This window comes from Actinomycetes bacterium (genome assembly GCA_036000965.1).
Lineage (GTDB): Bacteria > Actinomycetota > CALGFH01 > CALGFH01 > CALGFH01 > DASYUT01.
Genome location: DASYUT010000315.1, coordinates 1 through 44,790 on the forward strand (window position 1 = coordinate 1; position 44,790 = coordinate 44,790).

The 44,790-nt window shown below is 72.8% G+C and carries 81 protein-coding genes and 1 pseudogene; 72 read left to right on the top strand and 10 right to left on the bottom strand.

Features of this window, described 5'->3' with window-relative positions:
- Positions 1 to 209 precede the first annotated feature (209 nt).
- The 37 genes from VG276_28640 (at position 210) to VG276_28820 (ending at position 19,964) form a co-directional block, all read left to right on the top strand.
- Positions 210 to 731 carry a hypothetical protein gene (locus VG276_28640; protein HEV8653253.1) on the top strand — a complete coding sequence of 174 codons (522 nt, stop codon included), beginning with the start codon at positions 210 to 212 and terminating at the stop codon, positions 729 to 731.
- Positions 732 to 1,180: 449 nt separating this feature from the next.
- A complete protein-coding gene (locus VG276_28645; protein HEV8653254.1) occupies positions 1,181 to 1,510 on the top strand; it encodes a hypothetical protein in 330 nt (109 codons plus the stop codon).
- The gene (locus VG276_28650) at positions 1,501 to 2,550 is read left to right on the top strand and encodes a hypothetical protein (GenBank protein ID HEV8653255.1); all 1,050 of its coding nucleotides are present in this window, start codon (positions 1,501 to 1,503) and stop codon (positions 2,548 to 2,550) included. Before VG276_28645 ends, VG276_28650 begins: the two co-directional genes overlap by 10 nt.
- On the top strand, positions 2,551 to 2,964 hold the full coding sequence (locus VG276_28655) for a hypothetical protein (GenBank protein HEV8653256.1): 414 nt from the start codon (positions 2,551 to 2,553) through the stop codon (positions 2,962 to 2,964).
- The gene (locus VG276_28660; GenBank protein HEV8653257.1) at positions 2,964 to 3,422 is read left to right on the top strand and encodes a hypothetical protein; all 459 of its coding nucleotides are present in this window, start codon (positions 2,964 to 2,966) and stop codon (positions 3,420 to 3,422) included. Before VG276_28655 ends, VG276_28660 begins: the two co-directional genes overlap by 1 nt.
- Positions 3,419 to 3,730, top strand: a complete 312-nt coding sequence (locus tag VG276_28665; GenBank protein HEV8653258.1) for a hypothetical protein — start codon at positions 3,419 to 3,421, stop codon at positions 3,728 to 3,730. The genes VG276_28660 and VG276_28665 overlap by 4 nt, the downstream gene beginning before the upstream one ends.
- Positions 3,727 to 4,344: a hypothetical protein gene (locus VG276_28670; GenBank protein HEV8653259.1), complete on the top strand. Its 618-nt coding sequence runs from the start codon at positions 3,727 to 3,729 to the stop codon at positions 4,342 to 4,344. The genes VG276_28665 and VG276_28670 overlap by 4 nt, the downstream gene beginning before the upstream one ends.
- A 40-nt stretch (positions 4,345 to 4,384) precedes the next feature.
- Positions 4,385 to 5,122, top strand: a complete 738-nt coding sequence (locus VG276_28675; GenBank protein HEV8653260.1) for a hypothetical protein — start codon at positions 4,385 to 4,387, stop codon at positions 5,120 to 5,122.
- Between the two features lie 51 nt (positions 5,123 to 5,173).
- Positions 5,174 to 5,575 (top strand): hypothetical protein, encoded by a 402-nt coding sequence (locus tag VG276_28680; GenBank protein ID HEV8653261.1) that lies wholly within the window; start codon positions 5,174 to 5,176, stop codon positions 5,573 to 5,575.
- 23 nt (positions 5,576 to 5,598) lie between these two features.
- Entirely contained in the window at positions 5,599 to 5,988 is a 390-nt protein-coding gene (locus tag VG276_28685; protein ID HEV8653262.1) for a hypothetical protein, read from the top strand.
- Between the two features lie 9 nt (positions 5,989 to 5,997).
- Positions 5,998 to 6,417 (top strand): hypothetical protein, encoded by a 420-nt coding sequence (locus tag VG276_28690; protein ID HEV8653263.1) that lies wholly within the window; start codon positions 5,998 to 6,000, stop codon positions 6,415 to 6,417.
- Positions 6,418 to 6,572: 155 nt separating this feature from the next.
- A complete protein-coding gene (locus VG276_28695) occupies positions 6,573 to 8,201 on the top strand; it encodes a hypothetical protein (protein ID HEV8653264.1) in 1,629 nt (542 codons plus the stop codon).
- A complete protein-coding gene (locus VG276_28700; GenBank protein HEV8653265.1) occupies positions 8,198 to 9,469 on the top strand; it encodes a hypothetical protein in 1,272 nt (423 codons plus the stop codon). The genes VG276_28695 and VG276_28700 overlap by 4 nt, the downstream gene beginning before the upstream one ends.
- 13 nt (positions 9,470 to 9,482) lie before the next feature.
- Complete coding sequence (locus VG276_28705) at positions 9,483 to 9,953, top strand: hypothetical protein (GenBank protein HEV8653266.1); 471 nt, start codon at positions 9,483 to 9,485, stop codon at positions 9,951 to 9,953.
- A gap of 148 nt (positions 9,954 to 10,101) precedes the next feature.
- Positions 10,102 to 10,866 carry a GntR family transcriptional regulator gene (locus VG276_28710; protein HEV8653267.1) on the top strand — a complete coding sequence of 255 codons (765 nt, stop codon included), beginning with the start codon at positions 10,102 to 10,104 and terminating at the stop codon, positions 10,864 to 10,866.
- 89 nt (positions 10,867 to 10,955) lie between these two features.
- The gene (locus tag VG276_28715) at positions 10,956 to 11,711 is read left to right on the top strand and encodes a hypothetical protein (GenBank protein ID HEV8653268.1); all 756 of its coding nucleotides are present in this window, start codon (positions 10,956 to 10,958) and stop codon (positions 11,709 to 11,711) included.
- A gap of 1 nt (position 11,712) precedes the next feature.
- Positions 11,713 to 12,312, top strand: a complete 600-nt coding sequence (locus tag VG276_28720) for a hypothetical protein (GenBank protein HEV8653269.1) — start codon at positions 11,713 to 11,715, stop codon at positions 12,310 to 12,312.
- Complete coding sequence (locus VG276_28725; protein HEV8653270.1) at positions 12,302 to 13,201, top strand: FtsK/SpoIIIE domain-containing protein; 900 nt, start codon at positions 12,302 to 12,304, stop codon at positions 13,199 to 13,201. The genes VG276_28720 and VG276_28725 overlap by 11 nt, the downstream gene beginning before the upstream one ends.
- On the top strand, positions 13,198 to 13,545 hold the full coding sequence (locus tag VG276_28730) for a hypothetical protein (GenBank protein ID HEV8653271.1): 348 nt from the start codon (positions 13,198 to 13,200) through the stop codon (positions 13,543 to 13,545). The genes VG276_28725 and VG276_28730 overlap by 4 nt, the downstream gene beginning before the upstream one ends.
- Positions 13,542 to 14,021 (top strand): hypothetical protein, encoded by a 480-nt coding sequence (locus VG276_28735; protein HEV8653272.1) that lies wholly within the window; start codon positions 13,542 to 13,544, stop codon positions 14,019 to 14,021. The genes VG276_28730 and VG276_28735 overlap by 4 nt, the downstream gene beginning before the upstream one ends.
- Before the next feature lie 88 nt (positions 14,022 to 14,109).
- Entirely contained in the window at positions 14,110 to 14,331 is a 222-nt protein-coding gene (locus VG276_28740; GenBank protein ID HEV8653273.1) for a hypothetical protein, read from the top strand.
- 3 nt (positions 14,332 to 14,334) lie between these two features.
- Positions 14,335 to 14,547: a hypothetical protein gene (locus VG276_28745; protein ID HEV8653274.1), complete on the top strand. Its 213-nt coding sequence runs from the start codon at positions 14,335 to 14,337 to the stop codon at positions 14,545 to 14,547.
- 5 nt (positions 14,548 to 14,552) lie between these two features.
- On the top strand, positions 14,553 to 15,242 hold the full coding sequence (locus VG276_28750) for a hypothetical protein (protein ID HEV8653275.1): 690 nt from the start codon (positions 14,553 to 14,555) through the stop codon (positions 15,240 to 15,242).
- On the top strand, positions 15,239 to 15,469 hold the full coding sequence (locus VG276_28755; GenBank protein ID HEV8653276.1) for a hypothetical protein: 231 nt from the start codon (positions 15,239 to 15,241) through the stop codon (positions 15,467 to 15,469). The genes VG276_28750 and VG276_28755 overlap by 4 nt, the downstream gene beginning before the upstream one ends.
- Positions 15,470 to 15,539: 70 nt before the next feature.
- Positions 15,540 to 15,782 carry a hypothetical protein gene (locus VG276_28760; protein ID HEV8653277.1) on the top strand — a complete coding sequence of 81 codons (243 nt, stop codon included), beginning with the start codon at positions 15,540 to 15,542 and terminating at the stop codon, positions 15,780 to 15,782.
- 33 nt (positions 15,783 to 15,815) lie between these two features.
- Positions 15,816 to 16,019, top strand: a complete 204-nt coding sequence (locus VG276_28765) for a hypothetical protein (protein HEV8653278.1) — start codon at positions 15,816 to 15,818, stop codon at positions 16,017 to 16,019.
- Positions 16,016 to 16,222 (top strand): hypothetical protein, encoded by a 207-nt coding sequence (locus VG276_28770; protein HEV8653279.1) that lies wholly within the window; start codon positions 16,016 to 16,018, stop codon positions 16,220 to 16,222. The genes VG276_28765 and VG276_28770 overlap by 4 nt, the downstream gene beginning before the upstream one ends.
- Positions 16,222 to 16,440, top strand: coding sequence for a hypothetical protein (locus tag VG276_28775; protein HEV8653280.1), 219 nt, complete (start codon positions 16,222 to 16,224; stop codon positions 16,438 to 16,440). The genes VG276_28770 and VG276_28775 overlap by 1 nt, the downstream gene beginning before the upstream one ends.
- A gap of 10 nt (positions 16,441 to 16,450) precedes the next feature.
- Positions 16,451 to 16,639, top strand: a complete 189-nt coding sequence (locus VG276_28780) for a hypothetical protein (GenBank protein HEV8653281.1) — start codon at positions 16,451 to 16,453, stop codon at positions 16,637 to 16,639.
- A gap of 185 nt (positions 16,640 to 16,824) precedes the next feature.
- Positions 16,825 to 17,238, top strand: a complete 414-nt coding sequence (locus VG276_28785; protein HEV8653282.1) for a hypothetical protein — start codon at positions 16,825 to 16,827, stop codon at positions 17,236 to 17,238.
- A complete protein-coding gene (locus VG276_28790) occupies positions 17,231 to 17,512 on the top strand; it encodes a hypothetical protein (protein ID HEV8653283.1) in 282 nt (93 codons plus the stop codon). Before VG276_28785 ends, VG276_28790 begins: the two co-directional genes overlap by 8 nt.
- Positions 17,509 to 17,997, top strand: a complete 489-nt coding sequence (locus tag VG276_28795; GenBank protein HEV8653284.1) for a hypothetical protein — start codon at positions 17,509 to 17,511, stop codon at positions 17,995 to 17,997. Before VG276_28790 ends, VG276_28795 begins: the two co-directional genes overlap by 4 nt.
- The gene (locus VG276_28800; GenBank protein ID HEV8653285.1) at positions 17,994 to 18,944 is read left to right on the top strand and encodes a GH25 family lysozyme; all 951 of its coding nucleotides are present in this window, start codon (positions 17,994 to 17,996) and stop codon (positions 18,942 to 18,944) included. The genes VG276_28795 and VG276_28800 overlap by 4 nt, the downstream gene beginning before the upstream one ends.
- Positions 18,945 to 18,971: 27 nt before the next feature.
- A complete protein-coding gene (locus VG276_28805) occupies positions 18,972 to 19,301 on the top strand; it encodes a hypothetical protein (protein HEV8653286.1) in 330 nt (109 codons plus the stop codon).
- Complete coding sequence (locus tag VG276_28810) at positions 19,301 to 19,627, top strand: hypothetical protein (protein ID HEV8653287.1); 327 nt, start codon at positions 19,301 to 19,303, stop codon at positions 19,625 to 19,627. Before VG276_28805 ends, VG276_28810 begins: the two co-directional genes overlap by 1 nt.
- Positions 19,628 to 19,629: 2 nt before the next feature.
- Complete coding sequence (locus VG276_28815; protein HEV8653288.1) at positions 19,630 to 19,761, top strand: hypothetical protein; 132 nt, start codon at positions 19,630 to 19,632, stop codon at positions 19,759 to 19,761.
- Positions 19,762 to 19,766: 5 nt separating this feature from the next.
- The gene (locus tag VG276_28820) at positions 19,767 to 19,964 is read left to right on the top strand and encodes a hypothetical protein (GenBank protein HEV8653289.1); all 198 of its coding nucleotides are present in this window, start codon (positions 19,767 to 19,769) and stop codon (positions 19,962 to 19,964) included.
- Positions 19,965 to 19,973: 9 nt separating this feature from the next.
- On the opposite strand, the gene VG276_28825 is transcribed toward VG276_28820, so the two are convergent.
- A complete protein-coding gene (locus VG276_28825; protein ID HEV8653290.1) occupies positions 19,974 to 20,594 on the bottom strand; it encodes a hypothetical protein in 621 nt (206 codons plus the stop codon).
- Positions 20,594 to 20,962: a hypothetical protein gene (locus VG276_28830; GenBank protein HEV8653291.1), complete on the bottom strand. Its 369-nt coding sequence runs from the start codon at positions 20,960 to 20,962 to the stop codon at positions 20,594 to 20,596. Before VG276_28830 ends, VG276_28825 begins: the two co-directional genes overlap by 1 nt.
- Positions 20,963 to 21,468: 506 nt before the next feature.
- Between VG276_28830 and VG276_28835 the strand changes: the two genes are divergently transcribed.
- Positions 21,469 to 21,933, top strand: a complete 465-nt coding sequence (locus tag VG276_28835) for a hypothetical protein (GenBank protein HEV8653292.1) — start codon at positions 21,469 to 21,471, stop codon at positions 21,931 to 21,933.
- On the opposite strand, the gene VG276_28840 is transcribed toward VG276_28835, so the two are convergent.
- Complete coding sequence (locus tag VG276_28840) at positions 21,930 to 22,940, bottom strand: tyrosine-type recombinase/integrase (GenBank protein ID HEV8653293.1); 1,011 nt, start codon at positions 22,938 to 22,940, stop codon at positions 21,930 to 21,932. The genes VG276_28835 and VG276_28840 overlap by 4 nt on opposite strands.
- A gap of 402 nt (positions 22,941 to 23,342) precedes the next feature.
- Positions 23,343 to 24,299, bottom strand: coding sequence for a hypothetical protein (locus VG276_28845; GenBank protein HEV8653294.1), 957 nt, complete (start codon positions 24,297 to 24,299; stop codon positions 23,343 to 23,345).
- A 173-nt stretch (positions 24,300 to 24,472) separates the two neighbouring features.
- Here VG276_28845 and VG276_28850 point away from each other — a divergent pair, with 173 nt between their 5' ends.
- The 32 genes and pseudogenes from VG276_28850 (at position 24,473) to VG276_29005 (ending at position 38,066) form a co-directional block, all read left to right on the top strand.
- Positions 24,473 to 24,718 carry a helix-turn-helix transcriptional regulator gene (locus VG276_28850; GenBank protein ID HEV8653295.1) on the top strand — a complete coding sequence of 82 codons (246 nt, stop codon included), beginning with the start codon at positions 24,473 to 24,475 and terminating at the stop codon, positions 24,716 to 24,718.
- A gap of 126 nt (positions 24,719 to 24,844) precedes the next feature.
- Positions 24,845 to 25,021: a hypothetical protein gene (locus tag VG276_28855; protein HEV8653296.1), complete on the top strand. Its 177-nt coding sequence runs from the start codon at positions 24,845 to 24,847 to the stop codon at positions 25,019 to 25,021.
- Entirely contained in the window at positions 25,021 to 25,188 is a 168-nt protein-coding gene (locus VG276_28860; protein HEV8653297.1) for a hypothetical protein, read from the top strand. Before VG276_28855 ends, VG276_28860 begins: the two co-directional genes overlap by 1 nt.
- Complete coding sequence (locus VG276_28865) at positions 25,188 to 25,418, top strand: hypothetical protein (GenBank protein ID HEV8653298.1); 231 nt, start codon at positions 25,188 to 25,190, stop codon at positions 25,416 to 25,418. Before VG276_28860 ends, VG276_28865 begins: the two co-directional genes overlap by 1 nt.
- Positions 25,415 to 25,657, top strand: coding sequence for a hypothetical protein (locus VG276_28870; GenBank protein ID HEV8653299.1), 243 nt, complete (start codon positions 25,415 to 25,417; stop codon positions 25,655 to 25,657). The genes VG276_28865 and VG276_28870 overlap by 4 nt, the downstream gene beginning before the upstream one ends.
- Positions 25,654 to 26,442, top strand: a complete 789-nt coding sequence (locus tag VG276_28875; protein HEV8653300.1) for a hypothetical protein — start codon at positions 25,654 to 25,656, stop codon at positions 26,440 to 26,442. Before VG276_28870 ends, VG276_28875 begins: the two co-directional genes overlap by 4 nt.
- A complete protein-coding gene (locus VG276_28880; GenBank protein ID HEV8653301.1) occupies positions 26,439 to 26,810 on the top strand; it encodes a hypothetical protein in 372 nt (123 codons plus the stop codon). Before VG276_28875 ends, VG276_28880 begins: the two co-directional genes overlap by 4 nt.
- 28 nt (positions 26,811 to 26,838) lie before the next feature.
- Positions 26,839 to 27,318 carry a hypothetical protein gene (locus tag VG276_28885; GenBank protein ID HEV8653302.1) on the top strand — a complete coding sequence of 160 codons (480 nt, stop codon included), beginning with the start codon at positions 26,839 to 26,841 and terminating at the stop codon, positions 27,316 to 27,318.
- A gap of 188 nt (positions 27,319 to 27,506) precedes the next feature.
- The gene (locus tag VG276_28890) at positions 27,507 to 27,971 is read left to right on the top strand and encodes a hypothetical protein (protein ID HEV8653303.1); all 465 of its coding nucleotides are present in this window, start codon (positions 27,507 to 27,509) and stop codon (positions 27,969 to 27,971) included.
- 6 nt (positions 27,972 to 27,977) lie between these two features.
- Positions 27,978 to 28,877, top strand: a complete 900-nt coding sequence (locus tag VG276_28895; GenBank protein HEV8653304.1) for a hypothetical protein — start codon at positions 27,978 to 27,980, stop codon at positions 28,875 to 28,877.
- A gap of 46 nt (positions 28,878 to 28,923) precedes the next feature.
- Positions 28,924 to 29,127, top strand: a complete 204-nt coding sequence (locus tag VG276_28900; GenBank protein ID HEV8653305.1) for a BldC family transcriptional regulator — start codon at positions 28,924 to 28,926, stop codon at positions 29,125 to 29,127.
- A complete protein-coding gene (locus tag VG276_28905) occupies positions 29,127 to 29,651 on the top strand; it encodes a hypothetical protein (protein HEV8653306.1) in 525 nt (174 codons plus the stop codon). The genes VG276_28900 and VG276_28905 overlap by 1 nt, the downstream gene beginning before the upstream one ends.
- On the top strand, positions 29,648 to 29,950 hold the full coding sequence (locus VG276_28910) for a hypothetical protein (protein HEV8653307.1): 303 nt from the start codon (positions 29,648 to 29,650) through the stop codon (positions 29,948 to 29,950). Before VG276_28905 ends, VG276_28910 begins: the two co-directional genes overlap by 4 nt.
- Positions 29,947 to 30,486, top strand: coding sequence for a hypothetical protein (locus VG276_28915; protein HEV8653308.1), 540 nt, complete (start codon positions 29,947 to 29,949; stop codon positions 30,484 to 30,486). Before VG276_28910 ends, VG276_28915 begins: the two co-directional genes overlap by 4 nt.
- A 106-nt stretch (positions 30,487 to 30,592) precedes the next feature.
- The gene (locus VG276_28920; protein ID HEV8653309.1) at positions 30,593 to 31,012 is read left to right on the top strand and encodes a hypothetical protein; all 420 of its coding nucleotides are present in this window, start codon (positions 30,593 to 30,595) and stop codon (positions 31,010 to 31,012) included.
- Positions 31,009 to 32,505 (top strand): DNA cytosine methyltransferase, encoded by a 1,497-nt coding sequence (locus tag VG276_28925; GenBank protein ID HEV8653310.1) that lies wholly within the window; start codon positions 31,009 to 31,011, stop codon positions 32,503 to 32,505. The genes VG276_28920 and VG276_28925 overlap by 4 nt, the downstream gene beginning before the upstream one ends.
- The gene (locus VG276_28930) at positions 32,502 to 33,155 is read left to right on the top strand and encodes a DNA methyltransferase (protein HEV8653311.1); all 654 of its coding nucleotides are present in this window, start codon (positions 32,502 to 32,504) and stop codon (positions 33,153 to 33,155) included. The genes VG276_28925 and VG276_28930 overlap by 4 nt, the downstream gene beginning before the upstream one ends.
- Positions 33,152 to 33,379 (top strand): hypothetical protein, encoded by a 228-nt coding sequence (locus tag VG276_28935; protein HEV8653312.1) that lies wholly within the window; start codon positions 33,152 to 33,154, stop codon positions 33,377 to 33,379. The genes VG276_28930 and VG276_28935 overlap by 4 nt, the downstream gene beginning before the upstream one ends.
- Positions 33,376 to 33,804 (top strand): hypothetical protein, encoded by a 429-nt coding sequence (locus VG276_28940; GenBank protein ID HEV8653313.1) that lies wholly within the window; start codon positions 33,376 to 33,378, stop codon positions 33,802 to 33,804. The genes VG276_28935 and VG276_28940 overlap by 4 nt, the downstream gene beginning before the upstream one ends.
- Positions 33,805 to 33,825: 21 nt before the next feature.
- Positions 33,826 to 34,203 (top strand): annotated as a pseudogene (locus tag VG276_28945) (WhiB family transcriptional regulator).
- Positions 34,204 to 34,398: 195 nt separating this feature from the next.
- Positions 34,399 to 34,692, top strand: coding sequence for a hypothetical protein (locus VG276_28950; GenBank protein HEV8653314.1), 294 nt, complete (start codon positions 34,399 to 34,401; stop codon positions 34,690 to 34,692).
- A gap of 2 nt (positions 34,693 to 34,694) precedes the next feature.
- The gene (locus VG276_28955) at positions 34,695 to 35,006 is read left to right on the top strand and encodes a hypothetical protein (GenBank protein HEV8653315.1); all 312 of its coding nucleotides are present in this window, start codon (positions 34,695 to 34,697) and stop codon (positions 35,004 to 35,006) included.
- A gap of 10 nt (positions 35,007 to 35,016) precedes the next feature.
- Positions 35,017 to 35,349 (top strand): acetyltransferase, encoded by a 333-nt coding sequence (locus VG276_28960; GenBank protein HEV8653316.1) that lies wholly within the window; start codon positions 35,017 to 35,019, stop codon positions 35,347 to 35,349.
- Positions 35,349 to 35,678, top strand: coding sequence for a hypothetical protein (locus tag VG276_28965; protein HEV8653317.1), 330 nt, complete (start codon positions 35,349 to 35,351; stop codon positions 35,676 to 35,678). Before VG276_28960 ends, VG276_28965 begins: the two co-directional genes overlap by 1 nt.
- 88 nt (positions 35,679 to 35,766) lie before the next feature.
- Positions 35,767 to 35,961 carry a hypothetical protein gene (locus tag VG276_28970; GenBank protein HEV8653318.1) on the top strand — a complete coding sequence of 65 codons (195 nt, stop codon included), beginning with the start codon at positions 35,767 to 35,769 and terminating at the stop codon, positions 35,959 to 35,961.
- A 91-nt stretch (positions 35,962 to 36,052) separates the two neighbouring features.
- Positions 36,053 to 36,178 (top strand): hypothetical protein, encoded by a 126-nt coding sequence (locus VG276_28975; protein ID HEV8653319.1) that lies wholly within the window; start codon positions 36,053 to 36,055, stop codon positions 36,176 to 36,178.
- The gene (locus tag VG276_28980; protein HEV8653320.1) at positions 36,178 to 36,420 is read left to right on the top strand and encodes a hypothetical protein; all 243 of its coding nucleotides are present in this window, start codon (positions 36,178 to 36,180) and stop codon (positions 36,418 to 36,420) included. The genes VG276_28975 and VG276_28980 overlap by 1 nt, the downstream gene beginning before the upstream one ends.
- The gene (locus VG276_28985) at positions 36,417 to 36,965 is read left to right on the top strand and encodes a hypothetical protein (protein ID HEV8653321.1); all 549 of its coding nucleotides are present in this window, start codon (positions 36,417 to 36,419) and stop codon (positions 36,963 to 36,965) included. Before VG276_28980 ends, VG276_28985 begins: the two co-directional genes overlap by 4 nt.
- Positions 36,966 to 37,000: 35 nt before the next feature.
- Positions 37,001 to 37,147, top strand: a complete 147-nt coding sequence (locus VG276_28990) for a hypothetical protein (protein HEV8653322.1) — start codon at positions 37,001 to 37,003, stop codon at positions 37,145 to 37,147.
- Between the two features lie 17 nt (positions 37,148 to 37,164).
- Entirely contained in the window at positions 37,165 to 37,467 is a 303-nt protein-coding gene (locus tag VG276_28995; protein HEV8653323.1) for a hypothetical protein, read from the top strand.
- A gap of 8 nt (positions 37,468 to 37,475) precedes the next feature.
- Positions 37,476 to 37,730: an HNH endonuclease signature motif containing protein gene (locus tag VG276_29000; GenBank protein ID HEV8653324.1), complete on the top strand. Its 255-nt coding sequence runs from the start codon at positions 37,476 to 37,478 to the stop codon at positions 37,728 to 37,730.
- 126 nt (positions 37,731 to 37,856) lie between these two features.
- Positions 37,857 to 38,066, top strand: coding sequence for a hypothetical protein (locus VG276_29005; protein HEV8653325.1), 210 nt, complete (start codon positions 37,857 to 37,859; stop codon positions 38,064 to 38,066).
- Between the two features lie 123 nt (positions 38,067 to 38,189).
- On the opposite strand, the gene VG276_29010 is transcribed toward VG276_29005, so the two are convergent.
- The 6 genes from VG276_29010 to VG276_29035 all read right to left on the bottom strand — a co-directional run bounded on the left by VG276_29010 (position 38,190) and on the right by VG276_29035 (position 42,315).
- The gene (locus VG276_29010) at positions 38,190 to 38,417 is read right to left on the bottom strand and encodes a hypothetical protein (protein HEV8653326.1); all 228 of its coding nucleotides are present in this window, start codon (positions 38,415 to 38,417) and stop codon (positions 38,190 to 38,192) included.
- Positions 38,418 to 38,804: 387 nt separating this feature from the next.
- Positions 38,805 to 40,052 (bottom strand): phage portal protein, encoded by a 1,248-nt coding sequence (locus tag VG276_29015; protein ID HEV8653327.1) that lies wholly within the window; start codon positions 40,050 to 40,052, stop codon positions 38,805 to 38,807.
- Positions 40,049 to 40,294: a hypothetical protein gene (locus VG276_29020; protein ID HEV8653328.1), complete on the bottom strand. Its 246-nt coding sequence runs from the start codon at positions 40,292 to 40,294 to the stop codon at positions 40,049 to 40,051. The genes VG276_29015 and VG276_29020 overlap by 4 nt, the downstream gene beginning before the upstream one ends.
- An 11-nt stretch (positions 40,295 to 40,305) precedes the next feature.
- Positions 40,306 to 40,524 carry a hypothetical protein gene (locus tag VG276_29025; GenBank protein ID HEV8653329.1) on the bottom strand — a complete coding sequence of 73 codons (219 nt, stop codon included), beginning with the start codon at positions 40,522 to 40,524 and terminating at the stop codon, positions 40,306 to 40,308.
- An 11-nt stretch (positions 40,525 to 40,535) separates the two neighbouring features.
- Positions 40,536 to 41,981, bottom strand: coding sequence for a terminase (locus tag VG276_29030; GenBank protein ID HEV8653330.1), 1,446 nt, complete (start codon positions 41,979 to 41,981; stop codon positions 40,536 to 40,538).
- Entirely contained in the window at positions 41,932 to 42,315 is a 384-nt protein-coding gene (locus VG276_29035) for a hypothetical protein (protein HEV8653331.1), read from the bottom strand. Before VG276_29035 ends, VG276_29030 begins: the two co-directional genes overlap by 50 nt.
- A gap of 104 nt (positions 42,316 to 42,419) precedes the next feature.
- Here VG276_29035 and VG276_29040 point away from each other — a divergent pair, with 104 nt between their 5' ends.
- A complete protein-coding gene (locus VG276_29040; GenBank protein ID HEV8653332.1) occupies positions 42,420 to 43,427 on the top strand; it encodes a head maturation protease, ClpP-related in 1,008 nt (335 codons plus the stop codon).
- Positions 43,424 to 44,790 (top strand): phage major capsid protein (locus VG276_29045; GenBank protein ID HEV8653333.1); only part of this gene is annotated, 1,367 nt, incomplete at its 3' end. The genes VG276_29040 and VG276_29045, both read left to right, overlap by 4 nt.

Below are 44,790 nucleotides of genomic sequence, written 5' to 3' on the forward strand. Positions count from 1 at the left end.
CTCGCCGCACTTCAAGTTCCAGAACGACCAGACCGCCTACCGCATCATCGAGCGCGTCGACGGCCGCCCGTGGCTCAACTCGCCCATCACGCCCAAGAACAGCTCCGCGACCCTCAGCCCCATCGTCACCCTGCTCAGCGCCTGACCCTGCCCGCCCAGCGCGGCTCAATGGCCGGCAGTAACGCCCCGGCCGGGAAGGAACCACCACCATGGGAGTCAAGGGACTCGGCCGGGTCTTCGACATCGGCTCCGTCGTCGTGCCGGTCGCCGACCTCGCCGCCGGCGCCAACACCGGCCACCGGATCCACCTCAAGAACTACGACGGCGTGTGCTTCGTCTGCTACATGGGCGCGGTCTCGGCCGGCACCGACACCTTCGTCCCGGACCTGCAGTGCCACAACGCCGCGACCGGCGGCACCTCGCAGGACCTCGACACCACGACCACCTGGTACCACAAGAGCGAGGCCACCCTCGACGGCGACGAGACCTGGACCAAGGTCACCCAGGCCGCCGCCAGCGAGGTCTCCCTGACCGGCGCCACCTACGCCGCCTTGCAGATGATCGTCGCGTTCGAGGTGCTCGGCGCGAGCCTGCCCGACGGGTTCGAGTGGGTGTCGGTGGACCTGCCCGACGCCGGCGCCGGCGGCACCCGGCCCGGCTGCATTCTGGCGATCATGTTCGGCCTGAACGTGCAGCGGGCGCCGGAGAACCTGGCCCAGCCCAACGCCTGACCCGACAGGGGACCGGAATGCTGCTGGTCTGCCGGAGGTGCACGACGCGGTACGCGGTGGGGCTGCCCTACTGCCCGCAGTGCACCTCCACCGACCACACCATCGAGGGTGAGGAGGACCAGGTGGCCAAGATCACCACGCACGGCGGCCCCAGCAACGCCGCCGAGGAGGCCGCCCTAGAGGCGGCCACGGAGGGAGGTGAGCAGTCATCTCCTGGGAGCAGCTCACCAGCATCCTCCGAGAAGCCCGAGAAGAACGACGGGCCGAGCTCGCCCAGCCGCCGCAGGCCTGCCCGAACGACGGGGAACCGCTCACAGAAGGACCAGGAGGAGTCCGCTTCTGCACCTTCGACGGGTGGGAGTGGCCCCGCGACGACATGAGGCCGAGCGCCTGACAACCGCATAGCAACATCCCGGGCGAAAGCCCTAGGACAGAAAGCGAGTCAAGGGATGGGGCACGTTGGTGTCGCCCTGCATGGGCACGCCGCGCCTTCAACGGGCGGGCGGACGCCCACGTACTACTCCTGGCAGAACATGATCGCCAGGTGCCGCTACCCCAGCGTCCCCTCCTATCCCCGCTACGGCGGCCGCGGGATCACCGTCTGCCGGCGGTGGCTGTCGTTCGAGAACTTCCTGGCCGACATGGGCGAGCGGCCCGAGGGCATGACGCTGGACCGCATCGACAACGACGGCCATTACGATCCGGGCAACTGCCGCTGGGCTACACGGAGCGCCCAGCAGCGCCACCGGTCCAAGAATGCTGCTGGGCGGTGGGTCTGACGGGGATCTGGTACGCGACCCGCGAGGACGTCAAGCGCGCCCTCGACGCGGCCGAGACGGCCCGCAATGACGCGCAGGTCGACCGGGCGATCGAGTCGGGCTCCCGCACGATCGAGGGTCTGACCCACCGCCGCTTCTACCCTGAGCTCGCGACCCGGTACTTCCCCTGGCCGAACCACCAGCATGCTCGGCCGTGGCGGCTGTGGCTCGACCAGCACGAGCTCATCAGCGTCACCACGCTGGTCGCTGGCGGGACCACCATCCCGGCCACGGATTACTTCCTGGAGCCGGCCAACGACGGCCCGCCCTACACCCACGTCGAGATCGACCTGGCCTCAGGCTCGGCGTTCGCCGCCGGGAGCACCCACCAGCGCGCCATCGCCATCACCGGCCTGTTCGGCCACTCCGCCGACGAGGCACCCGCTGGCGCGCTCGCCGAAGCCCTCGACGGGAGCGAGACCGGCGTGGACGTCACCGACTCCTCCCTGGTCGGCGTCGGCACCATCCTCAAGTGCGAGGCCGAGCGGATGCTGGTCACCGGCCGCTCCATGCTCGACACCGGGCAGAACAGCTCCGCGCTGACCGCGTCCAGCTCGGACGTGGCCATCACCGGGATCACGGCCGGGACGATCAAGGTCGGCGAGGTCCTCTTGGTCGACTCGGAGCGGATGCTGGTGGTGGACGTGGCCGGGACCACGCTGACGGTGAAGCGGGCGTGGGACGGCTCGGCGCTGGCCGCCCACTCCGGTGGCGCCGACATCTACGCGCCCCGCTCGCTGACCGTGACCCGGGGCGCGCTCGGCACCACCGCGGCCACCCACGCCGACGCGACGGCCCTGACCAAGCACGTTGTGCCGGCGCTGGTCCGGGACCTCGCCATCGCCGAGGCGATCAACCAGCTGCAGCAGGAAACCTCCGGCTACGCCCGCGTGATCGGCGAGGGCGAGAACGCCCGCGAGGGCACCGGCCGGAGCCTGTTCGACCTGCGCCGCGACACGATCACCGCCTACGGTCGCAAGGCCCGAGCGAGGGCCGTGTAGATGGCCACGCGGATCCGGGTCTCCACCGGCGGCGTCGAGGTCCGCGGCCCGATGTTCGACGGCCGCGACGTCCCGATCATGAACGCCTTCTTCCGCGACGCCAAGAAGCTGGTCACCGATGCCGGCGAGGAGCAGGTCCGCCAGCGGGTCAACCGCCGCGCCAAGCACCCGACCAACAGCTTCGCCAGCGCGGTCACGACCAAGGACTTCGCCAAGGGCAAGACGATCATCGCCGACTACCCGCAGGTGTTGTACGGGCCGTGGCTGGAAGGCACCTCGAGCAGGAACGCCTCGACGCGGTTCAAGGGCTACAAGCTGTTCCGCCTCACCCGCAACTGGCTGCGGAAGCACCTCACCGCGATCATCCAGGAGCGCCTCGACCGGGCCGTCGCCGAGCTCAACGGGGGCCACTGATGGCCTTGGGCGCCAGCCCGATCCTGGCCGCCGCCGAGAGCCACGCGCTGGCCTTGGGGCGGTTCGACCGGGTGAACCGCCACGAGCCGAAATCGGCGCCCGGCAACGGCCTCTCGGCGGCCATCTGGGTGCAGAGCATCCGGCCGGTCGCGGCCGCGTCGGGCCTGGACTCGACCACCGCCCGCCTCGAGCTGTCGGTCCGCGTGTACCTGGGCATGCTGCACGAGCCGCAGGACGAGATCGACACCCTGATTCTCGAGGCGGTCGATGCGCTGATGGCCGCCTACTCGGGCGACTTCGAGCTGGGCGGGCTGGTCCGCGACGTGGACCTGCTCGGTGAGCATGGCGACCCGCTCGCCGCCGACGCCGGCTACTTGGAGCAGGACAAGAAGATCTACCGCGTGATGGTCGTCACCCTCCCCCTGCTGGTCAACGACTTGTGGAGCCAGGCGCCATGAATGCTGCTGTCGATCCCCCCGTGGTCATGGTGTCCCCGACCGTCATGGACGGCACCGTGGTCCGCTGGTACCGCTCGGTCGCCGCCGCCGAGATCAGTCGGGCGTCGCTGAGCGCCTCCTGCCGGGGCGTCGCCGTCCACGAGGAGCTCCTCACCGATGTTCCCCCAGCGTGGGTGGAGCAGGCCGTGAAGGCGTACCAGACGCTCGCCGCCAACCCCCGGGCCGACCTCGGCGGGCTGGCCACGCACCACCACCGCAGGTTCATGAACGGCCCGATCGTGCCGGTCGCAGAGGGAGCAAGCACATGACGTTCCGGGACCAGGGCAACAAGCGGTTCCCCGCCGACCTGCGCAAGGAGATCTGGGACCTTGCCGAGCTGTTCGCCGATACCCGCGCGGGCGGGAGCGACCCGACGCAGCAGAACCTGCTCGGCTGGTCGTATGACCCGCAGATCGGCAGCGGCAACTCGGTCATCGGCGGTGGCGTCGAGTACCTGACCCGGGTGGTGCCGGTCCGGGACGGCACCGTCAAGAACGTCACCCTGGGCCTGCACTCGGTCGGGGTCACCCTGACCTCGGGCCAGTGCTTCGCCGGCCTCCGGGACCGCAGCGGCAACCTGCTCGGCAAGACGGTCAGCCAGCACACCAACTGGGCTTCGGGCCTGTTCGAGAAGAAGATGGCCCTGGACGTCCCCGTCGACGTGCTCGGCGGCGTCCCGGTCTACGTGTGCTTTGTCGCCAACGGCTCGACGCTGCCAGGGTTCGCCCGGCTCTCGACCTCCGACGTCATCAACGCCGGGTGCATCGCCGGGCAGGGCCGCAGCATGTATTCGGGCGGCGGCCTGACCGACCTCCCAGCCAGCGTCACCATGCCGGGGCTCGGCATGACCAACGTCGTCGGCTGGTGGGCGGCGATCAGCTGATGGCTAATCTCCGAGACTGTTCGGAAAGGGGCTGCTAGGGGTGCCTAAGAGTGCGGGCCTCGGGGATAACCTCTACGTCGCGGGTTATGACCTGTCCGGCGACATCGGCGCGCTCGACTCGATCTCCGGCGGCCCGTCGCCGCTCGAGGTCACCGGGATCGACAAGTCCGGGTACGAGCGCATCGGCGGGGCGCGCGACGGCGGCATCGAGTTCACCGCGTTCTTCAACAAGGCGACCGACCGGGCCCACCCGCGCCTCAAGCTGCTCCCCACGACGGACGCGATCGTCAGCTACCTCCGCGGGACCGCCCTGGGCGGGCAGGCCGCCTGCCTGGTCGGCAAGCAGCTCAACTACGACGGCAACCGCGGCGAGGACGGCTCCCTGACCTTCAAGGTCGCCGCCAAGGCCAACGGCTTCGGGCTGGAGTGGGGCCGCACCCTCACCGCCGGGAAGCGGACCGACTCGGCACCGACCAACGGGACCGGGGTCGACCTCACCACCGTCTCGACCACCTTCGGCTGGCAGGCCTACCTGCACGTCTTCGCGTTCGCCGGCACCAGCGTGACGGTGACCTTGCAGGACTCCGCCGACGACAGCTCCTACGCCAACCTGGCCGGCGGGGCGTTCACCGCCGCGAGCGGGGTGACCTCGGAGCGGCTCGCCGGCGCCGGCGGCGCCACCGTCCGCCGCTACCTCCGCGCGATCACCTCCGGCACCTTCTCCAACGCCGTGATCGCCGTCGTGTTCGTGCGGAACGAGACGGCGGTGGTGTTCTAGGTGTGGCAACCGCCCCTCAATCGCGTCGCGCCCCGCATGGAGGCGCACGAGATGAAGACGTACCAGGTCGTCGCGCCGCTGGCGTCGCACTGGCGGCCGGCGTCGTGCGCCGAGGTCGACTGCCCGCACTTCCTGAGCGGGTGGCGGACCGTGCTCGACACGGCCTCCCAGGGGGAGCTGGTCAAGGCCGTGATGGAGAGCGGGCGGAAGCCTTCGGCGGTCTTGCGCGAAGGCAGCACGATCACGTTCGTGTTCGAGCCGGGAACGCCGTGCTTCAAGGCCAGCCAGCACCGGGTTCCCCTCGAGCGGGAGCCGCTCTACCTGGTGCGGGGGGGTGACTGGCGCGGCAACCCGCGCGGCACCCCGCTCCGCCGCCACGTCCGCCCGGACGACTGGGTGGACGACTTCGCCACCCACCAGCAGGACCTCGCCGACCGCCTAGAAAGGGGCTGAGCACGTTGGCTAAAGAATCCGGATTGGGCTGGACGACGCTCTCCGTCGACGACTCGGGCGGCAGCGTCCAGGCCATCAAGAACGACGTGACCAACTTCGAGTTCGCCACCCCGCGGGAAGAGCAGGACGTCACCGGGGTCGACAAGAGCGCGGTGGAGCGGCTGCTGCTCCTGGCCGACTTCTCCATCCAGCTCAACGGCGTCTTCAACGACGCCGCCGGCGCCTCCCACGCGGTGTTCAAGACCGTCCCGTCGACCTCAGTGGCGCGCACGACCTCGCTGGCGATCTCCGGGCAGACCCTCAACAACGAGGTGCTCTACACCGACTACCAGATGACCCGCAGCGAAAAGGGCGAACTCACCTGGCAGGCGCCTGGGGCGCTGGCCGATGGCGCCGTCCCAACCTGGTCATAAAGGACGAGCATGGGCTACCGGCCGAAGCGGAAGGTCTACCGGCTGACCTTCGAGGACGAGGACATGGGCGGCCTGGTCGTCCGTGCCCACTCGACCTCGCTGGGTGGCCTGCTCGCCGCCCTGGGGATCCTGACGATCGACACCGACGACCTCAGCGCGGAGGACCTCGCCAAGCTCGGAGAGCTGTTCCGCACCTTCGCCGCTGCGCTGGTCGAGTGGAACGTCGAGGACGAGGCGGGCCAGCCGGTCCCGGCGACCTTCGAGGGCCTCGCGTCGCAGGACGCCGACTTCGTCCTGGTCATCGTCCGGGCCTGGGCAGAGGCCATCTCCGGTGTGCCGGCCCCTTTAGGGCCGCCCTCACCCGATGGCAGGCCGTCCCCGGCGCCGTCGATCCCGATGGAGGCGTTGTCACAGAACCAGGCGAGCTGAGCCAAGCGCGATTCATCCTCGGGCTGTGCGAGCGGTTCGGCAAGCTGCCCAGCGAGGTGCTAGCCGAGGATGCCGAGCTGCTCCGGCTGCTCAGGATCGAGGACCTCGGCAGGCCCGACGTGGATCCGGAGCTGATGGCCGAGGGGAGGTGAGCGGTGGCGAGCAGGGGATCCGGGAACGAAGTCGAGATCGTCGTGAAGACGAAGGACGAGACCAAGGGCACGGGGCAGCGAATCAAGCGGGAGCTCATCCGCCAGGGCGGCGAGGCCGGCAAGGGCTACGGCCGGTCGTTCGGCACCGGGCTGAAAGGCAGCCTCTCCGGCGCGGTCGGGGTCGCCAAGGTCCTCGGCAAGGGGCTGCTGCTCGCCGGCGGCGGCGTCGCCGCGCTCGCCGCCGGCGCGGTCATCGCCGGCCCGAAGCTGGCCAGCATGTCGGCACGGCTCAAGGACCTCGACGCCAAGGCCCAGGCCGTCTTCGTCGGTGAGCTCCCCAAGGTCCGCCGCTGGGCGGAGGCGAACAAGCGCGCTCTGGGCCTCTCCAGCCGGGAGACCGTCGGCCTGGCCGCCAACCTGGCCGACCTGCTCAAGCCAATCGGCTTCACCGCCCGCGAAGCCACCAACATGAGCCTCAGGTTCCTCGACCTGGCCGGAGCGCTCAGCAAGTGGTCCGGCGGCACCCGCTCGGCCGCCGAGGTCTCCGACATCCTCGCCGCCGCGGTTCTTGGCGAGCGCGAGCAGCTCAAGGAGCTCGGCATCGCGATCTCCGAGGCCGACGTGCAGGCGCGGCTGGCCGCCAAGGGTCAGCAGGACCTGACCGGCGCGGCGCTGCAGCAGGCCGAGGCCGTCGCCACCCAGGAGCTGATCTACGCGAAGTCGACCGACGCGCAGAAGGCGTGGGCCGAGGGCGGCCGCCAGGCGGCCATCGCGCAGAAGTCCCTGTCCTCGACCATCGCCGAGCTCAAGGAGAAGCTCGTCACCGCGCTCACGCCGGCCATCCAGACCGCGACCGCATGGCTGGGCAGGAACCTGCCCGTCGTGCTGCAGGCCGCGACCACCTGGTGGGACAAGAACAAGACCAGCGTGCAGACGCTCGCCGACGCGCTCACCGTGCTGTTCGTCCCGGCCGCCGGTAGCGCCTCGAAGTCGACCGACGGGGTGACCAGCTCACTCAAGCGGCTGCAGAACCTCTTCTCCGGCGTGATGGTCGTGATCCTGCGGATCGTCCAGGGGTTCCTGCTGGTGGCGCTGGCAGCCGGGAACGTCCGCAAGTGGATCCTGAACCTCGGCATCGCCGCCGGCATGCTGATCAACGCGATCGACCGGCTCTCGGGCGGCTCGGGCCACGCGGCCGACGGCATGGTCCGCGACTTCCGCAGGATGCGGGACGAGGGCGAATCGCAACTCGCCCGGATCCGCGAGCAGATCCGCGCCACCCAGCGGGAGATCGACCGGCTGCACGGCAAGACCGTCGACATCCGCATCCGCGTCCGCGGCGCGGGCGGCGGAACCAAGACGATGCTGCCCGGCTACCAGCACGGCACCGCGAGCGCGCCGGGCGGCACTGCCATCGTCGGGGAGCGCGGCCCCGAGCTGGTCGACCTGCCCCGCGGCGCCCGGGTCACACCGATGCACCGCATGGCCGGCGGCGGCGGCACGATCATCAATATGACCGTGAATGTGGCGCCGACTGCGCACCCGGCCGAGGTCGGCAGCGAGATCGTCCAGGCGATCCGGGCCTATGAGCGGCGCAACTCGAACACCTGGCGGACGGGGCCGCGCGGATGACCGTCCCCACCGTGCGGCTGGAGGTGGCGTTCACCGCTGATGCGAGCCTCGGCGACCTGCTCCACCTTGACGATGCGACGCGCGGCAAGCTCGATACGGGCACGCTGTCAGGCGGCGCCGAGTTCTTGACCATCCCCGCGAACGACCTGCGGTCATTCACCACTAAGCGGGGCGCGACCCGGGTGGAAAGCCCGGTCATCCGCTATGAGGCCGGCACCTTGTCAGCGGTGCTCAAGGATGCGAGCCGCAACTACGATCCGGACAACCTCGCGGGGCCGTACGTCTCGGCCGGGATTACGCAGGTGACGCCGGGCCGGGCGGTGCGGGTCATCGCCGAGCATGCCAGCATCGCCTACGACCTGTGGCGGGGGTCGGCGGACAACTGGGAACACGACTATTTCCCGCCGAGCTATGCCGAGGTGACGCTGACCGCAACGGACGGGTTCGGCGTGCTCGGCCAGGCCGACCGTACCGCGGTCGGGGCGGCGGGGGCCAACGAGGACACCGGGGCGCGCATCTCGCGGATTCTCGACTCGGCCGCCTGGCCCGCCTTGGACCGGGACATCGCCACGGGCGACAGCCTGCTAGCGGCGACGACGCTGGAGGGCAACGCGCTCAGCGAGCTGTATGCCGCCGCTGATGCCGAGGTCGGCGAGTTGTACATGGACCCGCAGGGCCGCGTCTACTTCCGCAACCGGCTGGCCCTGCTCACCGATGCCCGCTCGAACACGGTACAGGCGACCTTCTCGGCCCCGGTCGGCGCTGATCTGCCCTTTCAGGTGGCACCGCCCGCCTACGACCGTGAGCAGCTCGCTAATACCGCCATCATCGCCCGCGACGGCGGCGCCGAGCAGACCTCGACGGACACCACCTCGAAGAACACGTATGGGCCGGCGACGTTCCGCCGCACCGACCTGCCGTTGCCGGATGACACCGCCGCCCTCGACTACGCCGGCTATATCGTCGCGCTCGGTAAGGACCCTGAGCGCCGGTTCGCCGAGCTGGTCCTGTGGCCCGAGAAGGCCCCGGCGACGCTGTATCCGCATGCGCTCGGCCGACGCATCGGCGACCGGATCGCCATCAGCCTCCAGCCGCCCGGGGGCGGCACGCCGATCACCCGGGAGTGCTTCATCCGCGGCATCACCCACAGCATGCAAGCGGCATGGTGGGAGACCCGCTGGACGCTGCAATCGGCTACCAGGTACTCGTTCCTGCTGCTCGACCATGCCACCCTCGGCAAACTCGACCAAAACGCCCTGAGCTACTGACAGGACAGGTGAGATGGCCTCATCGCCGAAGGATTTCGCCGCTGGCGCGGTGCTGACCGCCGCACAGATGGACTCGCTGCCGCAAGGCGTCTTCGCGGTCGCCACCGCCACCGCCGATGTCGGGCCGACTTCCGGCACAACCGAGCTCGACGTCGTGACCGCGAGCGCGGTGGTGCTGCTCGCCGCCAACCGGCGCCTCAAGCTCACCTTCGCATGGCGCGGCCTGTCCGGCGCCACCTCGGGCGACGTGTACACCCTCCGCATCAAGGAAGGCGCGACCGTCCTGATGGAGTCGACCCAAGCTCCCAGCGGCGCCCTCGGTCAACTCGGCGGCACGATGGTCAGGCATCTGCCCAGCCCCACGGCGGCCTCACACACGTACAAGGCCACGATCCAGCGGGCCGCTGGGACCGGCACCGTCTCGGTGCAAGGCAACGCGAACTATCCGATCCAGCTGATTGTCGAGGACGGCGGCGAGGCGTAGCGAGCGCGGCCGGTTCCCCGGCCTGGACGCTTATGAGTCCCCCGGGCGTGCCCGGCTGTCGGCACCGCCGGCCTGGCTTGACACCGCGTCGCCATCGGCGGATAAGCTCGGTACTTAACCACCGCTGACCTTGGAGGACACCCCACGCATGGTCTCGCGAGTCCCGCCCCGGCCGACCTCGTACCGGGAGATCGCCGCCGAGGTGCGCGCCGCCATCCTCGCCGGCGACTACGCCCCCGGCGACCGCCTGCCCTCCCAGCCCGAGCTGGCCCGAAGCTACGGGGTCGCCGACCGCACCGCCCAGCGCGCCGTCGAGGCCCTGCGCGCCGAGGGCCTGGTCGTCGCCAGCGTCGGCAAGGGCACCTACGTGCGCCCCCGGCCGCAAAAGATCCGCCGGCTGGTCGACGACCTCCTGGAAACCGCGCCCCGCGCCGGCTTCTACGCCGCCCTTGACCGGTACGGCCTCGAGGCCGAGGTCCACACCACCGTGAGCTGGGCGCGCCCGCCGGCGTGGGCCACCGCCGAGCTCGGCACCGACCCCGACGCCGAGGTCCTGGTCCGCGACCGGGTGATGGGCGTGGCTGGCCAGCCGCCCTTGCAGCTCGCCACCTCCTACCTGCCCCGCGACGTCGCCGAGCAGGTCCCCGCGCTGGCCCAGGAGTCCACCGGGCCGGGCGGGATGCTGGCCCGGCTCCGGGAGGCCGGCTATGAGCTCAGCTTCGAGGTCGTCGCCAACTCCCGCATGCCCTCGCCCGACGAGGCCGAACGGATGGGCCTGCAGCCCGGCACGCCGCTGGACACCCACCTGCGGCTGACGAAGGCGCAGGACGACCGGGTGCTCGACTGCATGATGGTGGTCTCGGACTCCTCCCGGGTGGAGTGGGCCTACCGGTTCGGCCCGGAACCGGCGTAGCGGACAGCCTGGCCGCTTGACCCTTCGGGGGGATCGGTGCTTCCCTGAACCCGACAGGTTCGGTACTGAGGTTCCCAGGGAGGCCACCAGTGACCGCCAGCCCCGCCACGCTGCCCGCGCTCGAGGGCGCGAGCGCGGTCGTCCCGCTGCACGTCCTCGACCCGCTCCGCCGCCGCTTCCTCACCGTCCTCGCCGGCTTCCTCGGTGCCTGCGTGGTCGGCATCATGGCGCTGGCGTTCGCGGTCTCGTTCCGCAACATCGCCAGCTACGGCAAGCCCTACATGCGCGGCTGGGAGTACGCGCTGCCGTTCTTCGTCGACGCCTTCATCGCCGTCGCGGCCGGGATCGACCTGTGGTTCGCGCTGTCCCACGACGAGGGCCACACCGAGCGCACCTGGCGCGACTACCGCCGCGAGTGGGCGCCGAAGTTCTTCTTCGCCGGGATGGTCGGCGTAAGCTTCCTCTTGAACGAGGCCGCCGCCCAGGTGCCGCTCGATGCGCGGCACGCGCCCGCGCTGATCACCCACGGCCTGGCGCCGTTCGCGCTGCTGGTCACGCACCTGCTGTTCATGACGCTGGTGCGGTCGATCGCCGCCAACCGCAACGCGGCGATCCTTGCCGCGCTCGATGGCGTGGATCCTGCAGGGCATTCAGCAGAGCAAGCAAAGCCTCGGGACCTGACCCTGAGGGAGCAGCGGAAGGTGCTCGCCATCCGGGAGCGGCACCCCAACCTTCCTGCAACCCGAGTTGCCGCGCAGGCCGGCATCGCCTACGACCCCGTCCGGGCGTTCCTGCGCGACCAGCGGCCCACCGCCGACCCGGTGATGAACGGCAAGGGGGCGTGAGGTGCGCACCGCCCTGCTGCTCGCTGCGGCCGTCGCCTACGCGGCCACGTTCGCGCTCGTCTGGCCGCGGCACCGCTCGCGGGTGCGGCTGGTCCGGCGGGTCTACCGGCATGTCGACGAGGTCCTCGGCGCGCGGAAGTACGAGGCCGACCGGGCCGCGACCCTGCGGCGCCGCTGGTCCTGGATCTCCCGCGACCTCGCCAATGCGCTGTACCCGCCGACGCAGCACGCCGGCGCGGTCGCGCTGCCCCGCTACCACCGCATGCGCCGCGGCCGCGACCTGCTCGGCCGCCCGAGCGGCTACGTCGACCTCGCGCTCTCCCCGGTGCCGTGGCCGCGGCGGTTCCGCCCCTGGCACGTCCCCGCGCTCACGCTGCGCTGGACGAGCGAGGCCGGCGTCGCGGTCGGCGGCCACCAGTGGTTCACCCGGCTGGAGAAGCAGGTCGCGCAGGCTCTCGGCCTGGAATGGTCCGACGAGCTGTTCGAGACCAAGGCGGCGTTCTCCCACGACCGGGTCCGGCTGGTCCTCGCCCGGCCGCGGCCGGTGCCCGACGGCCTGCCGTTCCGGCCCCAGCCCAAGGAGCCCGCCGATGCCGGCTGACCAGCGCGCCTTCCTCGGCTGGACGCCACGGCAGGCCAGCCCCACCCTGGTCGCGCCACGCACCGCGCCCGACGGCGCCGAGGGCCTCGCCGCGGTCTGGCCATACGGGCCCGGCTACGCCCCCCACATGCTGGTCGTCGGCACCACCGGCGGCGGCAAGACCTCGGCGAAGCGGGTCATCCTCGTCGACCGGGTCACCGCCCCCGGCCGCCGCAAGGTCGTCATCATCGACGGCAAGGGCGGCGGCGACTACACGATGTTCCGCGGCCAGCCGGCCGTCGCCGAGATCGTCAACGTCAACCCGCTCGCCGACCCCGAGAGCCCCGAGAAGGCCGCCGCGGCGGTCAAGGCGGTGCTCGCCGAGGTCCGCACGCGCAACGCCGCGACCGAGCGCGCCCAGCGGGAGGCGTGGGCGACCCGCCGCACCCCCGCCTACTCCGCGCCGCCGGAGCTGTGGCTGGTCATCGACGAGTGGATGTCGCTGATCTACCAGTGCCGCAAGCTCGACGTCGACCTGGTCGGCGACGCCATCGAGATCGGCCGGGTCGGCCGCTCCACCGACACCCACCTGCTGATCGGCACCCAGCGGCCCGACACCAAGTCGGTCGAGGCCGGCCTGCCGGGCGAGCTGAAAGCCCAGCTCGGCGCCCGCGTCGCCGCCGTCGGCCCGCTCGGGCTGCGCAAGCTCGAGGCGATCATGGCGTTCGACGACGCCGAGGCCCGCCGGCTCGTCCCCCGTGAGCTCGGCGGCTGCCTGCTCATGGTCGGCGACACCTTCGTCCCCTACGTCACCCCGTACATGCCCAACCCCACCTCAGAGGACCCGTCGATCACCGACGAGCAGCGCGCCCGAGTGTGGGCGCTGCTGCCAGCCCGGGAGGCCGCGTGAGCACCAGCACCTGGACGCCGCTGCTGGCCGGGCCGCTGCTCCGCCCGGCCCTGGTCGCCCTGCTCGACCAGCTCGAGGCCGGCGAGACCGACCGGGCCACGATCCGCCGGGCCGTCCTGGCCGCCTCGGCGGTCAAGCCGAAGACGTTCGACACGCTCGTCTACGAGCTCGCACGGTTCGGCCTGCTGAACCGTTCAGGCACCCGCAACGACGCGCTACAGCTCACCACGCTGGGCCAGGCGTGGCTGGTCGAGCAGGGCGCCTGGCGTGCTTCTGCCAGGGCCGAAACCAACCCTGTAAGGGTGGTTTCACCGGCGAAAGCCGGCGCTGAGGCGGAGCGGTGAGCGACCACCGACCGAGACCGCGGGAGCGGTGGCCCATCGGTGAGACCGAGGTGCCCCTGCCCCACGACTGGGCAGGGCTGTGGCTCCGCTACCGGCTGAGCCGCGAAGGCTACCTGGCCCTCCTGGAGCACCAGCGGGGCCGCTGCGCAAAGTGCCACCGGCTGCCGTTCGGAGATACCCCGCTGGTGGTCGACCACCGCGAGAGCCGCATCTGGGGGCTGCTGCACGACCGCTGCAACCGGCCGATCGATGACGAGCTGGTGGCCTACCTGCGTGACCCGCCCGCATTCGGACTCGGCGAGGCGTTCGGCGTCATCCCGCCCGAGGTGGAGCGGCGGGGCGCCGAGCGACGGCGGCGGAACCGGCTCGCGCAGCGCGACTGGCGCAAGCGCCGCAGCGCCGAGCAGGCCGAGCACCAGGCCGCCGCCGACCGCGTCGACGGGTATGGGGAGTGGCTGGCGGGGCGGCTGCGGTAGGCCGGCCGGGATCGACAGCTTGTCACCTTGGTACTGAGGTACTAAGCTAGGCGGTCAGACAAGGACCCCTCGCTCCCGGGAGCCCGCGATGGGATGGCGCGACTACTTCACCGACAGCGGCGACGAGCCCGAGGACCGCACGTTCACGTTCACCGGCTTCTCGACCCCGAAGTTCGAGCAGGCGCTGGCCGATATGCGGCGCCACTTCGGCGACGACGACCCGGACGACCCGCTCGGGGACACCGCCTGGAACGCTTGGCTTGACGACCGGGGCCGCGACTGGCTGCGGAAGCAGGAGCAGGGAGGCTGACCCATGGCCAAGGGCATCGTGATGTTCCTGCTGGGGTTCGCCTCGACGATCCTCGGCCTGATCGTGTTCCTGTTCGTCATGTCGGTCCTGCCGGCCGGGCCGCTGGCCGCAGCCGCCGGCGGCGTCCTCAACGGCCTCGGCTACCTGTTCGGCGAGGCGCTGCCGGAGATCGGCCGCATTGCCCTGAAGGCCGCCGCGAAGCAGCTCGGGGTCTGAGCCCGATGAGTGGCTGGGTCGTCACCGCCGGCCTGGTCCTGGCGGTCGCCATGGTGGCGAGCCGGGGCGGCCCGTTCGGCGCGGCCGGGTGGCTGGTCGCGCTGCCGCTCCGCCTCGGCGCCTGGGCACTCGGCAAGGTCTGGGCCGGCACCAAGCTCGGCGTCCTGTCGTTCCTCGCCCTGGTCGGCGAGGAGGTCCAGCGGTGGCTGATCCTCGCCACCTGGGGCGCGGTCCTGCTCGGCTTCTCCTACGCCGGCCGGGCCGTCCACGCCCCGCTGACCCTGCAGGGCGTCGTCGCGGTCGCCACGCTGGTGTGGCTGACCCTGCTGGTCCGCAACCTGCGCCGCGTCCTGGCGGGCCGGTTCGCGCGGTCGGCGAACCGGGCGCTGTTCCGCAAGCTCGAGGAGATGGCCGACGCGCTGCCGGGCCAGGTCGAGGCGGCCGTCGCCGCAGGCCGGCAGGGCGCGGCGCAGGCGCTGCCGGCGGTCCGGCCGTCGCCGCACCCGACCGAGCGGTTCACCGCGCGGATCCGGCAGAAGGCCGCCGAGGCGGTCGCGGGCACGACCGGGGAAGGCGGGCTGGCGTTCGAGCCGGTCGTCGCCGCGCCGGAGGTGCCCCGCTGGATGCGCCGGGCGGCCGGGCAGACCCGCCAGGGCTTCCGGCAGGGCCTGGGAAGGAAGCGAGGCCGCTCGTGATCCTCAACTTCGCCTGCGCCGTGCTGATGGTGTGCGGCGTGCTCTACCTGGTCGGCTGGCCGCACCGCCGCCGGACCTACAAGGCCGCCTGCCGGGCCGCGGTCGACGCGGCGTGGCTGCGCGCCCAGCTCGAGTCCGCCCCCGACCCCGCTGGGGGCGGCGAGGTGGCGCCGGTGACCCAACTGCCCACCGGGAGGGGCGACCGGGGCCGGCGCCACCTCAACTAGCAGAAGGGAGGCTGTACGCATGCCGTCGCCGCGCGCTACCCTCAAGGTGCTTCGGTACCGAGGAGGGCGCGTGCGCACCGACGAGATCATCGCCAGGGTCGCCGCGGTGGTGCTCCGCGACCCGCACGGCGACGTCCTGGGCACCCTGCGCCGTGAGCTCTCCGGGGACGACCTGGAGTTCGCGGAGACGCTGGCCGCCGTGTGCGTGTTCATCCACGAGGAGCGGCAGGTGGCGGGGTTCGGCCCGGACGGCGTCGCGCGGTTGCGTGACCACTACGAGGCCCGGCGGCTCGCCGCCTCCGTCCGCCGCTAGCCGACGGGGGCCTGCCTCGAAAGGCTGCCCCGCATGACCACCACCACCCACGCCGCCGCCGCGGCGGTCCCCGCCAAGCCCGCCACCCACCCCGGCGAGATGTCGCTGGGCGAGCACGTGGTCCTCGCCTGGCAGACGACCGACCTGGCCGTCCGCACCGTCCTCGTCGGCCTCGTCGGCCTGCTGATCGCGCTGTCCGCCGCGCTGGGGCTGCTCGCCCCGCACGTCCTGCGGTGAACGGCGCCGGCGCGATCGTGGTCGTCGCCCTCGTCCTGATGTGGCTGGTCGACCTGATCCCGTTCGACGCCTACCTGCACGTCGACGCCCGCCGCCAGCAGCACGAGGCGCACCGCCGCCTCCTGGCTGAGGCCGAGCTGGAGCCGACCGTGCCGCTGCACGGTGAGCTCACCCGGCCGGGCCGGGACCTGGAGCGCCGCTGATGCGCCTGGTGTTCCGTTGCTGCCCGGCCTGCCGCCAGCCCGTCCCGGTCGACCGGGACGGGCTGCTGCTCGCCCACCGCGTCCTCGCCGACCCGGCGCGGCACCGCTGCGCCTACGAGGGCGTAGGTGTTGACAACCTGGACGCACGATCGTACGGTCCAGGCGTGCGCGGGGGCGCGCGCCCTGCGGTCAGGGCAGCCGTGGCGCGTCGTCCGTGAGGAGACCGCTGTGACCGTCCCCGCCACCCAGCCCGCCCGCCCGGTCGCGGCCACCTCCGGGCCGCTGGTCACCCTCGATGCCCGCGACCCCGACGCCCGCGCGGCGCTGCACTGGCTGGCCGACCGGCTCGACGCTGCGGCGTGGACGCCGGACGGGATGCTGCTGCGCGACGTCGCCCGCGCCTACGCCGACCCGTGACCTCGAAGCACTGGCCCTAGACCCCACGACGACGCCCCGCCGGGAACGTGAAACTCGGCGGGGCGTTCGCGTAGGCGGCCCTGGACGGAGCCGGACGGGACCGCAGGGGGGCCACCTCGGCAGCATAGCGTGACAGACTGTCAGCACGATCGGGCGGTAGGATTGGCACACGATGGAGGCGGCACGTGGGACGACTGCGCAGGCTGGCCCGGCGGGTCGGCCGCCGCGGTGCCGCGCTGGCCTGGTTCGGCCTGCTCGACCTGGTGATCGGCTGGTCGCTGCTGTCCCCGAGCCTGGCCGCGAGCCCGGCCGCGCTGGCGCAGTACCGGGTGCTCTTGCAGGTCCGGCCGCTGGCCTTCTGGGGCTGGGTGTGGATCGCCGTGGGGCTGGTCTGCCTGGCGCACGTCCCGGCCCGCTCGGACCGCCTGGCGTTCGCCGCCGCGATCGCCATCAAGGCCGTCTGGTCGTCGGGGATCTTCGCCGCCTGGGTCGCCTACAGCGCCTACCGCGCCTGGGTGAGCGGGACGGTGTGGGCGACGTTCGGCCTGTTCGTGCTGCTGATCGCCGGCTGGCCCGAGCCGAGGCACCACGGTGGGTGACTGGCTGGTCCCCCTCGCCGCCGCCCTGGTCGCGGCGCTTCCCGGGCTGCTGGCCTACCGGCAGGCGACCCGGGCCAACCGCGACCAGATCGAGGCCGGCGCCTACGAGCGCGCCAAAGGCCACTACGAGTCCGGGATCGACCAGCTCGAAGAGCAGGTCGGCCGGCTCCGCCGCGAACTCGACGAGGAACGCACCGCCCGCCGCCGGCTGGAGGACACCGTGACGAAGCTGCGCCGGCTGCTGATCCTGCACGGCATCGAGGTCGAGGCGTGACGGGCACCCACCAGCAGCGCCAGCGGCGGGTGCCGTGGCGCGCCTACAACACCCTGATCGTCGGCCTGGCGTTGGCGGTGGCGCTGCTGGCCGCGTTCGTCGCGCTGGCACCGCTCCCCGACCGGCCACCCCGCGCGCCCGCCCACCCGGCACCCGCGTACGCGGCCGAGCCGGCCGGGCCTCCGCCCGAGAAGGCGTCGCGCGGCGCGCTCAGCGAGCCCGTGCCGGGCGCAGAGGCGCCGCCGGGTGTCGGCACACCCCGGAATCGTTCTGAGGGCGTTTCAGCGCCGACCCGGCGGGTCGGCGCCGGGCCGGCGGCGCCGGGCACACCTGGCGGGGACGTGCCCGGCGCCCCATCGCCGCCCACCACGACGACCCCGCCGCCGCCGCACGGCCCCCCGCCATCGCCGCCCTCGACGGTGCCGCCCGTCATCAGCACCTGCGTGCACCTGCCGCCCATCGACGTCTGCCTGGACGTGCCATGACCAAGACCGGCGCCGACATCTCCCACCACCAGCCGGCCTTCGACGCCGCCCGGTACGCCGCCGCCGAAGACTTCGTGATCTTCAAGGCGACCGAGGACGACGGGTTCACCGACCCGACCTTCACCGGGCGCTGGCAGGCAGCCGGCCGCGCCCGCCTGCCCCGCGGCGCCTACCACTTCGCCCGGCCCGGCCGCGCGACGGTCGACGCGCAGGCCGACCACTTCCTCCGAGTCGTCCGCGCGGCCGGCTTCGGGCCCGGCGACGCCTGGGCGCTCGACCTCGAAGACGCCGGCAACCTCGGCCCGGCCACGCTCATGACCTGGGCGGAACGGTGGATCGGCCGGGTGCGCGCGGCGCTCGGCGGCCGTGGGCTGTTCTACACGGGCGTCGCGTTCGTCTTCGACGCGCTGGGCGACCCCGGCCGCATCCCCGGCGGCTGCCTGGGCTGGATCGCCCGCTACTGCACCGACGGGCCGTACGCGGCGCCGTACCGGCGGCCTAGGGGCTGGCCCGAGGTGCCGGACGTGTGGCAGTGCACCAACGGCACCGACGGCTGCATCCACAACGTGGCCTCGGTCGGGTTGTGCGACTGGAACCGGGCCACCGACGCCGCGTTCGCGGCCCTATTCGGAGGAGACGACATGCCGACCGTCGACGAGATCGGCGACGAGCTGGTCAAGCGCCTCGGCGCCGACGCCACCCACCCCTACACCGGCACCGCGATTCGCGCCGCGGTCGACAAGGGCAACGCCGCCCAGGCCGCCGGGCAGGCAGCCATCAACGAGCGGCTCGGCCTGGTCGCCGACCGGCTCGCCGCGCTCGAAGCCAAGGCCGCCCAGCCGATCGACCTGGAGACCCTCGCCGCGCTCGTCGCCGGGAAGCTCGAAGTCGCCGGGTTCCCCAACCTGGCCATCACCGGCGAGGCGCGTCCCATCCCACCCGCCTGACCACGCGAACCACGAAAGGAGCCTGACATGTCCTGGTCCCTGCACGTCGGCACCGTCCGCCCCGCCACCATCACCGCGATCGAGCAGGCCGCTGGCGCCGCGCTCGCCGAGCTGCGCGCCAAGGGGCCGAGCTACGCCGGCCAGTTCGACGCGCCCGAGACCGCCCAGGAGGTCGCCGAGCAGGTCCAGGCAGCAACCAGCGCGGCCGGGCAACTCCTCAGCGGCCTCGGCGTCGTCGAAGAGGTCACCGTCAACCTGTCCGGCCACGCCAACCCCGGCCACCAGCCCCGCCCGGGCTGGGCGCCCGATCAGGTCACCGTGACCGTCAACGCCGTCGAGGCCCCCAAGGAGTCGTGATGGACCTCACCAAGCTGCTCGCCGTGTCCGCCGTCCTCGGCGGGGTGATGCCGTTCGTCGCCGCGCTGGCGCAGCGGCCCGGTGCCGAGCGGTGGAACCTGCTGGTCCGCGTCGTCCTCGCCCTGGTCGCCGGCGGCATCGCCGTGCTCGCGGTCTGCCCGGTGGTCACCTGGGAGTGCGTCGCGGCGTCGCTGGCGGTGATCGTCGCCGCGGCGCAGTCGAGCTACAGCGCCTGGACGAAACCGGCGGTCGACGCGCTCACTGCCGCAACCAGCCCGAAGGCCCGCACCGGCCGGATCGCCCGCGCGCCGGGACGGCCAGCGTAGCCGTGGGCGAGCTGGACCCGGTCGAGCGCGGCTGCCTGCGGATCGTGTGGCCGCTGGCGCTGGCCTGGTGGTGGCTGACCGGCGTCGTGGGCGGTGCGCGCGACCGGCTGCGCCGTTGGCTGGCCGGCGGGTGAGCGGCATGAGTGCCCACGCCGAGGCCCAGGCCCGCGACGAGGGGCTGTCCGAGGCGGCCCTTGATGTGCGCGCCGTCCTCGAGGCGGCGGCCCTGCTCACCCCCGAGGCCGGCGAAGCCGAGCTGGCCGCGCTGCTGTTCGAGGTCTACACCGCCGAGCTGCCGTGGTGGCGCCGGCTGCGGCTGGCCATGTGGGGATGGTGACCAGCACCGTCAGGTGGGCGGTTCCGGTTTTCCGCCCTCGTCTGAGGCGGTCTCAGGGTCCTCGACCGCGACGACCTGGCCGCGCAGGTCGGCGAGGCGGCCAAGCAGGTCGGCGCGGACCTCGCGGGGGTAGCCGAGGTCGTGCAGGGTGGCGGCCAGGTGGTCACCGAGGCGGTCGAACGCCTCGCCGGTCATGCCCGGCGGCCAGGTCCCCGGCGCGAGCTGGCCGAGCCGGGAGGGGTCGTCGGCGCGGGCGAGGTCCTCGACGGCGCGGCGCAGGTGCCAGGCCAGCCACCGCCACCACTCGCCCTCATCGTGGCCGCCGCGCGGGCCGAGCTGCCGGAAGTGGCCGAGCAGCAGCATGTCGGGGGACCGCCAGGCAGCACCGGCGATCCGCGCGTACAGCCCGTCGATGCCGCGCGGGTCGCCGTCGGTGATCCGGGCGATCCCGCCGGCGTGGCCGAGCCGGGCGTAGAGGCTCGGCCCGGCCGGCGGGGTGGGCAGGGCATCGTTGGCGGCAAGGCCCGCGCGCAGGACCCGCACGATGGTGGCGCGGTCGATGCGCAGCTCCTCCGCGAGCGCGTCGAGGGCGTCGCCGCGGAGGTAGCGGGCGAGGGTGCGCAGGGACATCAGCCGCCCGGCCCCGTGGCCTGCCGCGCCACCTCATCGCGGCAGGCCAGGTGCTCGCGCTGCGCCGCGTCGTAGAGCCGGCGCAGCTGCGGGTCGGACAAGACGCGGTTGTCGATGCTGCCGTGGACGTCCTTGTACTGCACGCCGCCGCTGATCAGCGCCCAGGCGGCGGCCTCGGACCGGCGGCACGAGCTGAGCGGCTCAGCGGCGGCTGCGGGGCGGTCGCCGCGGACCAGCACCACCCCGACGCACACCACGACGATCGCGACCGTCGCGACGATGCCGAGGATCGTGTCCCACTCGGCGAGGATGAAGCGGCGTCGGCGGTGGGCGGTCGCCTCATGCCGGCCATGGTCGACTGCTTGCATCAGACCCGTCACCATGACCACGCTCGCGCTGTGGCCTGGCGGCCGGCCGTTACCAGCCGACGGTGCCGGTCTTGCGCCTTGCGGCTGCCGGCTTCTCGCTTCACCGGGGTCCGCCATCCGGCTGCTGCCGGGTAGGTCTTACGTCCCCTCCACGAGCGTTTCGCGTCTCCGGGCCACTCCCGGCGACGGGCCAACATTAGCATCGGACCAGGACAGGCCATGCCGTGCACACCCCCCGTGTGCGAGGCCCGTTCCGGTCCCCCGGGCCGGTCTGCGTGGGCGCTCGTGCCGCCCTCGGGCGCGCGTGCAATCACGGGGGGGAACGGTGACCGGATCGCATCCCCCGGACGGCACGAGCCGGACGGGACGGTAACGCCTAGGTCCCGCAGGTGTCAACAGGCTGGACGATCCACCCAGGCGGCAGCCGCCGCGGGCGTGGTTGCCGCCGGCCGTCCGGCTGCTACGCTACGGTCCACCGAAGGTGTTGGACCGCAACGGGAGCGGCGATGACCGCGATGGCCGAGCACGACCGCAGCGAGCGCCTGGAGGCCGGCAACGGCAACTACTGGCGCGACCCTGACGGGGTGTGGCGCTACGCCTGGGGCGATGGGCCGGTGCCCCGCGCGCGCGACCGCCTCGACGCCGACGGGGAGGTCGTCGGCCTGGATGCGCCGGAGCTCGCCCCGGACGCGCTGGTGGACGCCCACACGATCGCCCGCGAGCGGGGCTGGCAGCCGCAGACCCTGCGGATGGTGGTCCACCGCCGCCGGCACTGCCCGCCGGTGGTCAGCTTCACCGGCAACGGACAGCCCGCCCTGTACTCCCGCGCCGCGATCAAGAAGTTCGACGCCTGGCTGGCCGCGAAGCTCAACGCGGCCGGCCTCGATGCGTCGCGGTGGCCGCCGCGGCTGCTGGCCGCGCGCGACCGCTCCCGCGAGTTCGCCGACATGCTCAACGACCAGGGCCACTAGCCGGCCCTCCGGTCGGGGAGCGCCAGCACGTCGGTGACCACGTCGAGGTCGTAGCCGACCGTGTAGCGGCGGGTCACCGCCGACCCGGGCCGGTGGCCGAGCGCGATCCCGATGGCGCGTTCGTTGCGGCCACGGCCGAGCCGGGCCATGTCGTGGGCGAAGGTGTGCCGCAGGCCGTGCGCGGTCGCGTCGCCGCCGGCGTCGTTCTTGATCCCCAGGTCGCGCAGCTTGCCGTTGAGGAGCTTGGAGACGGCCTTGGCGGTCAGGTGGTCGCCCGGGTGGGTCAGGCTCTCGATGACCGGGCCGCGGGTCGTCCGCGCCGCCAGGTGGGCGGCGAGCTCGTCGGCCAGCCAGGGCAGCAGCGGCACCGACCGCTCCCGTGAACCCTTGCCGGTGACGTACAGCACCGGCACCTCGCCGCCGAGGTTGACGTGCTCGACCCGCAGCGACGCGACCTCGGCGCAGCGCAGCCCGGCGCGGTAGGCGAGCAGGACCATCAGCCGCAGCCGGGGATCGGTGCCGGGCAGGTCGCAGGCGGCGAACAGCGTCCGAAGGCCGGGGCCGAACCGGGACGCCTCCCACGGGATCGCGCGGGGGATCGCGGCCTCGCAGCTCGGCACGGTGAGCCGGGCCAGCGGGTCGCGGCGGACCCAGCCCTCGGAGGTCGCGAAGCCGTAGAAGCTCTTGCCGGCCGTCACGTACAGCTCGACCGACTTCGGCGCGAGGAACCCGGTGCGGGCCCTCGGGCGGGACGCGGCGAGGAAGTCGGTGAACAGCTCCCGGGTCGCCTTCGTCCAGTGCTTGGGGCGCGTCCGCCGCTCGAGGAAGCCGTTCGGGCCGGCGAACGACCACAGCGGCTGCCGATAGGCGGTCGCGGTGGTGGCGGTGCGGTGGCGGTCGGCGACCAGGTAGGCGCGGTAGCGCTCCCAGGCCACGGAGAAGGCCACGACTGCGGTGTCGGCGTCGAACGGGTCGGCGCCGGCGTGCGTGGGGGGCTGGCTAGCCATGGCGGCCACCGCGACGCCCAGGACCACGCCTGCCACCCAGGCGCGGGCACGGGACCGGGACCAGGTCGAGCATCGCGGCACAGCGGCGCCCCCTGCTGCTGCCAGCCCCCCGGTGCACGCACCTGTCATAGGCGCCGCGGGGTGCCGGATCGTTACGGGTTCCGGGTCTTCCTCGGTAGGACTGCGGAGCGGGTGGGCGCCCCGCCCGGCGGCCATGGCCGCCGGGTAACCGCCGGGCGGGGGCACGAGTGGCGGGTCTGTCGGGTTGCTCTGGTTCGTTCAGTTTAGTACCTCGGTACCAAACCGGCAAGGGGGAACCCAGCAGGACGGCGAAGGCAGGGGCGGCGGGCATGGCGGGGCTCTCTCGGCGGGGCAGCGGGGACACGGCCGCCCAGGTGTCCGTTACGACGCGAGCGCGGCAGTCGTGGCGGCTTCGACCAGCTCGTCAGCGTAGTTGGCGCTACCTGGGGAAACGTCGTAGTGTCTCTTATGACCTTTGTCCTGGTCAGAAGCGGCGTTTGGAGCTTGGCCGCCCGAGTCCAAGACGCGGCGGAGCCGTCGCGCGTCCAGGCCGGCGGCGAGGCCGCCGAGCCACCACACCGCGACCTGCTCGCGGTCCAGGGTCGGGACGACCGCGACGCAGGCGTCGACGATCTCGTGGTCGGGGGTGGCGGGCAGGTGCTCGTCGCCCTCCAGGCCCAGGAGCCGCTGCACCTGCTTGTGCCGGTAGGAGAACGTCGGGTCGTCCTTGGCGGCGCGCAGGTGCCGGGTGATCGCGGTCGCGAGCTCGCCCACGGTCACCGGCTGGCCGCGCCGGGAGCCCCACTCGTCCAGCGCGTCGTTGAGCATGTCGGCGAACTCGCGGGAGCGGTCGCGGGGCCGGGCGGTGCGGGCCGCCCAGCGGTCGGAGGTGGTGGCGATCCTCACGGTCACGTCCTCCCCGTCGTAGACCTGGCGGGCCGCGGCCAGCAGCCGGCCGGCGTCGAGGTCGACGCCGAGGTCCTGGAACGCGGCGACCCACGCGGCGAGCAGCCGCTGGCCGTGGCCGTCGCGGGACCAGCCCGGCGCGGCGCGGTCGTCGTCGTCGCCGACGAAGCGGCCCATCGAGTCGCGGACCCGGCCGTGCTCATCCGGGTAGAGCTGCCCGTCGGCGATGAACTTCACGTAGCCGCGCAGGACCTTCTTGGCCTGGTAGGGGGTGTAGGTGTGCTCGCTGCCGAGGTGGCGGTCGATCCGGGCGGCCAGCTCCGAGGGGGTGACCGGCCGGCCGCGGCGCCGCTCGGCGGTGCGCACGGCGTTGTTGAGGGCGGCGGCCAGCGCGGGGCTGCGCGGCTGCTCAGCCTGCCGGTCCGCAGGCATGCAAGGCCTCCACTGGTGTCCTGGTCCCGGTGCGTACGCGAGTAAGCCTACTCGTACGGCCAAGTGTGTGTCTATCTGTCCGCACGGCCGGACGGCCAGGAAGTTGACGAGCTGTGCAACCACCCGTACGGTGCCGGTGGGGCCGGACACCCGCACGACCCGAGGGAGGCGTGATGGGCACTGTGCCCCGCAGGTTCGACCACCAGCGGCTCAAGCAGCTCCGCCTGGCGCGCGGCTGGTCGCTGACCCGCGCCGCCGCCGAGGCCGGCGTCACCGAGGCCACCTGGCGGAAGTGGGAGGACGACACCACGCCCCGGTTCGACCTCGGCGTCGCCCTGGCCGCCGCCCTCGGCGTCGAGTGCGACGCGCTGCTGACCCCCGCCACGGCAGGCGTTGACACCCTGGCTGACAGCCTGTAGGCTACGCCCGTCAGGCAAGCCCGCTGACCAGCACGGACGCAGAACGGCGGACCCGCCGAGGAGCCCGCCGTCCCGATTCGAAGTCCGCCCCGCCAAGGACAGATCCCGAACCGCCAGGAGCATACCATGCGCGACCCCGACCCCCTCGCCGAGTTCCACCAGCTCGCCCGCCACCCTGGCCCCGCCGACGGCTGCCAGGCGTGCGCCCAGGCCGATGTCGCCAGCCGGCAGGCCGCCACCCGGGCGCGGGCCGGCCGCCGCGCCCGCGAGCGTGCCGTCGACCGCCTCCTGGAGGTGCTGTAGTGGCCGCGCACGGGTCCCTCGACGGCCGAGAACTCACCGACGCCGAGGACCGCTTCTGGCGCAAGGTCTACGCCACCCGACGGAAGGCCGGCGACACGCCCGATGAGGCCATCGTCTGGGCCGACAACGCGGTGCGGGATTACCGCGACGCGCAAGAGCAGTTCTGATGGCCTCGCCGTGGCGGGACACCACCACCCACCTGCCGGCCGGCGCCGACCGGGCCGCGTTCGACGCCTGCCCGCCCGTGGTCTCGAATGGCTACGTCGGCCCCGACCCGATGGAGCTCGCCGTCGAGGCGGCGCTCGAGGAACGCTACTTCGACGAGGGCCGCGACCCCGGCCTCGCCCTGTGGGGCTGGCTGGCCACCCGCACCGACGACCCGAAGGACGCCGCATGAAGGCCGAGGGCCAGCCCCGCGGGATGTTCGCCACCACGCCGGTTGCCGCGCGCACCTACCAGTGCGACGGCTACCGCTGCGGCCGGCCGATCCTTCGCGGCGAGCGCTACCGCCAGTTCGTCGTCGCGCCCTGGTACGAGCATAACTACGGCGCCAAGACGCTGCAGCCCGACGGCAGCTGGAAGGACACCCACTGGCTGACCTATCGGCTGCACCTCGATCCGGAGTGCAGAGCATGAAGGCCGAGCAAGCCATCGCCCTGCTGTCAGGCGACTGGCCACCGAAGATCGATGAGCACTGGCCGCCGAAGGACAAGGCCCGCTGGCGCCGGGGGATGCACCTGCAGGGGCTGATCGAGGCGGTCCTGCACCCGCCCCGCCCCGACGGGTCGAAGCACCGCGGCGAGCCCTACCTGGCCCTGTACGTCCGCCGCCTGGTCGACGGCCGGCTGGTGATGTGGCACGGCTGGCACACCGCCGCCGAGGACGTGCCCGCCATGCAGCCCGCCCCCGGCCTGCTGTTCACCGCCGTCTACCGCGGCCAGGGCGCCAACGACTTCGAAGACTTCAAGTACCTCGTGACGCCCTACGACCCGCCCGAGTCGACCGGTTCTGCGCCGCTGCCCGGTGATGACCGGCCCCCCGAGCGGCCACGCGGCCAGGTCAGCCCACGGCGCACGGTGACGCCCTCGGTGACCGACCGGCCGCCACCGCCCCCGCCAGCTGCCGGCCCGGTCACCCGCGAGGCGCAGGCCGAGGCGACCGCGACCCGCAACGGCCGACGGCCCGCGCCCGGCACCGCCGCCAAGATCGCCGAGCGGGAGGCCGGCATCCCCACCGAGGAGGCCATCGCCGCCGTGCGCGACCGCGCCGATGGCCATCGGTTGCTGCTCGCCGCCAGCCCGGAGTTCCGCGCCGCCGCCACCGCCGACGGCACGCTGTGGGCCTCGACCGACGCCGCGAGGTGGCGCGAGTACCTCGCCGAGACCCGACGGGCGTTCCTCGGCCAGGAGGCGCCAGCATGACCGCCGAGATACGCGGCAACTGGGAGACCCGTGACCGGGCCGGTGCCACCGGCACGACCATCCTCGCCTGGCCCACCGTCCCGGAGGAGCGGAACTGCCCGCTGTGCCGCCGTAACGTCCTGCACACCCGCGCCGAGCACGACCTGGTCTACGGCCCGGCGAAGCAGGAGCGCGACCGGATCCGTCGCCAGCTCGACGCCGCCCAGCAGCTCGTCTTCGAGGATGCCCTGGCCGCGCTCATCGGGCAGGGCTGGACGGCGGAGAAGGCCTTCGACGAGCTAGTCGCGCTCGAAAGCCACGTCGGCTTCGACCGCGTCGAGGCCATCGCCGACGGCGAGCCGCACCCGTGGGAACGCCGGTTCATCTGAGCGGCGCCGAAGGGGGACGATGGGGGCCATGCCGACCTACGCGAGCAAGACCGACGTGCCGGTCGCCGCGAGCGTCGCGGAGATCCAGCGCACCGTCGAGCGGTTCGGCGCCGAGGAGTTCGGCTACGCCGTCCGCCGCGACGCCGGCATGGTCGAGTTCATCTCCGGCGGCCGGCGGGTCCGCATCGTCGTGCCGCTGCCCGACCGCGACGCCAAGGAGTTCACCACCTACCTGCGCGGCGGCTTCCGCTACGAGCGCGCCGAGGGCGAGGCGACGAAGCGGTGGGAGCAGGCGTCCCGGCAGCGGTGGCGCGCCCTCGCCCTGGTCGTCAAGGCCAAGCTGGAAGCCGTCGAAGCCGGCATCTCCACCTTCGAGGCCGAATTCCTCGCCCAGCTCGTCCTGCCAGGCGGCATCACCTTCGGCCAGGCGGTCGCGCCCCGGCTCGAAGAGGTGCTGGCCGGGTCGGCGCCGGCGAGCCTGCTCGAGCTCGAACCGAAGCGTCCGTGAGCACCACCTGGCGGGGCAGGCGTGACAGGCTGTGGGAACCGTCGTAGACTGCCGCCGGTGACGCGAGGACCCGGCTAAGGAGTGACGTCCCGCCGGGTCCCGATCCAAGACGGAGGCTGCGTCCGTCTCGGTGCGCTTGGGCGCATCCTACCAGGCGACGCGGACCTCCGGGAAGCATGGAGGCTGCCGTGCCAACTTCCCCGCACCGGCTGCTGCCGGCGCGCCCCACTACCTACCGGGGCATCCGCATGCGCTCGCGGCTCGAGGCCGACTTCGCGCGCTGGCTTGATGGTCCGGCCTCACCATGGCGAGCGAAAGGCTACGCCTGGGCCTATGAACCCGAGTGCTTCGCCGATGAGCGCGCCCAGTACCTTCCGGATTTCCGCCTCACGGCGACAGGGAAGCCAACGCAGTACATCGAAGTGAAACCGATCAGCTTTGCGGGTGGAGAAGGAGAGGCGCACCTGCTCGCAGGGACGATTCACCGCATGGAGACCATCTGGTCATCTTGTCCCGACGCGATCCTCGTGCTGGTGTTCTGGGAGTGGCAGGAGGATGGTCCGTCCGCCTTCCTGCTCGGCTGGCCCGGTTCTCACGAATGGTGGCTGCGAGATATCGATGGCCGCACCTACCAATTTCCGAAGGCTGGCTGATTCGGGGTGACCAGCCCCGTCCGCGTCTACGGCCGCAACTTCGGCCGGGTGCCAGACGAGCTGCTCTGGGACACGGGCGCCTCGGACGCGGCGTGCCGGCTCTACGCCGCGTTGACCCGCTACGGCCAGCGCGGCGACCGGATCGTCCCGCCGCGCAAGGAGCTGGCCAAGCGGCTCGGCTGGTCGACCAGCAAGCTCGACCGCTACCGAGAGGAACTCGAACGCATCGGTGCGCTGTACGTCGAGCACTGCTTCGACCCCAAGACTCGCCGCCAGGAGGAGTCGGCCTACTGGATCGACGGTCGCCGGCCCCTCCCCAAATCTGATAAGGGGTCCCTCCCCACTGATGATGAGGGGTCCCTCCCCAAATCTGGGAAGGACGCCGTTCCGAAATCTGGGGAGCCTATAGAGCAGAGAGAGAGTTCGGCTCCTAACGGAGCCGGCGCCAAGGCGCCGGCGTCGAGTTCGAACGGCACGAGCGGCAACCCGCAGACCAGCCTCGCGGCCCTGATCGACCACGTCCGCGAGCGGACCGGCAACCCCGCCTACCGGCCGGACGACACGACGATCGGCAAGCTCACCAAGGCGTTCGAGCGGTGCTACGCGGCCGGCGCGACCGCCGCCGAGGTCGATGCGGCCGCGCGGGCGTGGGCGGCCGAGGACCGGGACGCCTCGCTGCTGCCGTCGTTCGTGGACGCCCGCCGTCGTGGCGGCCAGCGCAACGGCCAACCAGGGCACGTGACGCCGCCGCGGTCGCACGTGGGCCACGACGGCCGCCACGACCCGGCGTGCTGGTGCTACTCACCGACTGGCGGCACGGGCGCGCCGCCCCTGCTCGAGGCCGCCGGGATCGCCCGCCGAACTCCCGTCCCCGCAGGCGTTGACAACGTGGCCGCTGATGGGTAGCGTACAAGCTGTCGAAACGACCCGTACCCTCCAAGGGAGCCCCGCCATGTCGAAGGACGCCAAACCGACGTACCTCCGTGCCGCCGAGGTCGCGGCGCTGATGCATGTCACGCCGAAGACGGTCTCCCGCTGGGCGCACGAGGGCAAGCTGCCCCACCTGCGCACGCTTGGCGGCCACCGCCGCTACCTGGAGGCAGAGATCCGCGAGCTGGTCGAGCGGCTGTCGGCCGAGGTCGAGGCGGGCGAGTGATGGCCGCCACCGAGCCCGCGTACTTCCTCGGGTCCCTGCTGCTCTCGGACGACACCAGGGTCGACGAGCGCGCGCGCCCCTGGGTCCAAGACGACCGGCTGTGGGCCGTTGTCGACGTGCCGCTCGGTCGCGGCGGGGTCACCGTGCAGGGCCAGCCGGCCGGTTTGCGCCGACTCGGCAAGGCGCTGCTGTTGGCGGCCGACCGGGCCGAGCGGGCGCTGGCGGCGTGGCAGCTCGCCGCACCGCTCGCTGCCCCCGTCATCACCGAGCCCGTCGAGGCCGGCGGGGTGCCTCCCCGCCCCGCCGGCCCGGCACCCGCCCCCGGGCCCGACCATGACCCTGACCACGAATCCACTGACGACCACTCGCACCTCGTTGACGGTGCCCTCATCGGTGGCCATGGGCTGTGTGCGGACCTGCCGGCGGGCTTCGCGTACGTCGAGGAGGGCACCGTCCACTACCACGCCCCCACCGACCCGCCCGTCAACGACTCGGCCGACCCCGACCCGAGGTGGCAGCAGTGAGCCGCGACCCGCACCCGGCCGACGACTACGCGGCCTGGAAGCCGCTGGCGGAGGCGACCCGGCAGGCGCTGGACCTGCTCGGCTACGGGACGCCCCGGTGCCTGCCGGGCGAGCCGGAGGCGTGCGGCGGCAACTTCGCCGAGCACGCGCTGGGCCACCTGGCCGCGCTCAAGGCGGTGGTGGAGCACCGCATCGCCCACCTCGGCGAGGGGTCCGGGCCGATGGTCGAGCAGGTCTACGCCGCGACGCTGGCGACCCTGCGGCGGACCGACCCGTGCGACCAAGGACACCAGTCGTGACCCGCGACCCGCAGGCCGAGCGGGGCGTGCTCGCCCGCGCGCTCGACCCTGACCCGCTGGGCGCCCTGGCCGACTACGTCGACGCGGGCTACGCGGGCGCGCAGTTCGAGGTCCCGACCGAGGACGCTGCCGCGATCGTCGCGGAGGTCCGGACGCTGCGCCGGTTCGTGAATGCGGCTCGTGCCTTCATCCGCGCTGAGGAGCTGGACAGCTCGTACGGCGCTCCGGCCTGGGCGCTGCTCAAGGACGCCCTCGACAGCTACGACCGCGCCACCACGCAGCGCCGTCCCGCCGGCCCCGACCCGGCGGCCGAGGTCGACCGGCTCCGTGGCCTGCTGGCCAAGCTGGAATGGGCCGGCAACGGCGCACCACAGACGGGCGCACCCGCTGTCGACTGGGCAAGCTGCCCGGTCTGCGGGCTGATCCGGCAGGAGCCGGCCGGCGGGTTCCACCTTGACGACTGCTGGCTTGCCGCTGAGGTCCGTGGCTGGTCCCGGCGGGACGGCGAGGCCGCCGGAGAGGCGGGTGGGTCGTGAGCCGCCAGCGCCTGCGGGCATTGGCCGAGCTGGCGGCCCTCATCACTGTGGCTTGCCTGCTGCTCGCGCTCCTACAACTCATCTTCGACGGCGAGGTGCGCTGGTGGTGAGCGAGCGCTACGTCCCCGACCAGGCCGCCGTGGACTGGGCGCGCGCTGCGGTCGAGCGCGTCTTGGCCCGCATGGAAGAGCACCACGCCTGGCAGGAGGCCAACCGTCCCTTGGCCCAAGCCCAGGGCTATCAGATGGCGATGCGCTGGCTGCGCCGCGAGCTGATCGGCGGGCAGGGCTGCGTCATCGCCGCGTTCGACCAGCGCCGCCCCGAGGTCGAGAAGGCGATGGAACACGGTCGGCCGTGGGTCGACCGCACGATGCATGACCGGGCCGACGGTCCGCCCCTCGCGCCGCCGGTCCGCGCCCCCGCCTCGGCCGCGACTTCCCCCGCGGCCGAGGCGGGTTCCACGTCCGGTGGGGCGGCAGAGCTGGGGCCCGCCGCCCCGCCGGAACGACCCGAAGGCGGGCGATGACCCGCACCGTCGTGGACCTGTTCGCCGGTGGCCCGTCCGGGTGGGAGTGGGCCGCCCGCGCCCTCGACATCGACCCGATCGGCTTCGAGCTCGACCCGTGGGCGTGCGCGACCCGCGCCGCCGCCGGCCTGCGGACCGTCCGCGCCGACGTCGCCCGCCTCCCGGTCGGCCACCTCGCTGGCCGGGTGTGGGGCGTGGTCGCGTCGCCGCCGTGCCAGCAGTTCTCCGCCGCCGGGTCCGGCGCCGGCCGCCACGTCGAGCAGGTCCTGGCCTCGGCGATCGTTGACGCGCTGCGCGGCCGGCGCACCCTCGCCCGCCGCCGCCGCGAGATGGCGCGGGCGCTCCAGGCCGCCGGCTGGCCCGACTGGAAGCTGCCCCGCGCCGAGCGGTCCCGCCGCGCCTGGGCCGCCGTCCGCAACGCCGCCCTGGTCGTCCAGCCCGCCCGGTGGGTCGCGGCCACCCGGCCCGAGTGGGTCTGCATGGAGCAGGTCCCCGCCGTCCTCGGCCTGTGGCGGGTCTACGCCGCCGAGCTGCGCCGCCTCAGCTACAGCGCCTGGGCCGGCGTCCTCAACTCGGCCGACTACGGCGTCCCGCAGACCCGCGAACGGGCCATCCTCATCGCCTCGCGGGTGGGCGTCTCGACCGCGCCGGCGCCCTCCCACGCCCGCGACCCGCAGCCCACGCTGTTCGGCACGCTCGAGCGCTGGGTGTCGATGGCCGAGGCCTTGGGCTGGGCAGGCGCGGTCGAGACCGAGCAGACCAGCGAGGTGGCCGCCGGGCGGGTGCCGCACCTGGTCGGCACCGAACGGCCTGCACTGGCCGTGGTCGCCAACGCCGACCGCTGGCTGGTGCGGACCACCTACGGGCAGCCGCGCGACCACCCGAAGAACGGCAGCCACCTGCTCGACCCGCACGCCCGGCCCGCGCATGCGGTGACCAGCAAGGCGCGTAACTGGACGGTCCGCACCGGCATCAATGGGATGAAGCACTCCCGCGACGTGGCCGACCTCGAGCCGTACGAGCGGCCCATCGACCAGCCCGCCCCGACCGTCCACCAGCCGCAACGCTGGCGCGTCGCGCCGGAGGGCGGCCACCGCCCCACGCCGCAGGAGTGGCGGCTGCGCAGTGGCAACCAGCCGAAGGCGACACAGCGGCCCCTCGGTGAGCCTGCACCAACGCTCGCCTTCGGCCACAACTCGGCCCGGGTGCAGTGGGCTGACCACCGCCCCGCCACCACCGTCCAGGGCGACCCGCGAGTAGGTCGCCCCGGCCACAAGCAGCGCGAGCACGGCGAGGGCCAGTTCGAGGCCGACGCGGTGCGGATCACCGTGCCGGAGGCGCTCGTGCTGCAGGGCTTCCCGCCCGACCTGTCCGTCCAGGGCACCAAGACGGCCCAGTTCACCCAGGTCGGCAACGCCATCCCGCCGCAGCTCGCGCTGGCGGTGCTCGGCCAGGTCGTGCCCGCGCCCGAGGCCGGGCAGGTGCCGGCGTGACCGCGCTCGAGCCCTACTACGATGACGGCACGGTCCGCCTCTATGTCGGTGACTGCCGCAGGGTCCTGCCCGAGCTCGACCCGGCCGCATTCGCCGTGCTGGCCGGTGACCCGCCCTACGGGATCGGCTACCGCTCTGGCCAGTACGGGACGCTGCCACGGTCGATCCTTGGCGATGAATCCACCCTGATCCGGGACGCCGCCCTCGAATGGTGGGGCAGCCGGCCGGCGCTGGTCTTCGGCTCTTGGAAGATCCCCCGCCCGGCCAGCACCCGGATGCGGCTGGTCTGGGACACCAAGGGCGCCAACGGCATGGGCGCGCTTGACCTGCCTTGGAAGCCATCCGACCAGGAAATCTACGTCCTCGGCCGGGGCTTCCACGGTCGCCGCGACTCCAACGTCCTCCGCTTCGCCCCCGTGCAGAGCCTTGCCCGCAACGGTCGCGTCCACCCGCACGAGAAGCCCGTCGACCTGATGCGCGCGCTACTGCTCAAGTGCCCACCCGGCGCGGTCATCGACCCGTGGTGCGGTAGCGGCCCTACCCTGCGGGCCGCAAAGGACCTCGGCCGCCCCGCCGTCGGCATCGAGCTGGAAGAGCGCTGGTGCGAGCAGGCTGCCCGCCGGCTCGCCCAGGAAGTGCTCGCTGTATGACCGCCCAGCCCGCCCCTGCGGTGGTCGGCCCGGTGCGGCTGACGTGCGGCCCGTGCGGGGTGGTGCTGTACGTCGCCGGCCAGCCCGAGACGGTCAGGCGGCTCACCGAGGGTTTCGAGGCGGCGCACCCGCACGAGGCGCCCGGCCACGGACCGGCGGCGTGGCCGCCGAGCTCCGACGGCCGCGAGCCACGACGACCCGACGCCACCAGGAGGACGAGATGAACATCAACGCGATCAAGGCCCGCCGCGACGCCGCCCGCATGTGGGCCGCTGGTGTCGCGCCCTACTCGACCGGCTTGGGCATCGACCCCGACGGCGAATTCCACGATCACGCCGCCCAGGACATCGACGACCTGTTGGCCGTCCTTGACCCGCTGCTGCCCTACCTCCACCACGACCAGCCGGTCGAGACGCTGGCCGAGGTCGTCCAGATGATCCGTGAGAGCCACGAGCGCGCCCCGTTCATTACCGAGGACTGGCACCGCGAGCGGCAGGACCGGGAGTTCTACGAGGGCCTGCTTCGTGAGTGCGAACAGGCCATCGGCCCGAAGGCCGATGGCGACCCGGCCCTGCGTGAGCTGGCCAGCCGCCTCCGGGCCGTCCTTGCTGATGAGGACGAGGACGCCGGCCCGATCGTCGGAGCCTGAGACCCACTGAGGAGCCCCGCCATGCCCCGCCGCCACGACCTCGACGACCGCCCGCCGCGCGGCACCCGCCGCCTGGAGCCCGTCCCCGACCGGCCCCGCCCCCTCGCCGTCTCCCCGCGGTCGCTGCGCCGCCTGGCGCCATCGACCGCGCAGTCCTGGGCCGGGCGGGGCACCTGCGCGGCCGGCCACGCCGGCACCTCCTACCCCGCCGACCTGTGGTGGCCCGAAGGCGCCGGCGACCCCCGCGCCCTGGTCGCCGCGCAGGTCTGCAAGCTCTACTGCCCGGTCCGGCAGGAGTGCCTCGACTACGCCGAGGCGAACGACGAGCCGACCACCGACCGGATCGGCGGCGGGATCTGGGGCGGCCTGCAACGCCGCGAACGGCGCGCGCTGCGCCGGTCGGGCTGGCGGCCCGGGATGCCCGCCCCGGCCGTCCCCGAGCTGACCCGCACCGACGAGGCGGCGGTGCTCGCCTCCGAGTGGGCCAGGTGGCTGCCCGTCCCCGTGCTGGCCGAGATCGCGTCGCGGTGGCAAGCCGCCCAGGCTCGCAAAGCCGTGTGACAGCCTGTGCGCACCCCCGGATATGATCCCGCCATGCCCGTCCACCAGGCCGGCGACCCGATCGCGGTCCACGAGTTCAGCTGCCACGACCCCGAGCAGCACCACCGCGCCGTCCGCCGCGGCCACGTCATCGAGGTCTGCGAGTCCCGCTCGCCCAAGCACCCCGAGGTGGTCGCCTACTACTACCGCGCCCGCCTCGACTCGGGCGAGGTCGTGCAGCTGTCCGGCGACCACTACGGCGGCCCGTTCGGCTGGCAGCCGGCCGACTGGTCGGAGACGGCCTGCCCGAACTGGCGGCCCGCAACGATCCAGAGGGAGGCGTCGTAGCCATGGCCACCGCCACCAAGCGCCGCGCGTACCCGCTCAAGGTCGAGCGGTGGGGCGAGGACGGCGAGCTGCTGCTGTCCCGCGGCCACCATGAGCCGCGCACCTTCCGGGAGGCCGCCCAGGAATTCTGCGTCGAGGACGCCGACGACACCGCGCTCGCCGGCCGGATCGGCAGCGAGCGGGTCTACCGCGAGTGGTGGCGGTTCGTGCCCCACCACGACGACGGGTCCGAGTGGGCCGACATGCGCATCTACCACCAGGCGCCCGGCCCAGGTCGCGGCGTGTTCCCCGTCACCTACCTCAGCCTCGACTAGGAGCGTCGCCATGCCAGAGGCAGAGAACCCCTTCGCAAGCTGGGCGATCGTCGATCTCATGGGCAAGATTCGCCTGGGCGGGTACGCGACGGAGGAGACCCACTTCGGCCAGTCGATGCTCCGCCTCGACGTGCCCGATGGCACCGGCGAGCTGCGGACCCGCTACTTCGGCGGCGGCGCGATCTACTCCGTGTCGCCGTGCTCGGAGGAGCTGGCCCGGTGGGTCGCCAAGGGCGCCGACCCCGCCCCGGTGAAGCGCTGGGAGCTGCCCGCCCCCGACCACGACGACCCGGACGACGACGACGACCAGCAGGCGCTGCTCGTGGGGCCGGAGTTCGACTGATGGCCGCCCGTATCGACGCCCGAGGCGTCTGCACCGGCTGCCGCATGCTGGCTGCCGACTGCATCTGCCCGCTCGACTTCGACCCGCAGGCAGCGGTGCGCGAGCACCTGCCGAGTGGCCCGCTGACCGGCGGGATCGTGTGGCCGCCGGCCGATCCGCATGCCCCGCTGGACTTCTCGGCCCGCCGGGACTTCGAGCGCCTGCGCGAGCAGCTCGACCAGGCCACGGTGCTGCGGTGGCGGCTCGACCGCCTGGCCGTCGTCGGCCGGACGCGCTGCGAGCGCTGCCAGGCCGACCACGACGTCTACGCGGTCCGGGAGGCCTCGTGACCGGCGGCTGGATCTGGGTCGGCTGCATCGTGATCGTCGTGGTCGCGCTCGGGATCGCGCTGCTGCTGGACTCGGCGGACCGGCGCTGATGGCCACGATCCTGGTCAGCCTCACGGCCTGCTGGGCGCGTCGCGACGACGCCCCGCCGTTCGAGGACCCCACCCGCAGCCACCCGGCCGAAGAGGCCCACACCTGGGCATGCCGCGCCGAGGTCCCCGCCGACGACCCGCTCGGCCTGTGCGCCCACCACCGCGCCCAGCTCGCCCGCCGGGTGCCGCGGTGAGCCGGGCCGGCTGGATCGCGGTGGTCCTCGCCGTGCTGGTCGTCGCGCTGCTGGTCGCCCCGGCCGTCTACTTCGCGGCGGCGATGCGGCCATGAGCCTCACCGGCTGCTGCAAGTGGTGCCGCCACACCATGACGAAGGTGAAGCGGGCCTCGGGGATCTGGTGGTACTGCGCCGCCTGCGACCCCCACCTCGCCGGCATCCCCGAGGTGGCCTGATGAGCCTCGCCGACCCGACCGCGCCCTGGTACGCCCACGCCACCCGCCAGCGCCTCGAAGACCGCGCCGCCGGCCGCATCACCGAGGCGGAGAGCCGCCAGCTCGCCGCCGAGATCCGCGACGCCGTGTGGGCACCAGCCGGGGCGAACAGTGGTACGGTCCCGCTGGCGGGCCGGACCGGAGAGCGTGAAGCCTTGACGGGAAGCAGCCGGCCCGCCACGCCCGCCAGGAGGGCCGGGTGAGCGAGCGCGTCCCGCCCATCCCGATGGGCCTCGCCCACCGCCCCACCACGGGCGGCCTCGTGATCCCCTGGGTCAACGTCGCCCTGGCCGACGGCGGCGCCGACTTCCGCTCGGTCCACCACTCGCGCTGGGTCCGGTGCTGGACGCAGGGGATCTGCCAGTCCTGCGGCGAGGCGCTCGGCAGCCCGGTCGTCATGCTCGGCGGCCCCAACCAGCTCGCCGGCTACTTCGACGAGCCGCCCCTGCACCCGTGGTGCGCCTCCTACGCCACCAGGGCGTGCCCGATGGTCGCTGGCCGCATGCCGCGCTACGCCGACCGGCAGCACGTCTCCGAAGGCGTCCGCGGGCGCTCCTGCCCGGAGCCCGGCTGCGACTGCGCCGGCTGGGTCCCGCACACCCGAGGCTCCGCTGGCGGCGAGCCGGCGCACGAGTGGTGGGCGGTCTGGTGCCGCTCCTGGTCGATCGCGGTCACGCCCGAGCGGCGCCTGCTCGGTGGTGTCCCGGCCGATGAGGTGCGCCGCTACCTCGTGTCCACCCCCGCCTGACCACCGCTGGTGCCGACAGGCTGTATCCTCCCGGCATGAGCGCCCCCGGCCCGATCAGCCCACCACCCGGCGGCAACGACGAACCCAGCGCGATCCGAGGTGGCCTGATCAGCCTCATCGTCCTGCTCGCCGTCGCCGGGCTCGTGTGGCTCCTAGTCGGCGGCCACCGGGTGCCCTGGTGAGCGCTGAGAGGAGACCGATGAACGCCCAGCCGCAAGCTCTCTTCCCCTTCCTCGCCCCCGGCGACCGGTGCACCCTGGTCCTCGTCAACGGCCGCGTCTGCCCCGGCACCGTCATCGACCTGGACGCCCGCGACGGCGAGCTGCGCTGGGTCCGCGTCCAGTCCGACGCCCAGGGCGAGGGCGCGGTGACCGTCCAGGGCCGCGCCATCGCCGTGTGGCGCAGGGGCGAACCCATCCAGGCCAAGCCGCAGATCGTCGAGACGCAGGTCGCCCCGGCGGACCTGGCCCGCCTCATCGGCAACGGCAGGCCCGGCCGCTGACCCTGCCGGTGAGCCGGGGCTGGAAGGGCGGCTCGACCCGAGCCTGGCGCCGCGTCCGCCGCCAGGTCCTCGAACGCGACGGCTACCGCTGCCAGCTCAAGCTCGATGTGTGCACCACCCGGGCCACCACCGCCCACCACGTCAAGGGCAAGGCGATGGGCGACGACCCCCGCTTCCTCGTCGCCGCGTGCCAGCCGTGCAACCTCAAGGTCGGCGACCCCACCAAGCACGACCCGGCGCCGCTGCCGTGGGGAGGATGGTGAATCTGTGAAGCGGACACCATGGTGGCGTGACCCCGGAACGCTGCTGGTCCTGGGCCTGATCGTGGGTGGCCTCGTGATCATCGGCGTCGTCAACGGTTGGCGCTGACGTAAGCCAGGCTGGTGATCATGAACGACGCTCCTCGGTGCACGGCGCGGTTTGAGCGGATGCAGCCGCGCGTCTGGTGCATGCTCGACCTCGGCCACGACGGCGACCACCAGGTCACCGACACGCTGTACAAGCTGACCTGGAACGACCGGGCCGCCAAGCACGTCGTGCCGAAGACGCTGACGCCTCAGCCCTGCGCTGGCGGCCCGGCCACGACGGCCAGTGGGTAGGCGGCGACCGCGTCCCGCAGGTCGGTCCAGTAGGCGTTGTGCTCCAGGATGCCGCGCCGGGTCACGGCAACGAATGCCTGCGCTGCAGCGACAAGCCGAACCTCACGATCGTCCATCCGGCCCTCACCGCCTGGCCCGGATGAGCAGGTACACCAGCACGGCGACCACATCGAACACCACCCACAGCACCAGGACCAGCGCCGACAGGGCTATGTTCCGCACGCTGGCCGCCACCAGCCACCAGGCGAACAGGACGTTGTAGAGCAGGACCACCCACACGCCGATGCGGGACCGGCGCCGAGGCCGGTCGTGACGGCGGGCGGCCATGGCCTGGCGGGTCGCCTCGAACATGGTGGTCCCTCCTCCTCACGGGGTCCGAGCACGAGCCGACAGAGGCTACCCCACCTGGGGCGGCCACCAGCGGTGAACGCGGAGCGTGGCCACGACGAGGCGACGTCGCTTGTTCGCACGGACAACGACGGCTCGCGAAAGTTACCTCGGCTTGGGGGGACGGACAGGGCTCGAAGGGGCTGTTTTTCCCTCCCCCGCGCCGCTGCAAACCCGCAGGTCAGAGGCTTGCCGGTCCGGCGGTCTGTCCGAGTCGCACCATCCTGCTGGATCGCTGAGTGTCGTCGGTCCCAATCCGGACATACCCGCTGCCCCGTCGGTCCCCCGATTGTCCGTGGGAACAAAGCCGGCCTCGGCGATGGTCCTGCGTCGCCACGCATCGTGGCCGGGTCAGGCGCCTACCTGGGCGGGGTCGGGCTGTGGCTGGGCGGGCTGGGGTGGTGGTGCGGGTGCTTTCGGGGCCATCTTGACAGACGGCCAGCCGCACAGCAGCGCCGCGTCGCCGGGGTCGACGCCGGCATCGACCAGGGTCTTGAACGCGGTCGCTTTCGAGGTCCGCTCCCGGTCGTCCGATTCGCGGTCGGGCGGCTCGGGGTTGTCGTGGTCGAGCTCGATCGCCGCAGCGGTCTCCCCGAACATGGGCAGGAGCTTGGCGTTGGCGGCGCCCTTCATCCTGGCCAGGCGCGGGCGGACCAGCCACTTCCCGAACGAGGTGGCGCCGGCTTCGGCGTTGGCCTTGTTGACGTCCTCGCTCAAGCCGAGCATGTGGCCGTGCATGCCGTAGGCCTCGCGGATGACCTCGCGGGACAGCTTGCGCAGCTCGGCGAACTGCATGTCCCGCTGGGAGATCACCCGGTCCTTCCAGGTGCCCTTCTCGAGGATGGCGACGCGGTGGGCGGCGGCGACGCCCTGGTGCTGCTCCCGCCACCGGGTGGTGAACTCGTCGAACTCGGGGTCGGTGAGCTTGTCGGGGAACTCGATGATGCCGCCCGGCTCGGCGGAGTTGAGGAAGAAGTTGCGGTTCCACTCCGCGCTGTACTTGGCGGCGTCGAGGTCGGCGAGGATCGCCTGCACAGGCCCCAGGCCCCGGTAGGGGTCCAGGGGGTTGGGCAGCTTGATCTGGATGACCTCGTTGAGCTGCAGCGGGACCTGTTCGCCGTCGGGGCCGCGGTAGATGTAGCCGGACAGGTACCGGGTGGGGTGGGGGACCGGGGTCATCCGGTCGGGCCGGATCGTCCACAGGTCGAGGGGCAGGTCGGCCAGGGGCGAGCGGCCGATCACCCACCAGCCTTCGCCGACGAGGTCGAGGTGCTGCTGGGTGGCCTCGCGGAACTCCTGGCCGGTCTGCCAGGGGTTGGGCTTGTTCCACAGGTCGACGGCGGCGTGGCGGGTGACCTCGGTGCGGGTCTGCTCGGCCTCGTAGCGGCGGCGGCCATCGGTCGAAGTGCGGTACAGGCGCCAGTCGACCTGGCTGGTGGCTTCGGAGAGGCGGTGGACGATGGCGAACAGGGTGCCGACCGATCCGTAGGCGCGGAGTTGCGCCTCGGCGGTGTTGGGGTGGAACAGCGGCAGCTCCAGCGCCCGGCTGGCCATCTTGACCGGGGTCTGGTTGCGCAGGAGCTTGAGCGTCGACCTCATTCGCCGGCCCGCAGCTCGAGGACGAAGAACGCGAGGCCGGCGACGGCCAGGCCGAGCGGCACGGCGACCATGGCGGCTGCGGCGGTGAAGCAGGCCAGGCCGGCGACGGCCAGGCCGTGCTCGGCGACGACGCCGGCCAGCCGGGTGGTGCGGGTCCGGGTGCCTGCCCGCTGCTCGCGGCGCTGGCGCGCGGCGTGCCGGGCGGCGCGCCACCCGACGGCGAGGGCTTCCATCGTGCTCATGAGCGTCCTTCCTACTCGGGCGGCAGGGCGGCGCGGACGAAGCAATCCTTGGCCTCCAGGAGCTTGCACAGGCCCGTGGTCAACTCAGGGCCGTCGGGCAGCTCGCGGATCATGGCCTCGGCGAGGTAATGGCTGTAGGCCGAGACGGTGCGCATGGGCTCGGGCAGGTGCTCGTAGGTGAAGAACCGGGCGATCTGCTGCGTTGCGGGGTGCCGGCCTTCAAGCTTCATCGTTGCCTCCGTCAGTAGGTGAGGATCCGGAGTCCCTGCCGGGACGGCTGGGGCAGGGTTTGGGCGAGGTAGCAGGCGCCGGCGGCGGCGTAGGCGGCGTCGACGTGGCCGGCGCCGCGGCGGACGAACCGCCACCCGTCGCCGGTGTAGAGCTTGCTCGCGCCGGCCACGTGGGCGTCCAGCAGCGGGTCGCCGGGGTGGACGACCCGCCGCGTGGTGGCCAGGTCGGCGAGGCCCTGGCAGGCCTCCCCGACCTTCCCGCCGGTCAGTTCCACCTGGTTCGGCCGGGCGCGCAGGATCGGCGCGAGGCGGGCGGCGGGGCCGCCGGGGAACCAGCCTTCCTGGACGGCTTGCACCTTGTCGAGGATGTCGCCCAACTCGAAGCGGGCCTCATCGGTACCCCGCCACGCCTTGATGACCTGCACGCGGACGCGGCCGTCGTCGGTGACGGCCGCGGCGGCGAGGGTGACGTGGCCGCCGTCCGGCGCCACGTCGACCACGGCGGCCAGGCGGTCCTTCTGGCCGCGCAGGCTCCCCGTGGCGTCGGTGCACGCCTTCCACGCGCCGACGTCCACCGCCGCGTCGAGGTGGGCGACCCGCTGGCACAGGACCTCGGTGCGGAACACGTCCGGCGGGTCGGTCGCCAGCGCGCCGCGGACGGCCAGCGCGCCCATCACGTGGCCGAGGCCGGGGTTGGCCTGCGCCCACCCGCGCGGGTCGTCGAGCTCGCACCCGTCGGGCGCGGACCACTCGAACAGGCCGATCGACGGGTCGCGGCCGGCCAGGGCCGCGTCGCGGAGCTGGTTGAGCACCACGCTCTCATCGTCGCCGGCGTTCGACATCGCCCACAGCTGGGCATTCTCGCGGGCCATCAGGGTCTTCGAGACGGCCGACCAGGCCTTCCAGTCGTGCTGCTCGCGCAGCTCATCGATGTTGGCCTCGTCGATCGAGTAGCCGCGGCCGGCCTTGCGGTTCATCGCACGGATCATGTAGCGGCCGCCACCGCGCAGCCAGAACTTCTCATCGCCGTTGACGTTGCGGACCCCACCCCACTCGGCCTCGAGGTCGGGGCAGTCGTGGATGGTGTCCTGGCACAGCGTCCACTGCTCGCGGGCCAGCGCGACGTCCTGGGCGAGGCCCAGGACGGTGCGGGCGCCGTCCATGTACAGGCGCCAGAGGGTCACGATGCGCTTGAGGCTCGACTTGCCGTTCTGCCGGGCGACCAGGACCAGCACGATGCGGAACCGGTAGGTGCTGTCGGGGAGCAGCTCCATGGCGTGCTTGACCAGCCAGGCCTGCCATGGAAGCAAGGGCTCGCCGATGAGCTGGGCGAACTCGATGACCTCGTAGCCGCGGCTGGTCCGGCGGTTGAGGGGCCGAAGCGGCGGGGTGAACAGCCTGGGCTGGCTACGTCCGACGAGCTTCGCGGAGCGCCTGGAGGCGGTTCGGGCCGGCATCGCCACCTCCCCCGCCGCGCCGCCTGGCCCTGGCCGCGGGGGTCGCCTGCAGGGCTGCCAGGGCCTGTAGGAGCTTCGGGCCGAGGTTGCCCAGGACGGCCTGGCCCTCGACCTTGGCGGCGAGCAGGGCCAGGCGCTGCCGGCCGGGGAGGTCGTCGGGGTCCAGGCCCTCGCCGATGGCGTCGGCCTCGGCGGCCAGCTCGGCGGCGCGGTCGATCGCGGCGGCGTACCGCTCGGCCAGCTTCACCAGCGCCGCGTCCTCGTCGGCCAGTGTCAGGTGGCCGAGGGTCTCGGCCAGGGCCGGGCCGAGCAGCTCGTCGGCGGACCGCAGCACCTGACACCTCCCTGGCACGTCGCGGCTGGTCTTGGGGTACAGTACCGCGCAAGTGACAGGCTGTCCGAAACAGCGTGCGGGGTGCGCGGGGATGGTGGCGGTGCATGGATGACGCCGGTAGGCGCCGGTTGCGGCTGGCCCGCCCGGTCGCCCGGCAGGGCCAGTCGTGGTACCGCATCCAAGGCAAGGCCGCCGAGGTCGCCGACGTCTACATCTACGACGAGATCTCCTGGTGGGGCATCACCGCCCAGGATTTCGTCAACGAGCTGCGCGAGGTCACCGCCCCGAAGGTCAACCTGCACCTCAACTCGCCCGGCGGCGACGTCTTCGACGCCCATGCGATCTACCAGGCGCTGGTCGACCACCCCGCCGAGGTGACCACGCTGGTCGACTCGCTGGCGGCGTCGGCCGCGTCGGTGATCGCCATGGCTGGCGAGCGCATCGTGATGGGCAAGGCCGCCATGCTGATGATCCATGACGCCTGGGGCCTGGCGATCGGCAACGCGGCCGACATGCGGGACATGGCCGCCCGGCTCGACAAGATCTCCAACGTGATCGCGGGGGTCTACGCCGAGCGTGCCGGCGGGCCGCTGGAGTTCTGGCGCCAGGCGATGCTGGAGGAGTCCTGGTACGACGCCGAGGAGGCTGTCGCCGCGGGCCTGGCCGACGAGGTCCGCAGCCGCAAGGCCAGCAGCCCGGACGACGGCGACGGCGACGGCCAGGGCGACGGTGAGGGTCAGGGGCCGGAGGACCGTTGGGACCTGTCGGTGTTCACCTACGCCGGCCGGCGCAAGGCGCCCGCGCCGCCGATCCCGTCGAAGTTCCGGCCAGCGGCCCACGCCGACCGCCCGGCCGCCGGCGAGCCCGGTCCCACCGACGACGAGGCGCTCGCCGAGGCGTTCGCCGGGGCGTGGGCGCAGGTCGCCGACGCCCTGGACGAGGTGTTCGACCCGGTCAGCGGCTACGACCCCGCCATGGTCGGCACCACGATCCTCGACGTGTACGCCGACGCGCCCGCCCCGCCCGCCATCCCGCCGCGCCCGCCCGGGCCGCGCACGACCGTCTCCGTCGATGAGCTCATCGACGCCATCCAGGAAGGGGTGCGGCCTTGACCGCCACTGCCACCGAGCCCGATGAGCTGACCGTCCCCACCACGCCGGCCGAGCTCGAAGAGTTCATGCGCGACGCCAAGAAGATGAAGGCGCTGTTCGGCCAGAAGGACGGCTTCGCCACCTTCGTGCGCAACTACGCCAAGGCGGTGCACGACCGCGACCAGGAGATCGCCACCCAGGTCCGGGAGGAGACCCAGCGGGTCCTGGCCGACTGGCTCAAGGAGCAGCGCGACGGCGAGGGCGTCGTCCCGGTCAACCTCGGCTTCACCAACCCCGAGGGCGTGCTGCGCAGCGCCGAGGCGCGTGGCGGGCTGCACAACCCCAAGGCGATGGGCGCGGTGCTGGACAAGGAGTTCGCCAGCTCGTCGGAGTTCTTCTCCCTGATCTGGCACAACCGGCAGCGCGACGCCGCGGCGCAGGGTCAGCTCCACCGGGTCCGCAACGCCTTCTCCTCCACCGTCCCCAGCGAGGGCGGGTTCCTCATCCCCGAGCAGCTCCGCTCGGAGCTGCTCCGGGTCTCGCTGGAGACCTCGATCGTGCGGCCCCGCGCCCGGATCATCCCGATGGAGACGCTCCGGGTTCCGTTCCCCGCGATCGACGACACCTCCCACGCCTCCAGCGTGTTCGGCGGCATCGTCGGCTACTGGACCGAAGAGGGCGCCGCGCTCACCGCCAGCCAGGCCAGCTTCGGCCGGATCGTCCTGGACGCCAAGAAGCTGACCGCCTACACCGAGGTCCCCAACGAGCTGATCTCCGACTCGATCACCTCGTTCCAGGCGTTCATCGACGAGATCTTCCCCGAGGCGCTCGGCTTCTACGAGGACGACGCCTTCATCAACGGCTCCGGCGTCGGGATGCCGCTCGGCTTCCTCAACGGGTCGGCACGGATCACCGTCACCGAGAACTCGGCCAACCTGGTCAAGTTCGAGGACGTCGTCGCGATGTACTCGCGGATGCTGCCGTCCTCGCTCGGCCGCGCCGTGTGGATCGCCTCCATCGACGTGTTCCCGCAGCTCGCGGCCATGGTGGTGCCCGGCGGCGCCGCGCCGAACGCGGTCTGGCTGTCCAACGGCCAGATCATCGACGGGCCGCCGATGACGATCTTCGGCCGGCCGGTCTACTTCACCGAGAAGGTGCCCAAGCTCGGGGTCACCGGCGCGCTCAACTTCGTCGACTTCGGCTTCTACCTGATCGGCGACCGGCAGGTCATGAGCGCCATGTCCTCGCCGCACTTCAAGTTCCAGAACGACCAGACCGCCTACCGCATCATCGAGCGCGTCGACGGCCGCCCGTGGCTCAACTCGCCCATCACGCCCAAGAACAGCTCCGCGACCCTCAGCCCCATCGTCACCCTGCTCAGCGC

What these genes read in the sequence shown, in the direction of transcription:
- VG276_28640 (HEV8653253.1), top strand. Translation starts at nt 210, where the DNA reads ATGGGAGTCAAGGGACTCGGCCGGGTCTTCGACATCGGCTCCGTCGTC.
- VG276_28645 (HEV8653254.1), top strand. Translation starts at nt 1,181, where the DNA reads ATGGGGCACGTTGGTGTCGCCCTGCATGGGCACGCCGCGCCTTCAACG.
- VG276_28655 (HEV8653256.1), top strand. Translation starts at nt 2,551, where the DNA reads ATGGCCACGCGGATCCGGGTCTCCACCGGCGGCGTCGAGGTCCGCGGC.
- VG276_28660 (HEV8653257.1), top strand. Translation starts at nt 2,964, where the DNA reads ATGGCCTTGGGCGCCAGCCCGATCCTGGCCGCCGCCGAGAGCCACGCG.
- VG276_28665 (HEV8653258.1), top strand. Translation starts at nt 3,419, where the DNA reads ATGAATGCTGCTGTCGATCCCCCCGTGGTCATGGTGTCCCCGACCGTC.
- VG276_28670 (HEV8653259.1), top strand. Translation starts at nt 3,727, where the DNA reads ATGACGTTCCGGGACCAGGGCAACAAGCGGTTCCCCGCCGACCTGCGC.
- VG276_28680 (HEV8653261.1), top strand. Translation starts at nt 5,174, where the DNA reads ATGAAGACGTACCAGGTCGTCGCGCCGCTGGCGTCGCACTGGCGGCCG.
- VG276_28690 (HEV8653263.1), top strand. Translation starts at nt 5,998, where the DNA reads ATGGGCTACCGGCCGAAGCGGAAGGTCTACCGGCTGACCTTCGAGGAC.
- VG276_28700 (HEV8653265.1), top strand. Translation starts at nt 8,198, where the DNA reads ATGACCGTCCCCACCGTGCGGCTGGAGGTGGCGTTCACCGCTGATGCG.
- VG276_28705 (HEV8653266.1), top strand. Translation starts at nt 9,483, where the DNA reads ATGGCCTCATCGCCGAAGGATTTCGCCGCTGGCGCGGTGCTGACCGCC.
- VG276_28710 (HEV8653267.1), top strand. Translation starts at nt 10,102, where the DNA reads ATGGTCTCGCGAGTCCCGCCCCGGCCGACCTCGTACCGGGAGATCGCC.
- VG276_28725 (HEV8653270.1), top strand. Translation starts at nt 12,302, where the DNA reads ATGCCGGCTGACCAGCGCGCCTTCCTCGGCTGGACGCCACGGCAGGCC.
- VG276_28740 (HEV8653273.1), top strand. Translation starts at nt 14,110, where the DNA reads ATGGGATGGCGCGACTACTTCACCGACAGCGGCGACGAGCCCGAGGAC.
- VG276_28745 (HEV8653274.1), top strand. Translation starts at nt 14,335, where the DNA reads ATGGCCAAGGGCATCGTGATGTTCCTGCTGGGGTTCGCCTCGACGATC.
- VG276_28750 (HEV8653275.1), top strand. Translation starts at nt 14,553, where the DNA reads ATGAGTGGCTGGGTCGTCACCGCCGGCCTGGTCCTGGCGGTCGCCATG.
- VG276_28765 (HEV8653278.1), top strand. Translation starts at nt 15,816, where the DNA reads ATGACCACCACCACCCACGCCGCCGCCGCGGCGGTCCCCGCCAAGCCC.
- VG276_28775 (HEV8653280.1), top strand. Translation starts at nt 16,222, where the DNA reads ATGCGCCTGGTGTTCCGTTGCTGCCCGGCCTGCCGCCAGCCCGTCCCG.
- VG276_28800 (HEV8653285.1), top strand. Translation starts at nt 17,994, where the DNA reads ATGACCAAGACCGGCGCCGACATCTCCCACCACCAGCCGGCCTTCGAC.
- VG276_28805 (HEV8653286.1), top strand. Translation starts at nt 18,972, where the DNA reads ATGTCCTGGTCCCTGCACGTCGGCACCGTCCGCCCCGCCACCATCACC.
- VG276_28810 (HEV8653287.1), top strand. Translation starts at nt 19,301, where the DNA reads ATGGACCTCACCAAGCTGCTCGCCGTGTCCGCCGTCCTCGGCGGGGTG.
- VG276_28820 (HEV8653289.1), top strand. Translation starts at nt 19,767, where the DNA reads ATGAGTGCCCACGCCGAGGCCCAGGCCCGCGACGAGGGGCTGTCCGAG.
- VG276_28825 (HEV8653290.1), bottom strand. Translation starts at nt 20,594, where the DNA reads ATGTCCCTGCGCACCCTCGCCCGCTACCTCCGCGGCGACGCCCTCGAC.
- VG276_28830 (HEV8653291.1), bottom strand. Translation starts at nt 20,962, where the DNA reads ATGCAAGCAGTCGACCATGGCCGGCATGAGGCGACCGCCCACCGCCGA.
- VG276_28835 (HEV8653292.1), top strand. Translation starts at nt 21,469, where the DNA reads ATGACCGCGATGGCCGAGCACGACCGCAGCGAGCGCCTGGAGGCCGGC.
- VG276_28840 (HEV8653293.1), bottom strand. Translation starts at nt 22,940, where the DNA reads ATGGCTAGCCAGCCCCCCACGCACGCCGGCGCCGACCCGTTCGACGCC.
- VG276_28845 (HEV8653294.1), bottom strand. Translation starts at nt 24,299, where the DNA reads ATGCCTGCGGACCGGCAGGCTGAGCAGCCGCGCAGCCCCGCGCTGGCC.
- VG276_28850 (HEV8653295.1), top strand. Translation starts at nt 24,473, where the DNA reads ATGGGCACTGTGCCCCGCAGGTTCGACCACCAGCGGCTCAAGCAGCTC.
- VG276_28855 (HEV8653296.1), top strand. Translation starts at nt 24,845, where the DNA reads ATGCGCGACCCCGACCCCCTCGCCGAGTTCCACCAGCTCGCCCGCCAC.
- VG276_28865 (HEV8653298.1), top strand. Translation starts at nt 25,188, where the DNA reads ATGGCCTCGCCGTGGCGGGACACCACCACCCACCTGCCGGCCGGCGCC.
- VG276_28870 (HEV8653299.1), top strand. Translation starts at nt 25,415, where the DNA reads ATGAAGGCCGAGGGCCAGCCCCGCGGGATGTTCGCCACCACGCCGGTT.
- VG276_28875 (HEV8653300.1), top strand. Translation starts at nt 25,654, where the DNA reads ATGAAGGCCGAGCAAGCCATCGCCCTGCTGTCAGGCGACTGGCCACCG.
- VG276_28880 (HEV8653301.1), top strand. Translation starts at nt 26,439, where the DNA reads ATGACCGCCGAGATACGCGGCAACTGGGAGACCCGTGACCGGGCCGGT.
- VG276_28885 (HEV8653302.1), top strand. Translation starts at nt 26,839, where the DNA reads ATGCCGACCTACGCGAGCAAGACCGACGTGCCGGTCGCCGCGAGCGTC.
- VG276_28900 (HEV8653305.1), top strand. Translation starts at nt 28,924, where the DNA reads ATGTCGAAGGACGCCAAACCGACGTACCTCCGTGCCGCCGAGGTCGCG.
- VG276_28905 (HEV8653306.1), top strand. Translation starts at nt 29,127, where the DNA reads ATGGCCGCCACCGAGCCCGCGTACTTCCTCGGGTCCCTGCTGCTCTCG.
- VG276_28925 (HEV8653310.1), top strand. Translation starts at nt 31,009, where the DNA reads ATGACCCGCACCGTCGTGGACCTGTTCGCCGGTGGCCCGTCCGGGTGG.
- VG276_28935 (HEV8653312.1), top strand. Translation starts at nt 33,152, where the DNA reads ATGACCGCCCAGCCCGCCCCTGCGGTGGTCGGCCCGGTGCGGCTGACG.
- VG276_28940 (HEV8653313.1), top strand. Translation starts at nt 33,376, where the DNA reads ATGAACATCAACGCGATCAAGGCCCGCCGCGACGCCGCCCGCATGTGG.
- VG276_28950 (HEV8653314.1), top strand. Translation starts at nt 34,399, where the DNA reads ATGCCCGTCCACCAGGCCGGCGACCCGATCGCGGTCCACGAGTTCAGC.
- VG276_28955 (HEV8653315.1), top strand. Translation starts at nt 34,695, where the DNA reads ATGGCCACCGCCACCAAGCGCCGCGCGTACCCGCTCAAGGTCGAGCGG.
- VG276_28960 (HEV8653316.1), top strand. Translation starts at nt 35,017, where the DNA reads ATGCCAGAGGCAGAGAACCCCTTCGCAAGCTGGGCGATCGTCGATCTC.
- VG276_28965 (HEV8653317.1), top strand. Translation starts at nt 35,349, where the DNA reads ATGGCCGCCCGTATCGACGCCCGAGGCGTCTGCACCGGCTGCCGCATG.
- VG276_28970 (HEV8653318.1), top strand. Translation starts at nt 35,767, where the DNA reads ATGGCCACGATCCTGGTCAGCCTCACGGCCTGCTGGGCGCGTCGCGAC.
- VG276_28975 (HEV8653319.1), top strand. Translation starts at nt 36,053, where the DNA reads ATGAGCCTCACCGGCTGCTGCAAGTGGTGCCGCCACACCATGACGAAG.
- VG276_28980 (HEV8653320.1), top strand. Translation starts at nt 36,178, where the DNA reads ATGAGCCTCGCCGACCCGACCGCGCCCTGGTACGCCCACGCCACCCGC.
- VG276_28990 (HEV8653322.1), top strand. Translation starts at nt 37,001, where the DNA reads ATGAGCGCCCCCGGCCCGATCAGCCCACCACCCGGCGGCAACGACGAA.
- VG276_28995 (HEV8653323.1), top strand. Translation starts at nt 37,165, where the DNA reads ATGAACGCCCAGCCGCAAGCTCTCTTCCCCTTCCTCGCCCCCGGCGAC.
- VG276_29005 (HEV8653325.1), top strand. Translation starts at nt 37,857, where the DNA reads ATGAACGACGCTCCTCGGTGCACGGCGCGGTTTGAGCGGATGCAGCCG.
- VG276_29010 (HEV8653326.1), bottom strand. Translation starts at nt 38,417, where the DNA reads ATGTTCGAGGCGACCCGCCAGGCCATGGCCGCCCGCCGTCACGACCGG.
- VG276_29015 (HEV8653327.1), bottom strand. Translation starts at nt 40,052, where the DNA reads ATGAGGTCGACGCTCAAGCTCCTGCGCAACCAGACCCCGGTCAAGATG.
- VG276_29020 (HEV8653328.1), bottom strand. Translation starts at nt 40,294, where the DNA reads ATGAGCACGATGGAAGCCCTCGCCGTCGGGTGGCGCGCCGCCCGGCAC.
- VG276_29025 (HEV8653329.1), bottom strand. Translation starts at nt 40,524, where the DNA reads ATGAAGCTTGAAGGCCGGCACCCCGCAACGCAGCAGATCGCCCGGTTC.
- VG276_29030 (HEV8653330.1), bottom strand. Translation starts at nt 41,981, where the DNA reads ATGCCGGCCCGAACCGCCTCCAGGCGCTCCGCGAAGCTCGTCGGACGT.
- VG276_29040 (HEV8653332.1), top strand. Translation starts at nt 42,420, where the DNA reads ATGGATGACGCCGGTAGGCGCCGGTTGCGGCTGGCCCGCCCGGTCGCC.